The following is a 56,623-nucleotide window of genomic DNA, read 5'->3' as shown; positions in this document are numbered from 1 at the left end:
GAACCGCGGAATCAACTTTGGTCTGTTTCAGGGAAACTCGGACGCTGCGCGCTGGATTCTGGTTGGCATTTCTCTGGCCATCAGCGTGGGGGTGCTGATCTGGTTGATGCGCGTGGTACCGACCAGGTTCATGTTGCTGTGCGGCGGCTTGCTGATCGGAGGCGCGCTGGGAAATGTGGTGGACCGGGTGCTCTATGGCTATGTTCTCGATTTTTTGAACATGTCCTGTTGCGGGATCGAAAATCCTTATGTTTTCAATCTGGCGGATGTGTTCATATTTGCGGGCGCGATCGGGCTTGTGCTGTTTGACGGCAAAAAGGCCTCGTGACGCGCGAATGGATATGCGATAGAAACCCCGGGAACTGGCTGGAGACAACGATGCGGATACCGCGCGCGATAATTGCTCTGACACTTGCCGTCGCAGTTGCGGGTTGCGGTGAACAAAGCCTGCGCGCCTTGCAACCTCCGGGGCCGGGCCCAGACGAATTCTCGGTGCTCCCCGTCCAACCGTTGACACAGCCGCAGGATTACGCCTTTCTTCCTGCCCCGACACCGGGCGGTACGAATTTGACGGATCCCAACCCCAAAGCCGAGGCCGTTGCAGCATTGGGCGGAAACCCCAATGCGCTTAACCCGAACACTGCTATACCGTCTTCCGATGCGGCGCTTGTAACGGCCTCCAGCCGATATGGCGTTCCCGCCAATACCCGAGAGGTGGTTGCAGCGGAGGATGCAGAATACCTGAAACGTCGCGGGTTCTGGTCACGCTGGCGCCTGTTCCCGGTCGATCGCTATGCCGAAATCTATGACCGTCAGGCCATCGACCCGCAAGCGCAAACTAGCGCCTTGCGCGCGCAGGGGGTTGAGACACCCTCTTCTCCGCCGGAATGAAATCTCCTTAACTTTCCGTCATCGCTCTTGAACAAACCCGGCTCCACCGTAATTTGAGTACCAGCAAATAAAACGGAGGATGCCCTATGGTTCGGGCTCTGGCACTGTCTGCCGCCTTGTTGGCTGCGACCCCGGTTCTGGCCGATGAGGGGCAAGAGGCTGTCACCACGTTCACCTTGGACAATGGTATGGATGTGGTGGTGGTCGAAGATCATCGCGCCCCTGTTGTGCAGCATATGGTCTGGTATCGCGCGGGCTCTGCTGACGAGCCCATTGGGTCTTCGGGCGTTGCACATTTCCTGGAACATCTGCTGTTCAAAGGCACCGACACATTGGCTCCGGGTGAGTTTTCGGCCACGGTTGCGGCCAATGGTGGGAATGACAACGCTTTTACCTCGTATGACTACACCGCATATTTTCAGCGCGTGGCCGCCGACCGGCTTGAACTGATGATGCGGATGGAAGCTGACCGGATGCGCAATATCCGGTTGAGCGAAGAAGATATCCGAACCGAACGGGACGTCATCCTGGAAGAGCGTAACCAGCGCACCGAAAACAACCCGCGCGCCTTGTTTGGTGAACAGATGAGCGCGGCGCAGTATCTCAACCATCGTTATGGTGTGCCCATCATCGGCTGGCGGCACGAGATGGAAACACTGGATATGGAGGACGCACTGTCCTTCTACGAGATCCACTACTCGCCCAATAACGCGATTTTGGTGGTGACCGGTGATGTCGATCCAGACGAGGTGCGCGAGCTGGCCGATAAATACTATGGCGTGATCCCGACCAATCCCGACCCGCCGGAACGCATCCGGTCTCAGGAACCGCCCCAAACGGCCGAACGTCGCCTGACCTTCAAGGACCCGCGCGTCGCCCAGCCATATGTTCAGCGCAGCTATCTGGCGCCCGAGCGTGATCCGGGCGAGCAGGAAAAAGCCGCGGCTCTGTTCATGCTGGCCGAGCTGCTGGGGGGCAGCACCACGTCCTACTTGAACGAAAAGCTGCAGTTGGATCAGCAGATCGTGGTTTATGCCGGCGCTTTCTATCGGGGTGTGTCGCTGGATGACACGACCTTTGATCTGCTGGTTGTGCCCGCCGAAGGTGTCTCGCTGCAAGAGGCCGAAGATGCCATGGATCAGGCTGTGGCGGATTTCATTGCCGAGGGCGTCAACGAGGAAGATCTGAACCGGATCAAGATGCAGCTGCGCGCGTCGCAGGTCTATGCGCGCGACAATGTGGACGGGATCGGCAACCGCTATGGCCGCGCTTTGACCAGTGGCTTGACCGTCGAAGATGTGCAGGCCTGGCCAGACATCCTGCAAGCGGTGACGGGTGACGAAATCATCGCCGCCGCGCGCGAGGTGCTGCAACGCGAAAGCTCGGTAACTGGCTGGCTGATGAAAGACGATGAGGTGACCCAATGAAACGCTTGGTTGCAACACTGATCGCCTTTGTGGTTGCTCTGCCAGCTTGGGCCGATATCGAGATTGAAGAGGTGACATCACCCGGTGGGATCACCGCCTGGCTGGTCGAAGATCACTCCATCCCATTCACCGCGCTTGAGATACGGTTTCGCGGCGGTACCTCGCTGGATGATCCCGAAAAGCGCGGTGCCGTTAATCTGATGAGCGGTCTGATCGAAGAAGGGTCGGGCGATTTGGATGCGCGCAGCTATGCGCGCGTGCTGGAGTCTCTGGCCGCCTCTTTCAGCTATCGCGCCAGTGATGACAGCCTGTCCATTTCGGCTCAGTTCTTGACCGAAAACCGCGATGAGGTTGTCGATCTGCTGCGCATGACATTGCATGAGCCGCGTTTCGATCCGGATGCCATCGAACGGGTGCGGGCGCAGGTGCTGTCCGGGCTGCGGTCGGATATGACCGATCCGAATGATATTGCGGGGCTTAGCTTTGCAGAGATGGCCTATGGCGATCATCCTTACGGGACCGAAGGCAAGGGCACGCTGGAAACGGTGTCGGCCCTGACGCGCGATGATATCGTCGGAGCTTATGAAAACGTGTTCGCCAAGGATCGACTCTATGTCGGGGCCGTGGGCGATATTACCGCCGAAGAACTGGGTGTCTTGCTGGATACGCTTTTGGCGGACTTCCCCGAAACCGGGAAACCGCTTCCCGAGCGCGCGGAAGTCACCATTGAAGGCGGGATCAGTATTGTCGATTTCGATACGCCGCAATCGGTTGCCCTGTTCGGGCAAAAGGGTATTGACCGGGATGATCCGGATTTCTTTGCGGCCTTTGTCCTGAACCACATCTTGGGTGGGGGTGGCTTTGAAAGCCGTTTGATGCATGAGGTTCGCGAAAAACGGGGCCTGACCTATGGGATCGGCACCTATCTGGTGCCCAAAGATCTGGCCTCGGTCTATCTGGGGTCTGTGTCCTCTGCCAATGACCGGATTGCCGAAGCCATCGAAGTGATCCGCCAGGAATGGGCGCGCGCGGCCTCTGAGGGTGTGACGCAGAAAGAGCTTGATGATGCCAAGACTTATCTGACTGGAGCCTATCCGCTGCGGTTTGATGGTAACGGTCAGATAGCCGGGATCATGGTAGGGATGCAGATGGACGACCTGCCGATTGACTATATCGCGACCCGCAATGACAAGGTGAACGGCGTGACGCTTGAGGATGTGAACCGTGTCGCGTCCGAGCTTTTGGATCCCGAAGGCCTGCACTTTACCATTGTCGGAAAGCCGGTTGGCCTGGACGGCTGATCCCGTCTACGCCACCACAACGGCAGGGCGTTTTTGAGCTCTCACAGTGTGATTGTTGCTGCTCAGGAGCTTTTGCCGCGTGTTCTTGAAATGCGCGGCCTTTAGCGCGTCATCCATGTGTCGGTTGCGACGCAGCAGGCGACATAAGCGTTCACTATCAAACACAAGGCACCGCGTTGGGTGGGTGGCCAGCACACTTGCAGTGGCTGGTTGACCCAAGCCAAATGTCAGCTCTCCCAGAATCTCATCCGGGCCGCATTGGTTGATCACCCGCCCATCCTTGAGGATGGTCGTCTGCCCGCTGAGGATGAAACCCAGAAAATCCTTGGTGTTGCCTTCACTGATCAGGGTCGTACCGGGCGCATAGTCTTTGATCTCGGCGGTGTTCAGCAGTTTACGTGCCTGGTGCGGTTTTAGCGTGTCCAGATAATGCGAGATGAACTGTTTCTCGTCTTCCGAAAAGCGCACCAGATGCCGCGCGAGATAGCCGCGCAAGAGCCCCATGACCGAAATCGAGATATAGGCCAGTTGAATAATCGTTCCGGCCAGGTTGAAGTTTTCAAACATGCTGATCAGCACGCAGCTTGCGGCGGCAATGTTCAGTGTCGGGTAAAACACACCCGACCCACGAATGAACCCAAGCTGCAGGATGAAATAGTTCAGGATATAAAGACCGGCCCCGATGACGCCGATAGTTGTGGCAAGCTGAAGCAGCCAATTTAATTCAACCGGTAAACCAAGCATGTGAGCCCCCTCACACAAAACAATGCGTGAAAAGCTGAGGGAACCGCATGTTGCTGTATGTGAACAAGTTCACACTGCAACCTATTATGACTGCGCTTTTCCTTTCATACGCAGCATTTCGCCCATCATTTGTCCGAACCGGCCAGAACCGCGCTGATACAAAGCACCATCCACTGCCAGAACATTGCCGCTGATATAGCTAGCGAGATCCGAGCTGAGGAACAGGCAAGCGTTGGCAACATCCTGTGTTTGACCCCAACGACCCAGCGGAATGTCTTTGCGAATTTCTTCATGCGCATCTTCCGACGGGCTCAGGCGTTTTGCACCCTCGGTGCCCTCGATAAAGCCCGGGACGACCGAGTTCACACGAATACCCTCGATCCCCCACTCCATCGACAATGTGCGCGTGATCTGATCGACGCCTGCCTTGGCGGCACAGACATGGGCTTGCCCCTCATAGGGCAGGTAGGCTTGCGGGGCCGAGATGTTGATGATGCTTGCGCCGGGACGTTTGAGAAAAGGATAGGCTCCTTTCATCACATGGACCGTACCGATCAGATCAATATCCACGACCGTTTTGAACGCATTGACCGACATCTCAGCCGTCAGCGCCGGAAAGTTGCCTGCCGCGCCCGAAACAAGCACATCGAAATCACCCAGCGCGTCGTGGAAGTGTTCCAACCCATCCGCCACAGCCTGATCATCGCGGACATCAAAGCTGGCCCCGATGGCCTCGGCTGCGCCCGCAGCTTTCAGGGCCGCGACCGTATCGTCCACCTTGTCCTGAGATCGGCTGGCCACCGCGAGCTTGGCTCCTGCGGCTGCGAATGCCTCGGCGATCCCTCGATTGATACCGCTGGTGCCGCCGATGACGATGACGGTCTTTCCTGAAAAATCCATATAGGCCTCCCTCAAAAGGGAGCCCTACTCGCCGTAGGGCACCCAGATGTTTTTCACCTCTGTGGCAGCCTGAAGGAAGCGGCGCGAATGGTCCACGCTCCAGTCAAATGCCGTCGCGTTATTGACCCAGGTTTGCTTCAGGTTCCCGGCAGAGACCGCTTCAATCTCTTTCGACAGATCTGTCGAAGAGAATGACCAAACCGCGTCAACGTTCAAATGCGAGGCCAGAGGTTTCGCGAGCTCTGCATGGCTGCCGGTCAGGATGTTGACGACACCAGCGGGCACGTCCGAGGTTTCCAGCACCTGATAGAAATCCGTCGCGGCCAGAGGATAGGGTTCGGACGTTGCCAGCACCACCCGGTTGCCCATCGCAATCGCCGGCGCCATGACCGAGACCAGACCCAGCAAAGGGGCCTCATCCGCGCAGAGCGCGCCGATCACGCCAACAGGCTCTTTCATGGCAATCGCCACGCCACGGATCGGAACGCCATGCACCTGACCGTCATATTTGTCGGCCCAGGCGGCCGCGGTGAACAGGCGTTGAATTGACGCCTCAACCTCTGCCGCACCGTCCTTCTTGCCGGTCATCGCGTCGATACGGGTGGCGAATTCACCCGCGCGGGCCGAGAGGTTCTCGCCGATGTAATACAGGATCTGCGCGCGCAGATGGCCAGTGGTCTTGGACCAGCCCTTCGCACCGGCAGCGGCTTCAACCGCGTTACGCACGTCCTTGCGGTTGGCCAACCCAACATGACCCAGCAGGCCTGATTTCCCCCACACCGGTTTCGAATACCCACTATCGGGCCGCGCCTGTTTGCCGCCGACATACATCTTGGCGGTGCGGTCAATCGGATCAACTGGGGTGCCTTCGCCGGTGGCCGGCTCGATCTTGGCCAGCGGTTTGGCTTTGCCCTTTGGCTTGGTATAGGCCGCCAGACCTTCCCAACCGCCTTCCCGGCCAAAGCCGCTTTCACGCACGCCACCAAAGCCTGCGGCCGCGTCGAACAGGTTGGTGGCGTTCACCCAAACGACGCCTGCAACCAGCTTGGGTGCGATATCCAGCGCCAGGTTTACATTCTCGGTCCAGACCGTTGCCGCTAGCCCGTAACGCGTGTTGTTGGCCAGTTCCACCGCCTCAGTCGGCGTGCGGAAGGTCGACGAGACAAGCACCGGGCCAAAAATCTCTTCCTGCATCAGAGGGTCTGACGTCTCCAGCCCCGAGATCAGCGTCGGCGGGTAATAGCACCCGTTTTCGGGAAGTGCGCAAGCCGCCTGATAAACATGCCCTGCGGTGTTGCTGTCGACCATGCGCTTGATGGTCTGCAACTGCACCGGGTCCACCACCGCGCCCACGTCGATGCATTTGTCCAGCGGATCACCGATGCGCAAACCGTCCATCCGGGCGCGCAGCTTGGTATGGAACCGGTCGGCAATGCCTTCCTGCACCAGCAGGCGCGAGCCCGCGCAGCAGACCTGCCCCTGATTGAACCAGATCGCATCAACCAGCCCTTCGATGGCTGAATCGATATCGGCGTCGTCAAAGACGATATAGGCGGATTTGCCGCCCAGCTCTAAGGTCAGTTCCTTGCCTGACCCGGCGGTCGCTTCGCGGATGCGTCGCCCCACGGTGGTCGAGCCGGTAAAGGCGATCTTGTCCACATCTGCGGCGACAATCATCTCGCCCACCGCGCCATCGCCAGTGACGATGTTGACCACACCTTTCGGCAACCCGGCTTGTGCGCAGATATCAGCAAACAGCAACGCAGTCAGCGAGGTATACTCGGCCGGTTTCAGAACCACCGTGTTGCCCATCGCCAGCGCGGGCGCGATCTTCCAGGCCAGCATCAGCAGCGGGAAGTTCCACGGGATGATCTGCCCGCAGACGCCCAGGGCTTGCGCGTCGGGCAACTCGCTTTCCATCAACTGCGCCATGCCTGCGTGGTAGTAGAAATGCCGCTGTGCCAGAGGGATGTCGATATCGCGGGACTCGTGGATCGGCTTGCCGTTGTCGAGGCTTTCCAGCACTGCAAACAGGCGCGAGTGTTTCTGCAACAGCCGCGCGATCGCATAAAGATACCGCGCGCGGCCCGCGCCGCCCAGCTTCTCCCACTTGGGCTGCGCCTTGCGCGCGGCGGCCACGGCGGCATCCACATCACCCTGTTTTGCCTGTGTTAGCTTGGCCAGAACTTCTCCGGTCGCCGGGTTGCGGCTGTCAAAGCCTTTGCCGGGCTTGGTGAAGGCCCCGTCGATAAAATGCCCGAATTTGTCGCCTTGATCGACCAGCCACGCCAGCGCTTCAGCTGCGCTTTCAGGGGCAGGGCCGTAATTCATGGTCTCGAAGATTTCTTTGACTGTCATTGTTGATCCTTAGTCATCTTCTGCTCTGCCTTGTTCGCACCAAAATTTTGTTTTTACACTTGGCTGTTTTTGAAACAATTCGGCGGCTAGTTGACAGCTCTCAAAATTGTAGTCACCACCGTTTGACGTGTCGAACGTAGCGATATGTACTTTGGAGATGCCATTAACCAGTGATGTTCGGTAAAGTGAGTAGGTGTTTTCCTCCGCCCAGGCCGGTCCAGCGAAAATAGAAGTAATAGAAATAGTCGCAGCTACTTTCATCTCTCACCCCATCGAGTGCCTGTAACCGGCCGAATATGCCCCGGTCACGTAATGTTCCAACTGCCGCTCGATATCGCCCAGCAGGGATGAGGCGCCAAAGCGGAACAGGTCGGGTTCCAGCCAGCGGTCGCCCAGCTCATCCTTGATCAGCGACAGGTAGACCAACGCGTCCTTGGCCTTGGAGATACCGCCTGCGGGTTTGTAACCAACGCGATAGCCGGTGCGGTCGTAATAGTCTCGGATGGCGCGGATCATCACCAGAGACACAGGCAGGGTCGCATTGACGCTTTCCTTGCCGGTCGAGGTCTTGATGAAATCGGCGCCCGCCATCATACAAACCAGCGAGGCGCGAGCGACGTTGCGCAGGCTGCCCAGCTCTCCGGTGGCTAGAATGGCCTTTACATGGGCATCGCCACAGGCTGCGCGGAAGGCCTTCATCTCATCATACAAAGCCTGCCAGTCGCCCGACAGCACATGACGGCGCGAGATCACTATGTCGATCTCTTCGGCCCCGGCTTTCACGCTTTCTTCGATCTCGGCCACGCGCAGGTGGAAAGGCGATAGCCCGGCAGGAAAGCCCGTGGACACGGCGGCCACGGGAATGCCGGTGCCGTCCAGCGCGGAAACAGCCGTTTCGATCATATCGTGATACACACAGACAGCGCCGGTTGTGATCGGCGGCATGTCCATGGCTTGCAGCAGAGACGGCGAAACCGGCTGGCGTGCCTTGGCGCATAGGCGGCGCACCCGGCCTACTGTGTCGTCGCCTGACAGCGTTGTCAGGTCGATCATCGTAACGGCCTTGAGCAGCCACGCCGCCTGAAAGTCCTTCTTGACCGAGCGCCGACCAGGCAGGGTGGCTGCGCGGCGTTCGATGGCCGAGGTGTTGGCCTGCACGGCGCGCACCCAGTCCAGATCCAGATCCATGCCGGGATTTCGCGGTTCGGTCACTTGCGGCAGATGCGCGGTGCGCACGGGGCTATCTGAGCTCTGCGTTTCCATTGTCACATCCTTTGGGGTGTTTGCGCCAAATTCGCACGGGATGGGATCAATTGGAAGGCGTCTCGGCGACTGGATGGGCAAATTTTTGACCATTTGGAAAAATAACCGCAATTTTTGTTGCGAATAATTCGCAATAGCGTTGACTTAGTTGCGAACCGTTCTCATATTCTACTGTAACAGGAACTTTAATGTGAGGTCGGACCATGATTCGCCGCAGTTTTCTTGCTGCGCTGGCTTTTGCCGCGACGATGCCCTTTGCCGCTTGGGCCGAGGCCCCTCTGAAAGTAGTGGCCACGACAGGCATGATCGCAGATGCTGTACGCCAGGTCGGAGGTGATCAGGTCGAGGTAAAAGGCCTGATGGGCCCCGGTGTCGACCCTCATGCCTATCGTCAGACCCGCAGCGATATCGTAGCGATGACGCGCGCGGATCTTGTTCTGTGGCACGGGCTGTATCTGGAAGCGCAGATGGAGCATTTTTTTCACGACCTGTCCCGTAAACAGACAGTAATCGCTGTGGCGGAAAGCATTGATCCTTCCAAGCTCCGCGCCCATGACGACTATGCTGACAAATACGATCCGCATGTCTGGATGAGCCCGACCTTGTGGGCTGAAGTCGTAGTAACGGTGCAGGCCGCCCTGACCGAAGCACGGCCCGAGGCTGCCGACGTATTTGCAGAAAACACCAAGGCCCATCTGGCCGAGCTGGATGCGCTGACCGCTTATGCTGAACAAGCCCTGACCGCAGTGCCTGAACAAAGCCGCGTGCTGCTGACGGCCCATGACGCATTCGGCTATTTCGGTGCGGCCTACGGCTATGAGGTGATGGGCGTTCAGGGGATCTCAACCCAGTCCGAAGCCGGGCTGAATCGCATTGGCGAGTTGGTCGACACCTTGGTTGATCGCCAACTGACGGCGGTATTCGTGGAAAGCTCGGTCTCGGACCGGTCCATGCGGGCGCTGATCGAAGGTGCAGCAGCCAAGGGTCATGAGGTGACAATCGGTGGCGAGCTCTATTCTGATGCCATGGGCGAGCCCGGCACCTATGAGGGTACTTATGTCGGGATGCTGGATCACAACATCACCGTGATTGCGGGCGCTTTGGGTGCCGATGTGCCCGAACGTGGGCTGAACGGCAATCTGACGGCCGGGTTTTGAATGATGCTGGAGCTGGCCGCAGATCAGGGTGCAACGCTTGAAGAACGGGATCTGAATGCCAGTCCGTTGGCCGTGCGTGGTTTGACCGTCTCTTATGGCCAGAAACCCGCTGTGTTTTCGGTGGATATGACGGTGCAGCCTGGCGCCATGACTGCCATAATAGGGCCAAACGGGGCCGGAAAATCGACCCTGTTAAAGGCGGCTTTGGGCATTGTGAAACCCTTGTCCGGGCAGGTCAGTGTCTTTGGCTACCCGCTGGAAGATCAACGCGCGCGCATTGCCTATGTTCCGCAACGCGCCAGCGTTGACTGGGATTTCCCGACCCGGGTGATTGACGTGGTTCTGATGGGCCTGTCGCGACAGTTAGGCCTGCTGGGTCGTGTGCGCGCGCGTCATAAGGCACGTGCGATGGACTGCCTGCATCGCGTCGGAATGCGCGACTTCGCGGATCGCCAGATCGGTCAGCTGTCGGGCGGCCAGCAACAGCGGGTCTTTCTGGCGCGTGCGCTGGCGCAGGATGCCGATCTGTATCTGCTGGACGAGCCCTTTGCCGGGGTGGATGCGGCGACCGAGAAGGCGATCATTTCGGTTCTGAAATCTTTGAAACAGTCTCACAAAACCGTCGTGGTCGTGCATCATGATCTTGCGACGGTCACCGACTATTTCGACCATGTGTTCCTGATCAACACGCATAAGGTAGCAGAAGGGCCGGTGCCCGAGGCCTTCACGGCAGAAAACTTGCAAAACGCCTATGGCGGGCGGTTGGCCACGGCTCAGATCGACCAGATTTCGCACGTGTCGGGATAGCACATGCTTTGGGACGCCCTGACCCTTCAGCTTGGCTATAACGCCACGCTGGTCGCAATCGGTGCAAGCTTGCTGGGCGTGTCCGCCGGGGTGACCGGCACGTTTCTGTTTCTGCGTAAACGAGCGCTGGTGAGCGATGCGATCAGCCACGCAACCCTGCCCGGTGTCTGCCTTGCCTTTATGGTTATGGTTTTATTGGGTGGCGACGGGCGCAACCTTTTAGCTTTGCTGGCTGGTTCTGCCTTATCGGCCTGGGTCGGATTGCTCTGCCTGAACTGGTTGACGCGTCACACCCGGCTTGCCGAAGACGCAGCGATTGGTGCGGTACTTTCGGTGTTCTTCGGCTTTGGCATTGTGCTGCTGACAATTATCCAAACCATGGGTATGGGCCGTCAGGCCGGATTAGAGGGGTTCTTGCTGGGCTCGACCGCCGGAATGCTTTGGGCCGATGCGGTCATCATCGCGTTGGGCGGAGCAGCGACCTTGGCGCTTGTAATGTTGATCCGACGCCCCATGACAATAGTCGCATTCGACCCGGACTATGCCGCCGCGCAAGGTATGGCGGTTCATCGCATTGATCTGGCGATGATGGGGCTGGTGATGGCGGTGACCGTTGTGGGCCTCAAGATCGTGGGGCTGATCCTGATTGTTGCCATGCTGATCATCCCGCCCGTTACCGCGCGGTTCTGGTCGGAACGAGCCGAGCATGTGGTGCTTTTGTCAGGGCTCGCCGGAGGGGTGTCTGGCTATGTCGGCGCGGCCCTGTCCGCAGTGGCCCCGAACCTGCCAACGGGCCCGATCATCGTTCTGGTGGCGTTCGGGCTGTTCCTGCTGTCGATCCTGTTTGCGCCGGTACGCGGCGTGCTTGCCGCCCTATTGCGCCATTTCCGGTTTCAACGCCGCGTTCACATTCGACAGGGTTTGTTGGCCATGGCACAGGGGCAAAAAATCTATGAGCCGCTGACCCGTCGCTTGTTGCAGCGCGCTGGATTGATCCGTGCTGACGGGGTGGCCACCGAGGCTGGCAAAGCGCGGGCGTCCAAAGCCCTGCGCGACGAAAAACGTTGGGAAATTGTCCGCGCTGATCAGGCACATGAAGCCGTGGCGGCGCTCTACAACGGGTTGCGCGATATCGAAACCGTCCTGACCGCGGACCAGATTGCTGAAATTGACCGCCGTATCGGAGCACCGAAAGAGGTTCCGGCATGAGCGGCGCAGAGTTTGTTCCCCTCTCCTTGACGCCCATGCTGATTGGCACCTTTGCTGCGATTGCCTGCGCCTTGCCGGGCAACTTTCTTGTTCTGCGCAAGCAAGCCCTGATCGGAGACGCGATCAGCCATGTGGTCCTACCGGGCATTGTTGTGGCTTTCCTGCTGACCGGAACGATCTCGACCTGGCCGATGATGTTGGGGGCCGCAGGCGCCGCGATTTTGGCAGTCGTGATGATCGAAGCTGTCCGCCGGTTGGGCCAAATCGAGGCAGGCGCTGCAATGGGCGTGGTGTTTACCACCATGTTCGCGGGGGGTGTGCTGCTGCTAGAGCAAACCGACACATCCACGGTGCATCTGGATGTTGAACATGCGCTTTACGGCAATCTTGAAAGCCTGATCTGGCTGGACGCGAGTGGCTGGGCCTCGCTGCTGGATCCTGTCGCGCTTGCCGGGTTACCGCCCGAGCTGCCGCGCATTGCCGTGACGCTGATTGCGGTTTGCCTTTTCATCTGGGTGCTTTGGAGGCCGCTCAAGATATCGACCTTCGACGAAGGCTTTGCGCGGACCATGGGCATCCGTACGGGTGCTCTGAGCTTGGCGCTGGTGATCACAGCCGCCGTTGCTGCCGTTGCCGCGTTCGATGCTGTTGGCTCGATCATCGTGATTGCCATGTTCATCTGCCCACCTGCAGCGGCCCGAATGATGACAAACCGCCTCGAAGTTCAAATCGGGTGGAGCGTTTTGTTTGCGACGCTCTCGGCCATCTTGGGTTACGTTCTGGCAGGCTATGGCCCGCTGTGGCTTGGTGCTGGGGACGCGGTCAGTGCTGCGGGGATGATCGCGACCGTAGCGGGTGTGATTCTGGCCGTCTGCGCTGCCTTGGGCCCTTGTCGCCACCGGGTTGGGGCGCAAACTAGCGCTTGAATTGGCAGCTTGCTGCCACCTGAGTTTGCTTACGATAGGCTGATCTTTGCTCGTTCTGAAACGATTTAGGTCTGTGAACAGATTTGTGTTTCAAGATATGCTAATGCAATTAAAGTGTTAACAATATAGCCACCACTCACCTGACCTCGTCCGACCTCTCGCGCCTCGACCCCTAACCGCCCTGCGGTATGGCGCAACAGGTCGGGCGAGGTTCAATTCTTCTACTCAAACCTCGATCCATGCCGCTGGCAGAATCGCACAGCGCTGTGCTAGGTTTTGGGGTATGGCTCAGACGACCCCCAATATCAGCGATGCTCGACCCGTTATCCGGCAACTGGATGATGCTGCGATCAACCGGATTGCGGCGGGCGAGGTGGTGGAAAGACCGGCCTCGGCGGTGAAGGAACTGGTGGAAAATGCCATTGATGCAGGGGCAAGCCGGGTCGCGATTGATATCGCTGATGGGGGCAAAACCCTGATTCGCGTGACGGATGACGGGTGCGGTATTGCAGCGGAAGATTTGCCGCTGGCACTGTCCCGCCATGCAACGTCCAAGATCGACGGCTCAGATCTGCTCAACATTCACACTTTCGGTTTTCGGGGTGAAGCTCTGCCCTCACTGGGGGCTGTGGGTCGGCTGACCATCACCAGCCGCGTTCCCGGCGCGGATGCGGCCCAGATCCAGGTGTCGGGAGGCAAGATGGACGCGGTGAGACCTGCCGCCTTGCGCGCTGGTACCGTGGTTGAACTGCGTGATCTGTTCTTTGCCACACCCGCGCGTCTGAAATTCATGCGTACCGACCGGGCCGAGGCGCAGGCGATCTCTGACACGGTCAAACGCCTGGCGATGGCCGAACCGGCGGTTACCTTCACCCTGCGCGATGTCTCAGGCGGGGGTGAAGGCCGTGTGAGTTTTCGGGCCGACCGGGAAAACGGCGATCTGTTTGATGCGCTGCACGCCCGTCTGGCGCGGGTGATCGGGCGCGAGTTTGCGGAAAACGCGCTGCGGATCGATACGACACGAGACGGGATCAGGCTCTATGGCTATGCGGCGTTGCCGACCTATTCCCGAGGCGCTGCGGTGGCGCAGTACCTGTTCGTCAATGGCCGTCCGGTCCGTGACAAGATGCTGACAGGCGCGCTGCGCGCCGCCTATTTTGATTTCCTCAGCCGCGACCGCCATCCGGCGGCGGCGCTGTTCATCGACTGCGACCCGACTCTGGTGGATGTGAACGTGCATCCCGCTAAATCCGAAGTGCGGTTCCGCGATCCCGGCGTCGCGCGCGGGTTGATCGTTTCGAGCCTGCGCCACGCATTGGCCGAGGCCGGGCACCGGGCATCTTCGACTGTGGCGCATGCGACTTTGGGTGCGATGCGGCCTGAAACGGCGCAGCCCTCGCCGGCACGTGTCTATCAGATGGACAGGCCCTCGCCTGCAGCGCGCCAAGCGGCCTATCAGGCGCAGGCGCCCGGCTTTGCCGAGATGTCGCGCGACTATAGCGGCCATGTGGTCGAGTCTGCGTCCGAACCTGAGTCCGAAGCGTCTCCAGAGGATCTTCCCTTGGGTGCTGCGCGCGGGCAGGTGCATGAGAACTACATCATCGCCCAGACCGCCGACGGGATGGTGATCGTCGACCAGCATGCCGCGCATGAGCGGCTGGTTTATGAAAAGCTCAAAACCCAGATGGGTGAAAACGGCGTCGCCGCGCAGGCGCTGCTGATCCCCGAGATTGTGGAACTGTCCGAAGGGGATTGTGCCCGTCTTATGGCTGTGGCCGAGGATCTGTCGCGGCTGGGCCTGACACTGGAGCCCTTTGGCGGCGGTGCCATTGCCGTGCGCGAAACCCCGGCCATTCTGGGTGAGGTTGATGCCCGCGCGATGATCCTGGATATCCTGGATGAGCTGGTTGATCAGGGAGAAAGCCAGATGGTCCAAGCCAGGATCGAGGCGATCCTGAGCCGGGTTGCCTGTCACGGCTCGATCCGTTCAGGTCGCCGGATGCGCGCGGAAGAGATGAACGCCTTGCTGCGCGAAATGGAGGCGACGCCCCATTCCGGCCAATGCAACCACGGGCGGCCGACATACGTAGAGTTGAAGCTGGCCGATATCGAACGCCTGTTCGGGCGCAGTTGATCCGGCAGTCGTGCCGGGTTATGAAGAATAAAACAAGAACATCCGAGGCGACATGATCGAGATTGCTGGAACTCAAGTGGCTTTGAACGACCCTGCTGTGCTGATCGTTGGCGGGGTGGTCGCGCTGATCCTGCTGCTGCTGTTCCTGTCGCTGCGCGCCTCGAACCGCTCGGCCCGGATGGCCGAACCCTTGGCCCGGCAGATGGTGCATTTGGGTCAGCATGTGCAGCAGTTGGGGCAGGGGCAAGAGCAGTTACGCGGTGGGCTCCAGCATGTCTCGGACACACAGGCCAATGCTCAGGTGCAGGTGATCCAGACGGTCGAATCCCGCCTGTCTTCAGTGCAGCAGCAGATGAATGACCGGCTGGCCGACAACGCGATGAAATCCGCCCGCGCGCTGGCCGAAATGCAGGAACGGATGAAGGAATCGCTGCATGGCTCGTCGAAACAAACCGCGACCTCGCTGACGCAATTGCAAGAACGTTTGGCCGCGATCGACAAGGCGCAAGACAATATCACCAAACTGTCGGGCGATGTGCTGTCATTGCAGGACATCTTGTCGAACAAACAGACGCGCGGCGCGTTTGGAGAGATTCAGCTGAACGACATCGTTTCCAAGGCACTGCCTTCGGACAGTTTCCAGTTGCAAGCCACGTTGTCGAATGGGCGACGGGCGGATTGTCTGATCAACCTGCCAAACCCTCCGGGGCCGATTGTGATCGACAGCAAATTCCCGCTGGAGGCCTATGAGGCCCTGATCGGATCTACCAATGATGCGGAGCTCAAAGCAGCGGTGCAGATGTTCCGCTCGACCGTGCGCAAACACATCAACGATATTGCCGAGAAATACATTCTGGATGGCGAAACCGCAGATGGCGCGTTGATGTTTTTGCCGTCCGAGGCGGTCTATGCCGAGCTACACGCAAAGTTCCCCGAACTGGTGCAGGAGAGCTTTTCAAAACGCGTCTGGATCGTTTCGCCCACCACATGCATGGCCACCCTGAACACGATGCGCGCAATCCTGAAAGACGCGCGGATGCGTGAACAGGCGGGGGCGATCCGCAAGGAACTTGGGATGCTGCACAAGGATGTGGAACGTCTGGGTGAGCGCGTGTCCAACCTCGACCGCCATTTCGGTCAGGCGGCCAAGGATATTTCGGACATCAAGATCAGCGCTGAAAAGGCCGGGCGCCGGGCGCAGCGTCTGGACAATTTCGATTTCGAGGAATTGGCGCCCGACGACCACACGAATGTGGTACCGCTTGGCAAATCCGAAGGTTAGGCCTTACTGGATCGACAGGTCGAGGTTGTAGCCGACCGTTTTGCCTGTGTCCCGATCATTGCCCATCAGATAGACCCGGATCGTATAGTCACCACTTTCGGGCAGATCGACCCGGGCGGTGTTGCCGTTGATCGAGCCGATATAGATCGCTTCTCCATCACTGCCGGGGGGCAGGATGTTGAAATAGATCACCCCGTTGCCATTGGTATCACTGACCTGAAGCTCAGCAAACATCTCCTGACCGGCTGATGCGCCCAAGCTATAGTCGAAATACTCGTCCCCGGTGATTGTGCCGCTGACCATGGTACCGAAATTGCCGGGTGCGAATTTGACGTCGGCTTTCATTTGGGCCGTCGCGATGGAAGCAGAGGTGATCAAGGCTGACGCCAAAACAAATCTTCCGAACATGCGCACACTCCTTTTAGGGTTCCTTGCCTTGCGGAAGATAGATCAGACTCAGATCCGCAGGAACGGTTGGAATAGACGTGGCATCAGCTTGCTGAACTTCAGTGGCGCGTCGGTGACCGCCAGGCAGATGCAATCTTCTGAAATGTCTGCGACTGGTGTGTGCTCCAGATGTTCATCTGCAATCTCGACATCGCCACGGCCAAAGTGGTCGACTTCGTCCGAGAAGGCCCCTTGCAGCACCATCGTCAGTTCGATGCCATTGTGACTGTGGTCCGGCACAGCAGTGCCCGCAGGGATAAACAACAGGCGCGCTGTTGCATCCCGCGTCGTCGGCAGGATCGCTTGTTTGACACCCATGCCAATCGGTCTCCACCGGATTGAATTCACGTCGCCGCCTACATAATCCTGAAGCGGTGTCGGTAAGACGGAACAATCAGAGCGCTTTGGCTTAGCGGTCGGCTGACCCTGCGCAATCATGGCCATGGTCGCCGCCAGCGACTCTTGACCCATTGTGACATCAGCTGCCTGATCTTCCAGCACCGAGCCGCCCACCGCGTCAAAGCTTTCCGCGCGGGCGCGGCAATGGTCACACAATGAGATGTGCGTGGCGACCATCAGGTCGAACGCCTCGGGCAGAGAGCCTGCGGCATAGGCCATCAGCAGGTCATCTGTCAGGTGATGTTTTATGTCCTTCGTCATCATCGTCATCTCAGTTCATTGCGTGGCGCAGGCGATCCAGTGCCAGCCGTATCCTTGATTTGATCGTGCCCAGCGGCAATCCGGTTTGCGAGGCAATCTCGCGGTGACTCAGATCGCCAAAATAGGCTTTCTCGATCAGTTGTCTCTGCGCCTCAGGCAACGCGGTCAACGCGTCACGCAGCTGCGCGGTTTCCTGTTGCAGCGCAATCACATCGTCCTGGTCCGGCTCGGCCTCGGGCCCCCATCCCAGATCTTCGGGCTCGGGGCGGCGTTGCTTGCGCAAGACGTCGATGCGCTTGTTCCGGGCAATGGTGAACACCCAAGTGGCCACCGTTGCCCGAGACGGATCAAACAGGTGCGCCTTGTGCCAAAGGGTCGCCATGACCTCTTGCGCACATTCCTCGGCCAGCGCGGCATCCGATCCTGATTTCATCAGGAACGCCTTGATGCGTGGCGCGAAGTGCTGGAACAACTCGGCAAAAGCCGCCTGATCCTGCCCGTCCCGAATGCGCCTGACATGGCCCACCCACTCTGGTTCTGGGTTGCAACTGTCAGCCGTTCGGTTCACCTGTTTGCCCTTGATACGTTTTGTGACCGCAGTTTTCGCAACGCCGACGGGCGGCGCAGGATCGTCCAAGGTCACGGTGTCGATCTCGGTAAACATAACCACATTACGTTGTCTGACCCAAGCCGGATCACTTTCACCGTCGAAAATGATCCAATTTTGTTTAGACTGCGTAATGCAGAGCATCCTTGACCGAAGAAATATAAGGCTTTTGAGCGCTTTACAGGCCGAATGGGATAAGAACAGGAATGACGCAGATCGATCATATCGCCGGCCATACCTATCACGGCCGCAAGGGTGCGATCGACAACGCGTTTCGCTATTCCATCGACTACATCCTGTTCGACCCCGAGGCGCGGAACGACACGCCCGCTTTGTTCTCCATCAACCGCGCCAACGTCACCAATTGGCGCAATCGCGATCATGGTGGCGAGCCGCATAAGGGACGGGGCGCGGTTTGGGTGCGCGAGTGCTTTGACGCGCACGGCTTAGCTCAGCCCGACAGACTGACGCTTTTGACCCAACCGCGTGTGCTGGGCCATGTGTTCAACCCGGTAAGCTTCTGGTTCTGTTTCGACGCCGAGGACCACATGTTTGCTGTCGTTGCCGAAGTGACAAATACCTACGGCACCCGCCACAGCTATCTCTGCATCAAGCCTGACCTGTCGCCGATCACTCCTTCTGATCGAATTGTTGCGACCAAGCGGGTGCATGTCTCACCGTTTCAAGAAATCGAGGGGCAATACACCTTTCGCTTTGACTACAGTGATCAGCGGGTCGGAGTGTGGATCGACTATGGGCGCGAGAACGGAGGTCTGATAGCCACATTGACCGGGCAACGCGCTCCGTTGACCAACCGTGTGATCCTTTGGTCTTTCCTGCGTCGCCCTTTTGGTGCGCGGCGGACGTTTATGCTGATCCTGTGGCAGGCGATCAAACTGTGGGTCAAAAAGGCCCGGTTCCGTCCGTTCCGCAGCGCGCCGGTTCCTGATCACCCCGTTTCAGGTCCCGGCACCGAATTGCGCAAGATCAAAGACGGGGCAGCCTGATGATGATTGGGTTCTGACCAAACCGCGAACGCAAGGAGTTTGGACAGATGCTGGAAATCTCGGCACGGAAAGTGGCGCAAGTTGCGATGATGGGGCGCGAGTTGGATCGCGCCGAAGGTGAGTTGCGTGCCTTTATTGACCGGATGGGTGAGGACGAACAAGCCGAGCTGGTGGCGATCATGTGGATCGGGCGCGAAAGCTTCGACACAGACGATCTGGCCGAAGCCATCGCAACCGCCAGGTCCGAGGCCTCGACTCCCTGCGCGGACTACCTGATCGGCACACCTCATATGTCGGATCACCTTGAAAACGGTTTGGATGCGCTGGGCATTTCCGCTGAAGACGTGGAAAACGATCTGATGTAGTGTGTTTCGCCGAAGGCCAACTCTACCAATCAACATTAACGCAGCTTAATGCGCTGCTTTGGCGATCTTCAGAACCACCTCCTTTATTTGAAGTGTGACGGAAACACAGTTCAAACCAGGAGGAACGCATTATGCAAAATGCAGGAATACTCACCCCGCAGCGCGGGATTTTCGACGGGCTGTTCTCGGACTACGCTGAAGCAAAGGTCGCGCAGTATCGCCGTCGATTGGTCGCCAAGACTGAGAGAGAGCTGAACAACCTCTCGGATCAGCAGTTGAACGATATCGGTGTCCCTCGGGATCAGATTGCGCAACGGGCCTACGACTCCGTTTACGACCCAGCATCGCTCAAACGGTGAAGCCAACTTCGCCAAAGTTTCAGATGTAACGAGTCAAAAAGGAACAGATATGTTCGACCTAGACCCCAATACCCAATCCTACCCGCCTGCAAGTACATTGCTCTTGTTCGACCGCGCGATGCGCATTCAAGCCGTCCGAGCTGACATCGTCGTCGCCGCACAACAGTTGAACGGATTAACGGACCACCAACTGGCTGAGTTGGGGATCAATCGAAGCGATGTAGAGGAAACAATCAACCGCTACATCTGACGGCAAGGAACGCCAAAGTGACAGATCGATTAACCGAAAGGCCACTCTGACCCTCGGAGCTGGCCTTTTTTCTTCAAAAATCGATCCGCGTCAGATCCTAGGTCTTAATTTCGACACCTTGCCAAGTTCAAATACGTGCATTGTATCGCCTCGAGTTGATGGCGAAGAACTCAATTCATAGCTGTTTGAATGCAGATAAAAAGCTTGCTCGGTAAATTTCGGGTGTCGTCGTTCACGCTCATCATTGCGTCCATTCTGATCGCTGCGTCAGGCGCGGTTTTGCATTTTGGTGATAAACACCGCGAGATTGTCAGGACATGCAATTTAATCGACAGCCATCCGCAGGATGCTGTTGCTGCGTGTGACACTTTATTGAAATGGAGCGCGGTTTTCCCGACAACACGGTCATTGATTCATCGTCACAAATTGCGGGCTTTCATGCAGTTGAAAGACTGGGACTCAGCGCGGGCCGAAGTTGAGCTTGCGATCCGAGAGACTCCGAACAGCTATATACCTTGGGGGTGGAAGGCATTTGTCCTTGTAAAAACAGAAGATTATGCTGAAGCAATGGTGGCTGTTGATCGCGCGCTAGAGTTACAGCCAAATGACGCCTGGAGTTTGCAGACGAAGGTCAAACTGCTGAGCAGAATGAACCGTCATGATGAGATATTACCATTCCTAGAAGACGTCACCGAACACCACGACGCCGGGTTCTGGGCCTGGAATAGGATCGGCCGGATCCGTTTGAAGGAAAAAGACTATCACAGCGCTGCGCTCGCTTTTGCTGGCGGTGTTGTTGCCGATACCGAGAACCGCCGTAATCGGCGAGACTTTTTCAAAGCCTGCAACCTGAATGGACCGCAATGCCCAATGCTTTTTCCTGCCCATCAGGATGAAGGTGCTTCGCAAAGCTGCCGGGCCTCGATCGAAAGACTATCTACTCTGTTTCCGGCGTGGCCGTGGGACGAAAGTTCGCAAGCGGTTGAAAACTATCTTTATCAAACCTCTCCAGTACAGAGCGGGCTGATTTTGGCCTATAAGCGTAGTTTGGATGGAGTTGTGAATGGCAGGTCGGGTCGCTATCCGAACACGTTCAAAGAACTGCACGATACGCTAGCTTGTGTTCGTGCAGCGCGTGTGGAAATCGAGACAAACTGGTGGGAGCAAAGGCTGGAAGACGACCTGAAACGCAGTTATCCAAGCCATATTGTCAACAACGCCCTACGCTGGGCGCATCATCGCTTGGAAAGCTGAGACCTCTGTCCTGAACTTCACTGGTGCGAGCGATGTCAGCCCAGATGATCCACCACCTGCAAATGCTGTGCCAGAATGTCGATTTGGGCCATCCAGTCCTGCACCAGTTTCGGATCGCTGGGGGCTGCGTGAACACCGGCGGGAATGGCGCGGTTCTGTACGGCCTCGACCGCCAGTGACACGGGGACCGAGACCAGACGCGCCATGGCCGTGCCGCGCGCATCACCCCATGCATCCATGACATAGGTTTTGTGCCAGACCGGCACACCGTCTTTTTCGGCCTTCAGGCCCACACACAGAACCACGCGGTCGGGCTCACCCTCGTCATAGGCGTTTTCGGCCCAGAACTGATCGGACATCTCTTTCAAACGTGCATCGCCTTCGGGCCCCGAAAGGGTTTCGATCTCGGCAAACACATCCGACCAGGCATCCGCCCATCCGTTCAGGCGCAACGTGCCGCGCACGAATTCCTTGACCGGCCAATGGTCTTCAAACTGGTATTCGGCCATGAACGGGATCGAGTCCCGGTTTGGATAGACCTCAAAGCTTTCAGGTGTGGGCAGTGGCGCGATATAGCTGGTGATCGCGTCCCAGGGACGGGCAACATCCAGCGGCGCGTAATCGCGGATGGATTTCGATGGTGACCGCAGGGCCTTGAGCACCCCAAGCGGCGACCAGCTGAATTTGTACCGAAACGGATTGGGGATCTTGGGAACACCGCCGCAATAGGAAATGAAGCTCAGGTGGTTTTGCGCATCAAACGCGTCCGAGGCGCGATAGTCGGAAACCAGCGCATGGGCCATGAGGTGATCGATGCCCGGGTCCAGACCTACCTCGTTGACCAGCGCCACTCCGGCTTCGCGCGCCTTGTCGTCCAACGCGCGCATTTCGGGTGCGATGTAAGACGACGAGACAAAATTTGCCTGTTTCGAGATCGCCAGCTCGGCCAGTGGTACATGCCAGTCACCGGGCAGCATGGACACAATCACATCGCCCGGCTCCAGCACGTTGCCCAAAGCCTCGATGTCAAAGGCGTGGATATCGTCCGTCAGATCGCCGATCTCGGCCTTGGCCTTTTCGATGGTCCGGTTCCAGACGGTGACTTTGTGCCCACCTTCGATCAGGCGGCGCAAGCCGGGGATGGCCGACAGGCCGGTGCCACACCAGTGAATCGTCATTGCTCAGATCCCTCTCAAATGCGTTTTGTAGGTTGCTTCTGCCCGGCCCCAGACGCCTTTGTCCAGATCGGCCAGAGTCAGCAGCGAGGGCAGCAGTTGCGCCGCGTAGTCTTGTGAACTTTCAACCGGCAGCATCGACGGAAGGTTGTCGATCGCCATGACGTCCATCACAGGGTTTGTGGCCACACGCAACGCCGGTGCGTCCCAAGTCGTAGCCCGGTCATAGACCGGAACCGGGTTATAGTCACTGTCCGGGTCACAGGCGACATCACCGATCGCAGTCAGTTTGCGCTCGGCTGTCAAAGCATCACGTGGGACAAAGACCGGTGTGCCCGGGCGCGCAAAGATGCAATTCAGGAACAGATCGTGGTCCAGGATTTCGGGGAACGGTCCGCCACTGGCGGTTTCGGCCATATCCCATTTGGTGACGGTGACACCCATGGCTTCGCACAGGTCAGAGGCCCCGGTTCCGACGCGCCCCAAGGCACCGATGACAATGGCGCTGGGTCGGGCCGCACCCGTTGCGTCCAGCTCGGCCAGAAGCTCGGCGTTCAACCTGTCTTTGTCTGCATAGATACCCACGGGCGGGCATTCCTGCCCGCGTTGCTGCGCAGCCCAAGTTTTCAGCGTAACTGCGGCCCCGGCATAGCCTGCCCAGTACCCAAAGGCCGCGACACGCCGTCCATCTTCGTCCACCAGATATTCAAGATCATAGAGCGTCCCGCCACCGGCCTTGAACCGTTGCAGCAAGGCGCGGCCGGAATGCTGGCCCTTATAGGCATGGCCGAACATGATATGGCGGTGGGGTAGGGGAGAGCCGTCCTCGGGCAGTTCCTTCAGGCCAAAAATGATCGCGTCCGTTGGCGCTTGCGGCCAGGTGTTTTCCGGCGCGATGTCACACCCCACCTGTTTATAACCTTCGATGGGAATGGCGCGGACATGGCTTTCTTCGACGGTCACGCGAATACCCGCTGCGATCAGCGCTGCGGCCCCGTCAGGGGTCAACCCGACCCGTTCCTCGTTCGGGCGCTGTTCTGCCCGGACCCAGAGATGTGTCATCGCGTTTCCTTTTGTTCAGAGCATTCCAGCCGCGCGCACGGCTTGAACAGACGGGCGCGCCTCCATCGCCTCGCGGAACGCGACGATTTTGGGAAAGGCCGAGACATCGACCCCGTCGCCTTCCAGCCAGCTGCACACCACATAGAGGTAAGCGTCCGCCAATGAGAATGCCTCACCCAACACAAATGGCCCGTGCAGACCGTTTGCGCAGACATAGTCGCAGGACGCTGTCATAGTTTCTGCCACTTTTGCAGCCATGTCTTCCCAGCTTGTCTCTTTATCCGCCCAGCGATGCCCACGCATCTTATGCGCATGGTTCACATGCATGGTCGACGCCAGATAGAACATCACCTCACGCATACGGCCAGCCAACACAGGGTCTGTTGGCACCAGACCGGCTTGCGGTGCTTTGGCCGCGACAAATTCCAGCAACGCGCCGGTCTCGGTCAGGATGCCACCATCAACCGCCAGGGCAGGCACGCGGCCCTTGGGATTGATCTGCAAATAGGCGGGCTTCATCTGCTCGCCACCGGCAAAATCCAGCTTGACCGCTTCATAGTCCAGCCCGGCCTCTTCTAGGGCAATCGCAACGGCAACCGAGATCGTGCGCGGGGCGTAATAAAGCTGCATCAGAGGGCTCCTTACAGATGGGTCTGGGCGTATTGCCGGTCGGGCGCTTCCAGATGGGGAACGGCGTTGAACAGAACCGGGCTCAGCTGCGCCCCGATCGGATGCAGACGATGCATTGAGGTGTTCATGATGGCAAGAGCCACCCGCGCCATAGACGGTATATCCAACCCCATCGCCTGCCGCACCACCATCGAGATCAACCCGCCCGAGGTCACGATGATTGCTGGCCCCCCTTCGGTGCCAATCTCGCGCAGCGCATCGCTCACACGGGTTTCGAACTCTTCAAACGTTTCGGGCGCATCCGTGATCTCTCCTGCAGCCCAGGCGGCAAAGGTTTTGGGCAGATGCTCGACAAATCCTTCGCGGTCCGTGGGGATGGCCACGCCGTGTTGTTGTTCGAACAACTGCGCGAGAGTGAAATACTCGATCTCATTCAATCGCGCATCCCGAACCGGCTCAGACAATCCCATGCTGGCGGCGGTTTCGGCATGGCGGGTCAGAGTTCCGCAATAGACACGCGGATAGTAGATGTTGGTGTCGCGCAGATGCGTGCCCAGCCAGCGCGCCTGCTGGTGCCCCAAATCGCTGAGCTTGTCATAGCTGACCTCGTCGCGGGCTGCCGTGTTTGCCTGCCCGTGACGCACCAAAGTAATATGTGACATGTCGGTCCCTCTTGCGGCCAAGTCTTAGGGCAGCTTTCCACCCGGGACCAGAGGGGTTTGAACGCTGGACCAAAAAATCCTCGCGCCGGGGCGGTTTATGATTATGTTTGGCCCGACAATCAGATCGACAGGGGGGCTTATGGCCATCGATCATCAGCGTTTCATCGACGACCTGCACAGCTTGCGCGCATTTGGCGCCTCGGGCGTTGGCAAAGGCGTTATCCGCCCCGCCTATTCCGAGGCCGATATCGCGGCGCGCAAGTGGCTGGCCGGGCGCATGACCGAGGCGGGCCTGACCCCCCATTTTGACCCTGTCGGCAACCTGTTTGGCTTGGCTGATGGACCTTCGCTGCTGATGGGATCCCATTCCGACAGCCAGCCCGAAGGCGGCTGGCTGGACGGCGCGCTGGGCGTGATCGCGGCCTTGGAAATCGCGCGATCCAGCGACCGGCCTATTTCTGTTGTCAGCTTTCAGGACGAAGAAGGACGGTTCGGCGTGACCACCGGCTCGGCCGTCTGGTCGGGTGGATTGCCATTGGACAAGGCCGATGCGCTGACCGACGGTGCAGGCATCCGCTTTGACGCAGCGCGCGGCGCGATGGCGGATCTGTCGCAAGGTTTTGTGGACCCCAACCGGTTCTCGGGTTTCATCGAGATGCATATCGAACAGGGCCCCACACTGGACGCCTCGGATGAGACAATTGGTGTGGTCACCGACATCGTCGGCATTCGTGACATGACAATCAGTTTCGAGGGTCAGCAGAACCACGCTGGAACCACGCCCATGCACCTGCGGCGCGACGCGTTCCAGGCGCTGTCGTTGTTCAACACACAACTGAACGACCGGTTCCGCAACGTGGTCACTCCGCAAACCGTGTGGACCATCGGGCGCGTCGACCTGCACCCCAATGCGTCTTCAATCGTGCCCGGGCGCGTGCGGTTTACGATGCAGTGGCGCGATGGTGATGCCGATCGCCTGGCCCGGATGGAAGAGATCATTCGCGTCACAGCGCAAGAGGTGGCGGACGACCTCGGTACAAACCTCGATTATGGCACGCTTCTCGGGTTGGAGCCTGTGGCCATGGATTTGACCCTACGGACGGCTTTGGAAACGGGCGCAGAACAGGTGGCTCCGGGGAAATGGCGCAGGATGCCGTCAGGCGCTTTGCATGACGCCACCAACGTGTCCCGGCTGATGCCGGTTGCGATGCTCTTTGTCCCCTCGATCAATGGAATCAGCCATGCTTTCGCAGAAGACACGGATGAGGCGGACCTGATTGCGGGCCTCAACGTATTGGATCATGCGGTTCGTTCGCTCAGCGGCTGAGAATCGCTTGGCTCCCAAAAACCCATATCAATCAGTGGGGTGTTCGCGAAAATCGCGTTTAATGGCATTCCGCGGTCACAAGAGATTTACTCTGGGTTTGAAAAGCCAGCACAAGGCGTGTTGCCTAACGGAAAAAAGTTTCCTATAGGAACATCAGCGATGCATACGCCTGCATACCGCTCTGTTCACCAAAGGCTGTTTCGTCTGACACGAAGTGGAATCTTTGCAATCTGTGCGGCTTGAGGCAGACTGACACAAATGCATTCGGACCGATAGATACAGCAAGAAGGTATCCGCCATGACCGATGTAAAGCGCACACCCCTATACGACCTGCATGTCGAGCTTGGCGGCAAGATGGTCGATTTTGCTGGCTGGGAAATGCCGGTCCAATACCCGGCGGGTATCATGGCAGAGCACAACCAATGCCGCGAAAAGGCCGCTCTGTTTGACGTGTCGCATATGGGTCAGGTAATCCTGTGTGGCGATGCCGTGGGCGAAAAGCTCGAAACCCTATGTCCGCAAGCCTATGCAACCCTGAAAGAGGGCAAGGCGCGCTACGGGTTTTTCACCAATGCGAATGGCGGGATCATGGACGACCTGATCGTGTCGAACGCAGGAGATCAATACTTCGTGGTGGTGAACGCGGCGCTGCGCCATCAAGACATCCCGCATATGCGCGACAATCTCGATGGCGTTGAAGTCATTGAAATCTTCGACCGCGCCTTGGTTGCGGTGCAAGGCCCTGCAGCGGAAAACGTCGTGGGCGCGCTCTGCAGTGCCGCGCGTGACCTGAAATTTATGGAAACCACTGTGGCAGAGATCAACGGTGTCGAGTGCCGCATCTCGCGTCTGGGCTACACGGGCGAAGACGGGTATGAGATCTCGATCCCCGAAGACAAGGCCATCGAAATCACCCGTGCCTTTCTTGCCCACGAAGATTGCGAACCCGCCGGTCTGGGCGCGCGCGACAGCTTGCGGCTTGAGGCCGGGCTGTGCCTTTACGGCAATGACATCGACCAGACAACTTCGCCCATAGAGGCCAGCCTGGGCTGGGCGATTCAAAAGCGCCGCAAGGAAGAGGGCGGCTTTCCCGGTGCCGCGCGTATCCAGCGCGAACTGGCTGAGGGACCAGCGCGTAAGCTGGTGGGGATCAAACCCGCTGGCCGCGCGCCTGCCCGTCAGGGTGTTGAGATCCAAAGCGCAAATGGCGCCTCCATCGGCCAGATCACCTCGGGCGGGTTTGGCCCAACAGTCGGCGGCCCGGTTGCAATGGGCTATGTGTCGGCAGGTCATGCGGAACCCGGCGAGACGGTGAACCTTATTATCCGGGGCAAACCGCAACCGGCCGAGATTGTGGCGCTGCCCTTCGTCAAACAGAATTACAAGCGTTGAAGTCAGGAGAGAGACAAGATGGCAACCTATTACTCCGAAGAGCATGAATGGATCGATGTCGACGGCGATACCGCGACGCTGGGCATCACCAAACATGCTGCCGAACAGCTGGGCGACGTGGTCTTTGTGGAACAGCAAGAGGTTGGCGACGAGTTCGAAAAAGATGGTGAGATCGGCGTGATTGAATCCGTCAAAGCCGCGTCCGAGCTCTATGCCCCGGTGGATGGCGAGATCACCGAAGTGAATGAAGCCCTGGCAGACAACCCCGGTGCTCTGAATGACGACCCCGAAGGCGAAGCCTGGATCTACAAGATCAAGATCACGGACGCCTCGCAGCTCGAAGATCTGATGGATGAGGCCGGCTACAAGGCGTTTATCGGCTAGCACCCGGTGGCGGTTCTTTCGCGAGACCGCCTCTTCATCTTTTTTCAAATACTCCCGCCGGAAGCTCCCGCACTCTCCGCCGGGCCTGACCTATCCGTGAGGAGCGCACCACATGGCTTTTAAACTGACCGATTACGAAGCCTACGACTTCGCCAACCGCCGCCATATCGGGCCCAGCCCGACCGAAATGCGCGATATGCTCAAGGTTATCGGCTTCAAGACGCTGGATCAGCTGATCGACGCCACCGTTCCACCCGCGATCCGTCAAAAAGAGCCGCTGGATTGGGGTCCGGCGATGACAGAACGCGACGCGCTGTTTCATATGAAAGAGGTGGCAAGCAAGAACAAGGTTCTGACCTCGCTGATCGGGCAGGGCTATTACGGCACCACCACGCCCGCGCCGATCCTGCGCAACATCCTGGAAAACCCAGCCTGGTACACCGCCTATACGCCCTATCAGCCAGAAATCAGCCAGGGCAGGCTCGAAGCACTTCTGAACTTCCAGACCATGGTCAGTGATCTGACCGGGTTGGACGTGGCCAATGCCTCGCTGCTCGACGAGGCCACTGCCGCCGCCGAGGCGATGGCGATGGCCAAGCGTGGCGGCCGCTCCAAAGCCAACAACGCGGCCTTTTTTGTCGACAAGAACTGCCATCCGCAAACCATCGCGGTGATCAAAACCCGGGCCGAGCCTTTGGGCATCGACGTGCAGGTTGCCGACCCCGATACGCTAGATGCAGGCGCGGTGTTTGGTGCGATCTTCCAGTACCCGGGAACCCATGGTCATGTGCGCGATTTCACCGCTGAGATAGCGGCGCTGCATGAGCACAAGGCGATTGCCATCGTCGCCGCCGACATCCTGTCGCTGGCGCTGCTGAAATCGCCCGGTGAGATGGGCGCCGATATCGCCATCGGCTCGACCCAGCGCTTTGGTGTACCCATGGGCTATGGTGGCCCGCACGCTGCCTATATGGCGACGACCGACAAGCTGAAACGCTCGATGCCGGGCCGTATCATCGGGGTCAGTATCGACAGCCGAGGGAACAAGGCCTATCGCCTGTCGCTGCAAACCCGCGAACAGCATATCCGCCGTGAAAAAGCCAACTCGAATGTCTGCACAGCGCAGGCGCTGTTGGCAGTGATGGCGTCGATGTATGCGGTCTATCATGGCCCTGATGGCATCAAGGCGATTGCCCAATCGGTGCACCGCAAGACCTCGCGTCTGGCCATAGGATTGGAAGAGGCAGGGTTCTCGGTCGAACCCGAAGTGTTCTTCGACACGATCACGGTCGAAGTTGGCCACCTGCAAAAAACGGTCATGGAGGCCGCCGTCGCGCGCGGCATCAACCTGCGTAAAGTCGGTGAGACCAAGGTTGGCATCAGCCTGGACGAGCAGGCCCGCTCCGAGACCATCGAGGCTGTCTGGGGCGCCTTTGGTATTGACCGTAAGGTCGACCGCACGATCGTGGCGTATCGCTTGCCTGATTACGCCCTGCGCGAGACGCCTTATATGACCCACCCGATCTTCCACAAGAACCGGGCCGAGGCCGAGATGACCCGCTATATGCGCCGTCTGGCCGACCGTGATCTGGCGTTGGATCGCGCAATGATTCCGCTGGGGTCCTGCACCATGAAGCTGAATGCCACGGTCGAGATGATCCCGGTCACCTGGCCCGAGTTTGGCAATCTGCACCCGTTTGCGCCGCAAGATCAGGCGCAGGGCTATCGTGAGATGATCGACGACCTGAACGACAAGCTGTGCCAGATCACCGGTTATGATGCGATCAGCCAGCAGCCCAACTCGGGCGCGCAGGGCGAATATGCGGGTCTTCTGACCATTCGAAACTATCACATCGCGCGGGGCGAAGGGCATCGCAATGTCTGCCTGATCCCGACCTCGGCCCATGGGACCAACCCGGCCTCGGCCCAAATGGTGGGCTGGCAGGTGGTGCCGGTGCAGTCTGACGAAAACGGCAATATCGATCTGGACGATTTCCGCGCCAAGGCTGAAAAGTACAGCGACAATCTTGCGGGCTGCATGATCACCTACCCCTCGACCCACGGCGTCTTCGAGACCACTGTGCAAGAGGTCTGCCAGATCACCCATGATCACGGCGGTCAGGTCTATATCGACGGCGCGAACATGAACGCCATGGTGGGTCTGTCGCGCCCCGGTGACATCGGCGGCGATGTCAGCCACCTGAACCTGCACAAGACCTTCTGCATTCCGCATGGCGGTGGAGGCCCCGGCATGGGCCCCATCGGCGTCAAGGCACATCTGACCGAGCATCTGCCCGGCCACCCGGAATATGGCACCGCCGTGGGTCCGGTCTCGGCCGCCCCGTTTGGATCGCCCTCGATCTTGCCGGTCAGCTGGGCCTATGTGCTGCTGATGGGCGGTGCCGGTCTGACACAGGCCACCAAGGTGGCGATCCTGAACGCCAACTACATCGCGGCGCGGCTCAAGGATGCTTATCCGATCCTCTATACGTCCGAGACCGGTCGTGTGGCGCATGAATGTATCCTCGACACCCGCCCGCTGGACGCCGAGGCACATATCTCGGTTGATGATGTTGCCAAGCGATTGGTTGATTCAGGCTTCCACGCCCCAACGATGAGCTGGCCGGTGGCGGGCACCCTGATGGTCGAACCTACCGAGTCCGAGCCCAAGGACGAGCTGGACCGCTTCTGCGACGCCATGCTGTCGATCCGGGCCGAGGCGCAGGATATTATCGACGGTAAGATCGACGCCGAGAACAACCCGTTGAAAAACGCCCCCCATACGGTGCGCGATCTGGTCGGTGACTGGGATCGGCCCTATACGCGCGAACAGGCGTGTTTCCCTCCGGGCTCGATGGGGGTCGATAAATACTGGCCCCCGGTCAACCGCGTCGATAATGCCTATGGCGATCGAAACCTCGTTTGCACCTGCCCACCGATGGAAGACTACGCCGAGGCAGCGGAGTAGCAAAATCCGCGGATCGGCCCGCGCTTTGCAGTAATTGTTGCGCGTGGCCGCAGTCCATTGGCCCGGTATTTTGTGTCAATCAAAAGCTTCCGGAGAGAACTCCGGGAGCGGAGTGTTCAGGTCTGGTCGGCGGACAAACCAAACATTTGCGAAGGTGCTGCACTACGGATAATGCATAAGCGGTGTCATTGACGGGCAACTCTCCTTTTGCCTATCCTCTTGCCATGATTAGCGGCAAATACTTCGACGATCTGTCAGTTGGAGATACCTTCGAGAGCGATGGGATCACGCTCACCGAGGGTGCTATAATTGACTTTGCGCTTACGCACGATCCGCAGCCGTTCCACGTGAACAAAGTTGCGGCGACAAAGTCGATCTTCGGCGGCCTCATTGCCAGCGGATTTCAAACCATCGCTCTGACTTTCAGGTTATTTCGAGACACTGGAGTGCTTACCGGCACCAACTTAGGGGGGCATGGTATGGACGAAGTGCGATGGCTCGCACCTGTATTCCCCGGCGACACGCTTCAAGCGCGTGTTACTGTCGAGGCCCTCACCCCATCGCGTTCAAAACCCGATCGAGGAACCGTGCGGTTTCGCTATCGGACATACAATCAGAACAACACAGAAGTGCTCAGCCTAACCATGGACCACGTGATGGCGCGACGAGAGTAAAACCGTTTCTTCTGATCGACCGGATGAACAGCCGTTTCGGGCTCGCTAAGGACATTAAGCTCCGAGCTTGACCATCGTTCAGTTGCATCATTTGCTGCAACGGGATGGTGCCCAAAGGCGGGGGTCTTTCTTCTTAGGGCTCAAACCCCTCGGGAACACCAAAGGGCGGGGTGTCGGTGCTGGTTCCTGTCAGCGCGTGCAGGAAGGTAACCAGAGCGTCGACTTCCTGATCTGTCAGCTGCACCGGTTCAATGTCGACTTTGCTCTGCACTCGTTGCAGTTCAAGCTGATCCTGCCACACCACGAAATCTGCGGTTTGCAGCCAAGGCACGTCGGGCAGGTCGGCCATCTTGGGGGTCCATACTGCAAAGCTTGCTTGCGGGTCCAGATGGTGGCGGATCATGCTTTCCAGATCGGGGAACGCGCCGTTATGGCCATAGGGCGCCGTCAGCGCCACGTTGCGCAGCATCGGGGTGCGGAACCGATAGGCGTCCTCCAGACGGTTGCTTTCGCCCATCCGCCCGACATCGCGCGCATACGGGTCCCATTGGCGGGTCCGTCCGGGGCCGAAAGGCGGCAGGGCGAGGGCGTGAAACGCTTGATCCGTCATCAGCGGGCCGGAATGGCAGGTGGCGCATTGTGCCTTGCCGTAAAAGAGCCGCATCCCGTCTTTTTGAGATGCGGATAACGCCGTCTCGTCCCCCGATAGATAGCGATCAAACGGGCTGTCGGTGCTGCGCCACTCGACGGCCATGAACGCGGCCAGTGCGTTGGCGATCTGGGTGATGGTGATGTCTTCGGTCGCGTCGATCTCATCAAACGCCGCGACCATGGCCGGACCGTAACGGGGATCCGTGCGCACTCGCTTGGCCAGGATCGGCCAACCCAGATCAATCCGGTCGGCAACCGCGCCGGTCACCTGGTTCTCACCCACATTCCCGGCCATCTCGAATTGTGCGGTCAGCGGGAACAGCGCCTGCGCCGCCAGCAGCGAATTTAGCCCATCGGGCAGCCATTCCTGCGCCGGAGAGTTGAAGCCGTTGCCATAGACATCAGACAGGCTGAGCCGCCCGTCATGAAACACGGTGTGCAGGTCTTTAGCGCCCAGGTTCCACAAGCCGGGCGAGTTGCGCGGGATGCGTTTGCGGATCTTGTCCGCCCCTGTCCCCGGCGTGCGATCCGGGCCCAGACCCTGCCCACCCTCACCAATGCCCAGCGACAGGCCATCAGAAGTGCCGAAATCAGGATGGTGGCAATGGGCGCAGGATATGTTCTGATTGCCCGACAGGATCGGGTCGTAAAACAGTTGATGACCAATCACGGCCTGTTCCATATCAAAGGACAGGAAATCATCATCACTCAGCGGGCGCGGCAGGTCTTGGGCTGCGGCGGTCCCGGCAATAAGGAAAGCACCCAATCCATGCGCCAGCTTGTATTTGCCCTTTGCCTTTTCACGACGCCCGCATTGGCCGAACTGGAACAGGCGCGCGATTTGATGGAAGAGGGGAAATTTGAAGCCGCGCGCGAGGAATTGCTGCCCGCCGCGCGCTCGGGCAATGCCGAGGCCGAAGAGCTGATCGGTGTGATGTACGGCTTGGGCCTTGGGGTCGAACAGGACTACGAGCGGGCCTTTGAATGGTATCTGCGCGCCTCGATGAAAGGGCATCCGGGGGCGCAGTCCGGTGTCGGATGGTATTACGAGGTGGGCTTGGGCATGCCTGCGCCCGATCTGGTGCGGGCCTATATGTGGTACACGCTCAGCGCGATTGGGGGCGACCCCGACGCGGCGATCAGCCTGGAAGAAGTGGTCAAGAAAATGTCGCCGGAGCAAATCGAAAGGGCGCATGTTCTGGTGAATGACTATAAAGGGTGGATGTACCCGTTTCGGTAAGGGCCGGGCCCGAAGGCCCGACCCATAAGCTTAGTTCAGATCCGCATCGCGTGACGCGTTGACGTCAGCCTCGGCTGCCGCGACCGCTTCGGTCAGAGCCACAAAGATCTCATCCCCGCGGGTTACGTTGGACTGGAACCAGTCGTAAACGGGTGTTGCCGCCTCTTTGAACGCAGCCTTTTGGTCGGGCGTCGGTACATAGAGGTCGCCACCACCGGCAACAAAATCTTCATAGGCCTGGATTGATTTGCGCTTGGGCGAGGCAAAGGTGGCCTGCTGCAGCGCATAGAAGCCGTCAACCACCACGCGGCGCATGTCTTCGGGCATCTCCTGGAACTTGGCGTTGTTCATCCACCACAGCGCGCCCATATAGGCGTGGCCATCCAGCGTGACATATTGCAGGCCGGCATCGGGGAATTTCATGCCCATGATGTCGGTGATCCCGTTCTTCGACCCTTCTACCACGCCGGTCTGGAAACTGGTGAACAGTTCCGGCCACGGGATCGGGGTGGGCGAGGCGCCCAGAGCCTTGACCAGCTCTTGCGGCAGGTCGGCCACCACGGTGCGGATTTTCAGCCCTTCCATGTCGGCAGGGTCAGCGATGCGGCGCTGCGTGTTGGCAAAGTTGCGCCAGCCGCCGGTGTTGCCGATAGTCATCAGACGGATCGCACCGCCGGAATCCTCAAGCGCCATATCGCGCATGGTCCTGGTGAAATCACCCGACAGTACATGTTCGGCAATGCGGTCATCCGCCATCAGATAGGGCAGGTCCAGAACCTGCACGTAAGGAAAGATCCCCGAGGCACCGCCCGAAGTCGAAATGTAGATATCGATGGTGCCGTCCGCGACACCTTGCAGACATTCCGCACCGTTCGAACACAGCTGGGTGCCGATGAACAGCTCGACCTCGATCGCGCCGTTTGAGGCCGCTTCAACATAATTCTTGAAAACAACCAGACCGTCATAGTCTTCGTCGTTTTCGTTCGAGTTGGCGGTGGCGCGCAGTGTATAGTCGGCTGCTGTTGCGACCACCGCTGAAGCGGCGACCAGCGATGTCGCCACCGCTGCGGATTTGATGAAGTTTCTGAGCATGCGTTTCCTCCCTGTGAAACTCAGTTAGTTGGCAAATCCCGTTATCCTCGGGATCGTCATGGATAGTGCGGGGATATATGTGATCAGGAAGATCACGATAATTTCGACAGCCAGAAATGGCAGGATCGCCTTGGCGATGGTTTCGACCTTTTCGCGTGACACGGCGGCCGCGACAAACAGCACAAGCCCCATGGGTGGCGTAGCCAGACCCACTGTCAGGTTCACGCTCATGATGATGGCGAAATGGATCGGATCGACGCCGAGGCTGGTGAAAATGGGGCCAAGGATCGGACCCAGAATGATGATCGCGGGGCCTGCATCCAGGAACATGCCGACTATGAACAACAGCAAGTTGATCAGGAACAGCAGGATCAGCGGGTTTTCCGACAGGCTCAGGATCAGCGAGGCCAATTCCTCGGGCGCGTGGCTGAGGCTGACCACCGTTTTGAACGCCATCGCGGCCCCAACCAGCAGCAGCACAACAGCCGAGGTCAGACCGGCATTGCTGAGAATTTCAGGCACCTCTTTTAAGGTGAGCGTACGCAACACAAAGAAACCGATAATAAAGGCATATCCCACGGCAACGGCGGCAGCTTCGGTCGGGGTGAATACCCCACCCAGAATGCCGCCCAGGATGATCACCGGGGTCAACAGCGGGAAAAAGGCTTTCAGGCTGGCCTGCCCGCGCTCGGGCCATGTGTATTTGCGGCTGGCGACAGGAAAGTCGTATTTGTCGGCCATGAATTTGATCATCAGCATCAGGCCAACGCCCACCATGACACCGGGCACGATGCCCGCCAGGAACAGCGCGGCGACGCTTTCGCCCATCACATACGCATAGATGATCATGATCCCCGAAGGCGGAATGATCGGTCCGATCACCGAACTTGCGGCGGTGATGGCGGCGGCGAATTTACGGGTATAGCCCTGTTTCTCCATCGCCGGAATCAGCATAGACCCAAGGGCCGAGGTATCGGCCACCGCCGAGCCAGAGAGACCGGCAAAGAGGATTGAGCTGAGCACATTCACATGCGCCAGCCCGCCGCGCAGGTGGCCCATCAGGGCTTGGCTGAATTCGACCAGTCGAATGGTAATGCCGCCACGATTCATCAGCTCTCCGGCCAGCATGAAGAACGGGATCGCCATCAGCGGAAAGCTGTCCATGCCGTTATAGACATTGCGATAGAGCAGCGTGATGTCGTTTGTCTGCCCGTTCAGCCACAGCAGGATACCGGGCGCGGCCAGAAGCGCGAAAAAGACCGGCAGGCCGATCATCAGAAAGACAAGGAAGGTGGGCAGGAACCAGATCAGCATCTATTCAGCCCCCACCGGTGCATCTGCAATTTCGGGCAGCAGGTCCTTGCCTCCCATAAGCGTCACGATCGCGCGCAGGATCAACTCGATATTCACGGCAACCAGCAGGATGATGCCCACAAGCAATGAGGCCATCATCCAGCTGCGCGGGATGCGATACCATTCGTCAAAGCCCAGTGATGTCGGCAGATAGAGCGCTGCGGTGGCGAACTTGCCTCCAAAGCCTGTGACCTCGGACCAGCCGATATTGACGGCCACCAGTAGGACCAAAAGCGAAACGAGCAGCAGGCACAGCATCAAAAGCTGACCCAATACGCGCGGAAGCATCAGGGGCAACATGTCGATGGCCACAAAGCCGCCGCGCCGGAACGCAGTGGGGGCCATGAGGCCGGTCATCCACAACATACAGAACCGCGCCGCCTCATCCGGCCAGGGCAAGGCGTTGCCTAACACGTATCGAAAGAACACCTGAATCAGGATTGCGATGACCATGAGTGCAATCGCAACAACGCCAACCGCGCGGCCAATACGCAGCACGGTTTCGTTCACGAATGCAATCGGCGCAAGCACCGATGCCAGTCCGCCCATGCGGATCCTCCCTTTTTTGGCTGCGGGTATTACCCGCAACCGTCAGATCGCGCTTAGTGCTGCGCGAATTGGCCGAGTTTCCCGGCATAGAAGGTCAGCGCGTCTCCATCGCTCATGCTGGCCTTCAGGACTTTGCCCACCACGATCACATGATCCCCCGCATCGTGATAGGCGTGTTGTTCGCATTCGAACCGCGCCAGACAATCTGGCAGCAGCGGTGTTCCGTTCGCACACCGCTCATGCTGGATGTCGCGCAGAGCGTGAGCGTTCTTCGAGCAGCCAAAGCACAGCTCGGCCTGTTCCGACGATAGCACGTGAACGGTGAAATGGCGCGCTTTGTGGAAATAGGGGAACCGGCGCGAGTTCCGATCGCCCGCCCACATGATCAGCGGCGGGTTCAGGGACAGAGACGAAAAGCTGTTGGCCGTGATGCAGATCGGGCCATCATCACTGTCACAGGTCACAATGGTCACACCGGTGGCAAAGCGCCCAAACGCGTCGCGCAACGTGCGTGTGTCATCCTTATGCGGCACAAAAGTATGGTTCATGTCTTTCGAGATTGCGTTCATCACGGTACCTCATGCCCAAGCGCCGCCTCATAAAGGCGGTACCAGCTTTCCCGATCCAGTTTGACTTTGAGTGCGTCGGTGGCGCGTTTGATCCGGTCCAGGTTGTTGGTGCCCAGAACCGGCAGAATATTTGCAGGATGAGCCAGCAGGAAGGCCACGGCAACGGCGGCGCGGTCTACACCGAACTCGGCAGCGATTTCGTCTGCGACAATACCGACGGGTGGGTTTCCGGCCATCAAAAGGCCACCGCCCAAGGGTGACCAGGCCATGATCGGATGGCCGTGTTGTTGATGGAAAGCCAGATCTCCGTTGGTGAAAGGGCTGATCTCACCCAGCGAGATTTCGATCTGGTTGGTGACCAGCTGGGTCTTCATTGCCGATTGCAGCAGCGACCAGTCCCAGGGACGAAAGTTCGACACGCCAACGGCGCCGACCTTGCCGCTGGCCACAACCTCATCAAGAGCCGCACCGGTTTCATGATGATCCATCAACGGGTCAGGCCGGTGGATCAGCAGCAGATCGATATGATCGGTGGCCATTTCCGACAGCGATGTGTCGACCGATTGCAGGATATGGGCGCGCGAGGTGTCATAATATTTGACCTTGGCGTGTGCATAACGACCCATCGGCGCGACGATATCGCATTTGGTGACGATCTCCATCCGTTGCCGCAATGCCGGATTGGCGCGCAGAGCCGCGCCCAAAACGGCCTCGGCGGCATAGCCACCATAGATATCGGCCTGATCGAAAGTGGTGATGCCCTGATCCAGACAGGCTTGGATCTTGGCCTCGACATGACTTGCCGACGTATCGGTATCGTCGCCCAGCCGCCACATGCCATAGACAAGGCGGCTCATTTCCAGCGTGTCGGATAGTTTCACACGTTGCATCAGCGACGAACTCCGTTGCCCAGCGGTGTCGCCGGGGTCGTTTCAGGCACGCGACCGTATTCTACAGGCAGCGAGCAGGTTTTCAGATTAGGCAGTACGCGCGCACCAAAGTGTTTGGCTTCGTCAAGGTGCGGATAGCCCGAGAAGATAAAGGCGCGGATGCCCATCTTTTGATACTCTTCGATCTTGGTCATGACCTGATCGGTTGACCCAACCAACGCCGCCCCACAGCCGGACCGTGCCCGTCCGACACCAGTCCAAAGCCCTGGCTCGACATAGCCATATTCATCCGCCAAATCGCGGTTCTTGGCCTGATGCGCCACACCCAGAGATGTGGAATCCAGCGCCCGTTCGCGGATCGCGCGGCCATATTCGTCATCCAGCTTGGACACGATGTAATCCGCGTATTCCTGCGCCTCGGCCTCGGTGTCGCGCACGATCATATGCACGCGCAGCCCATAGTCCAACGTGCGGTCGTAGTTCTCGGCCACCGCATGAACGGCCTTCATCCGTTCTGCCAACTGATCCTTGGTTTCGGGCCACATCAGATAGACATCGCAATGCTCGCCGCACAGATCCAGCGCGGACGGGGAATAGCCCCCGAAATACAGCAGCGGGCCGCCTGTCTGGTAAGGTCGGGCCGGGTCTGTGGTCAGGCCCGAGAAACTATAGACCTCACCTGCATGATTGATCTCATCCTGCGTCCAGGCCTGTTTCAAAATCTCGACCACTTCGCGCGAGCGCTGATACCGGAAGGCGCTGTCAGCTTTTTCGCCGGGGAAGTCGGATGAGATAATATTGACGGTCAGCCGACCCTTGAGCATGTGATCCAGCGTCGCGATGGTGCGAGCCAGCATGATGGGCTGCATCTCGCCGCAGCGTACAGCGGCCAGCAGGTTGATCTTTTCCGTAATCGGCGCGCATCCGGCGACAAAGCTCAGCGTGTCTTGCCCAACCTGATAGGAAGACGGGCACAAGATGTTGCGAAAGCCCTGTGCTTCGGCCTCTTTCACGATGCTGGAACAATGGTCCCAGCTGGACCGCAGATCCCCATCGGGCACGCCCAGAAACTGATAATCGTCCGAGCAGAGCGCGGAAAACCAGGAAACCTCGGCCGCGTCCAGATCGGGCGATGTAATGGGGACGATGGTCATCTAAACGTGGCTCCGTGCGGTTTTGCTTTTTCTCTTGCGTAGCAATCACATTGATGTAGATCAATAGTGTATCAATTTTTTCCGCGACAGAGTGAAGCGCCCGCACGTGTCCCCCAACAGCCGAAACCCAAACGCACTGCCGATCTATGTGCAGATCGCGGAATTGCTGATCCGCGATATCGCCGCTGGTCGCTTGATTGACGGTGAGCGTTTGCCCCCAGAACGCGACATGGCGGCAGAGCTTCAGGTCTCAGTCGGGACGTTGCGAAAATCGCTCGCCGAGCTTGAGAAAAAAGGCATGTTGGAGCGTATTCAGGGCTCGGGCAATTATGTTCGTGACACCGGAACACAAAACAGTGTCTATGCCATGTTCCGTCTGGAACTACCCGAAGGCGGTGGCCTGCCGCGCGCGGATGTTCTGTCGGTCGATCATCTGGAGAAGCCTGCGGACCTGCCGCAATTCGGGACGTCGCAGCACGGCTCGCGCGTGCGCCGAATGCGCTACCTAAATGACACAATTATAGCGGTCGAAGAAATCTGGCTGGACGAATCAGTTGGCCTGATCGACCAGAGCCTGCTTTCGGACTCGCTTTATCGCTATTACCAGCACCAGTTGGGCTTTTGGATCACGCGCGCCGAGGACCGGGTTTCGATCCAAGCGCTGCCCGACTGGACGCCTGACGGTTTCACCAAACCTGCAGGCCAAATTGCAGGGTATGTCGAGCGGTTCAGCTGGTCGGAAACGGCAGAGCCCGTCGAGTTTTCAAAAACATGGTTCGATCCTGATCGGGCCACCTATGTCCAACGTTTGAAGTAAAAGGAAACACCCATGACCCGGACCATCCACTATGGGCTGATCGGATGCGGCATGATGGGGCAAGAGCACCTACACAACATCGCCTTGCTTGAGGGCACGCGCGTCTCGGCGATATATGAGCCGGATGCCGAAATGGCCCAAACCGCGCAGGCCATCGCCCCGGATGCGGCACTTGTTGGGTCGGTGCAAGATCTGCTTGCGGTCGAAGATTTGGATTGTGTTGTCATCGTCAGCCCAAATCACCTGCATGTGGATCAGATCTGCGACATAGCCGCGACGCGCCCGCTACCATTGCTGGTGGAAAAACCCCTGTTCACCGATCCGCAGGATTTAACGCGGCTTGAGGCACTGGCACGGGATTATCCCCATCCGATCTGGGTGGCGATGGAGTATCGCTATATGCCGCCCATTGCGGCGCTGATTGATCAAGCGGACGTCACGGGTGGTGTCAAAATGCTGTCGATCCGCGAACACCGCTTTCCGTTTCTCGAGAAGGTTGGGAATTGGAACCGGTTCAACCGCAACACCGGCGGAACCTTTGTCGAGAAATGCTGCCATTTCTTCGACCTGATGCGGTTGATCCTTCAGTCTGATCCGGTGCGGGTCACGGCCAGCGGCGGACAGGCTGTTAACCATCTGGATGAAAGCTATGATGGCGAAGTGCCCGACATTCTGGACCATGGCTATGTGATGGTCGATTTCGCGAACGGAACGCGGGCCATGTTAGAGCTGTGTATGTTCGCCGAGGGCGCGCGCTATCAGGAAGAAATTTCAGCTGTGGGCGCGCAGGCCAAGATCGAGGCACTGGTGCCGGGTCCGGGCCGGTTCTGGCCCGAAGATCTGGGCGAACCGCCTGTTCCGCAGCTCATCGTCAGTCCGCGAGCGCCCAAAGGGCCGGTGTCAAAAGGCATTCAGGTTGATCCAAAATTGCTGGCGGCTGGGGATCACAACGGATCGACCTTCTATCAGCATCAGGGGTTTCTGGAACTGCTGAACGGTCAACGCGCGCGCCCGGACGTGACATTGCAGGACGGCATCTGGGCCGTTCGGATGGGTCTTGCCGCGCAACAGTCGCTGAGAACGGGTGAGGCAGTGCGCCTTACGTAAACCTTTCAGATAAGGCGCATGTCCGGCAGAGATTTGCGCCTATCGGAAACTTCAGTTCGCGATTTTTGTCACCTTCCGTGTCGTTTTCGGCGAATGAACCGTCTTTTCTGCTTGCTGACGCTGCGCGCGCAGCATAGCTCTGCCCGTGGGACACCCCTCCCCAACGAGGGGCGTGTATCTGGAAGGGTAATACAGATGACTATCGAACAACCGGCGTCGCGTGACGCCGTGCGCAAACCTGATATGCGGCCGGCGAATCCGCGTTTTTCCTCGGGCCCCTGCGCCAAACCCCCTACATTTGAACTCAGCAAACTGGCCGATGCTGCGCTGGGCCGCTCGCACCGTGCTGCTGTCGGCAAGGACAAGCTGAAAGCCGCCATCGAAGGCACGCGTGAGGTGCTGGGCATTCCGGCGGACTACAAGATTGGCATCGTTCCCGCCTCGGACACCGGTGCGGTCGAGATGGCGATGTGGTCGCTGCTTGGCGAACGCAAGGTCGAGATGCTGGCCTGGGAAAGCTTTGGCGCGGGTTGGGTGACCGATGTGGTCAAACAACTGAAGATCGACGCCGAGATCAAAACCGCTGATTATGGGCAGATCGTCGATCTGGCCTCGGTCGATTTCGCCAATGACGTTGTGTTTACCTGGAACGGCACCACCTCGGGCGTGCGGGTGCCGAATGGCGACTGGATCGCGGATGACCGCGCCGGGCTGACCATTTGCGACGCCACAAGCGCCGCATTTGCGATGGACCTGCCCTGGGACAAACTGGATGTGACCACGTTCAGCTGGCAAAAAGTGCTGGGTGGCGAGGCCGCACATGGCATGATCGTCCTGAGCCCCCGCGCTGTTGAGCGGTTGGAAAGCTACACCCCCGCTTGGCCCTTGCCCAAGATCTTCCGCCTGACCAAAGGTGGTAAGTTGATCGAAGGCATCTTTACAGGTGCAACGATCAACACGCCGTCGATGCTTGCGGTCGAAGATTATCTGTTCGCGCTAGACTGGGCGCGCTCGGTCGGTGGACTGCAAGGCCTGATCGCGCGGGCCGACGCCAATGCCGGTGCGGTACATGCGTTCTGTGACCAGAACGACTGGATCGCCAACCTGGCCGAAGACGCAGCGACGCAATCCAACACTTCTGTGTGCCTCAAATTCACCGACCCGCGCATCCAAAATGGCGCAAGCTTTGCCAAGGCCGTGGCCAAACGGCTGGAGGCCGAGAACATCGCGCTGGACATCGGCGCCTATCGTGACGCGCCCGCGGGCCTGCGCATCTGGTGCGGCGGCACGGTTGAGACCTCGGATATCGAGGCAATGCTGCCATGGCTGGCCTGGGCGTTTGAGGCTGAGATCGCAGCGCAAAGCGAAGCCGCCTGACCTTTTTTCCGGGCCGCGTCTGGCCCGGACTTTCCATACAATTCAAGGACCAGAGATTATGGCCCCCAAAGTACTCGTATCTGACAAGCTCAGCGAAACCGCCGTGCAGATCTTTCGGGATCGCGGTATCGACGTGGATTTCATGCCCGATCTGGGTAAGGACAAAGATAAACTGGCCGAGGTGATTGGTCAGTATGACGGTCTCGCCATCCGGTCGGCCACCAAGGTCACACCGACCATTCTGGAAAAGGCCGACAAGCTGAAAGTCATCGGTCGCGCCGGGATTGGCACTGACAATATCGACAAGGAAGCGGCGTCGAAAAAGGGTGTGATCGTGATGAACACGCCGTTCGGCAACATGATCACCACGGCTGAACACGCGATTGCGATGATGTTCGCGGTCGCGCGGCAAATCCCCGAAGCCTCAACCTCGACCCATGCGGGCAAGTGGGAAAAGTCCAAGTTCATGGGGATCGAGCTGACCAACAAGACCCTCGGCGTCATCGGCGCGGGCAATATCGGTGGTATCGTCTGTGAACGTGCGCTGGGCCTGAAGATGAAGGTTGTGGCCTATGACCCCTATCTGGGCGAAGAGAAAGCCGCCAAGATGGGTGTGGAAAAGGTGGAACTGGATGAGCTGCTGGCCCGCGCCGATTTCATCACTCTGCACGTTCCGCTGACCGATCAGACCCGGAATATCCTCAGCCGCGAAAACCTGGCCAAGACCAAAAAAGGCGTGCGTATCGTCAACTGTGCCCGGGGTGGTCTGGTGGACGAAGAGGCTCTGGCCGAAGCGTTGCAATCGGGCCATGTCGCCGGTGCGGCCTTTGATGTGTTCAGCAAAGAACCGGCCAAGGAAAACGCCCTGTTCAACCTGCCCAACGTGGTCTGCACACCGCACCTTGGTGCGGCGACAACCGAGGCACAGGAAAACGTGGCGCTGCAAGTTGCCGAGCAGATCTCGAACTATCTGCTGACCGGCGCGGTGGAAAACGCGCTGAACATGCCCAGCGTGACGGCGGAAGAAGCCAAGGTCATGGGCCCATGGATCAAGCTGGCCGGTCATTTGGGCAGCTTCATCGGTCAGATGACGGATGAGCCGATCAAAGCGATCAACATCCTCTATGACGGGGTCGCTGCCGAGATGAACCTGGCTGCGCTGAACTGTTCGGTCGTGGCGGGGATCATGAAAAAGTTCAACCCCGAGGTAAACATGGTCTCGGCCCCTGTTGTTGCCAAAGAACGCGGTATTCAGATCTCGACCACCAACCAGGACAAATCCGGTGCGTTCGAGGGCTATATCAAGGTGACCGTTGTGACCGAAAAGCGCGAGCGTTCGATTGGCGGCACCGTGTTCAGCGACGGAAAACCGCGCTTTATCCAGATCAAAGGTATCAACATCGATGCCGAGGTCGGTGCTCATATGCTCTATACCACCAACGAAGACGTGCCGGGTATTATCGGTGCGCTGGGGCAGACGATGGGCGAGCACGGCGTGAACATCGCCAACTTTACACTGGGCCGCGCCGCTGCAGGCGGGGAAGCGATTGCGTTGCTCTATGTGGACGAGCCTGTCCCTGCTGAGGCACGCGCCAAACTGGCCGAGACAGGGCTGTTCACACAGATCAAACCGTTGCAGTTCGATGTGGCCTGACCCAAGCTGTTGAGTTTCTGAGACAGTTTCATGCCCGCTCTGAACCCAGAGCGGGCATTGTCTTTTTTCTCAATGGGATTTGCGTCAAAAAGCAAGCAGTCGAGATGCTGAGGAAGCCTTATGACGGACCCGATATACGCTGTTGGTGACCTGCACGGGCAAACGGCCGAATTTGATCGAGCACTAGCGTTGATTACGGAGGATGGCGGACCGTGCGCGCAGATTATATTTCTGGGTGACTACGTTGACCGGGGACCGGACAGTCTTGGCGTAATCGACCGTCTGATCTGTGGCAAGGATGCCGGGCGCAACTGGATCACACTTCTTGGCAATCATGACAGGATGTTCGCCTGGTTCATGGAGGATATCCCACGTCATGATCCGCATCTGTTGGTCGGCTACCATTGGCTGCATGACCGCTTGGGCGGGATCGAGACGCTCAAGAGCTATGGTGTTGAGTTCGAGGGGCAGATCCGGCTTGAGGATTTGCACGCGAAGGCGAAAGCTGCCGTTCCGTACTCACACGAGGCATTCCTGCGGGATCTGGTGCTGATGCATCAAACGCCAGACCTCGCTTTTGTACATGCGGGAATTCGACCAGGCGTCGCTTTGAATGCGCAAAATGCAAACGATCTGGTTTGGATTCGGCAGGAGTTCCACAATTTTATCGGAACGCATCCTAAGTTGATAGTACACGGTCACACCCCTGTTGATGCAGCTACGCATTATGGCAACCGGGTCAATCTGGATACAGGTGCTGGCTATGGCCATCCTGTTTCCGTCGCAGTCTTCGAAGGAAAAGACTGCTGGCTTTTGACGGATCATGGCCGTGTTCCTCTGCGCGCCTAAGTCCTTAGATTTGAGTGGTCATCCGATATCCCGCGCCGAAATAGAGCTTTGCGAAAGTCACTGGTGCCCCCTGCAGCCAGGTGATCCGCTCGGCGGTGAAAACCGGATCATCTTTGGGCAGGTCCAGAAAACCGGCAACCGTTTCATCGGCGCGGCTGGCGAGAAAGGAGAGCTCGACATTGGTGAAAGGTACAGTCTGAACCAACCACTCGTTCGGGCCTAATTCGGCGAAATCGGCTGCCAAAACCTGCGGCACGCTGGCGGCATTGATCCAGCGGTCTTCGAATTGGAACGGGGTGTTCCCGGAAAAGTGCATGCAGCGCACATGGGCAACCTGTTGACCTTTGCGCAGAGCCAGACGCGCGCAGAGCCATTCCGGTGCGTCGAGAATTTCGGTTGAGACATGGGCGTAGCGGTAGACGCCACCAGCCGCAGTGACTTCATCGCGCACGAGCGGAATAGTGAATTTGGCCTGCCTCTGCGGCGCACTTAAAACTCGGGTTCCGGCCTTGCGACGTCGCTCCAGATACCCTTCCTCGGCCAGCTCTCTCAACGCGCGGTTTACCGTTGTGCGGGTGCAGGAAAAGCTGGTCGCCAGCTCTTCTTCGTTGGGCAGCAATGTGTCGGGTTGCCATTCGCCCGAGCGGATACGCTCAAGCACGGTCTGCTTGATGTCTTTGTAACCGGTTATGTCGTTGGATTGGGTCATTCAGGCTCTGATACTTGGGGTTTCAGACGTTTTGCAAGAGATCACGCATCGCGGTGCGATAGGCGGGCAGGATGGCGTCGCGCACGATATGCCGCCCGCCCCGAACCATGTGCCGCCCAGCGGACCACAGATCGGTGACCAACCCGTTAGGTGCGGCGAAACACAGACCATCCAGCACCTGATCATCCTTCAGCGCGCACAGGGTCGGGTGGGTGCGGTCGATGGCGACAAGATCCGCCAGATATCCCGGTGCAATCTGCCCCGCCTTCCGGGCGAGCGCCTGTGCCCCGCCGAGCGCCGCGCCGCAATACAGTGTCTGGCCAACCGATCCAGCCTCGGGCACCAGAACTGCCCGCGCCTTATCCCGCAATCGTTGGGAATACTCCAACATGCGCAGCTCTTCCGGGGCTGATATCCGTATGTTGGAGTCTGTGCCGACGCCAAACGTCCCTTGCGCAGGCAGATAGGTGGCCCCGTTGAAGATACCGTCGCCCAGATTGGCCTCGGTGATCGGGCAGAGGCCAGCCACCGCACCGGATCGGGCCATAGCGATCGTTTCCGCATCGGTCATATGGGTTGCGTGGATCAGGCACCAGCGGTCGTTTAGATCGGCATTGTTTAACAGCCACTCCACTGGTCGTGCACCGAGGGCGTTTTGCACATCCTGAACTTCTTTGACCTGTTCGGCGATGTGAATATGAACCGGGCCATCCGTGGTGTGATCTAACACCTCGCGCAGATCATGCGCCGAGGTTGCCCGTAACGAATGTGGCGCAATGCCAATTGCGCTGTCGGGCAGGGGCAAGCGGTCGCGGCAGGCTTCTAGCAAGTTGAGATATTCATCCACGCGATTTCCAAACCGCAACTGCCCACCCTCAAGCGGCTGCTGTTCGACACCGCCATAGGTATACAGCACCGGCAAATGCGTCAGCCCGATTCCGGTCTGTTCAGCGGCAGCAAAGATGCGCTGGCTTAGCTCGCTTTCGCTGTCATACCGCTGACCGCCGGGTTGATGATGGACGTAGTGGAACTCTCCGACCGAAGCGAAACCGGCCTCTTGCATCTCAAGAAAGGCCAGTGCGGCGATGGACTGGATGTGATCAGGCGTCAAACGATCCAGAAACCGATACATCAAGTCGCGCCATGTCCAAAAGCTCTCTCGCCCTTCAACGCGGGTTTCGGTCATCCCGGCCATGGCGCGCTGAAAAGCGTGGCTGTGAAGGTTCGCAAGCGCGGGAAGCAATACACTGACCTGGATGTCATGATCCTTGGGTTGTGCACCCTGTTCTACCTGCGCGATCCGCCCATCTTCGACGATCACACGGATGTTTCTGGCCCATTCAGAGCCTAACAAAGCGGATTCGGCAAAGATCGTCACGGTGTTCTCATTTTGTGTAGTAATATAACTATTATACGTATACAAAAAATTCTACACGAAGGGAGTCCAAAAGAATCGCGATGACGGAAAAATCTGTGATTTTCTGCCGGTCTTTGGCCACGATGGACGGCCCACGGGCCTATGGCATGATCGATAACGGCGCAGTTGCCATCGAAGCCGGACGGATCGCTTGGGTGGGCGTGCAGGCGGAGCTGCCCGCAGAATACAGTCAGTGGCCACGTGTTGATGACGGTGATCGCCTCATGACGCCTGCGTTGATTGATGCGCATACTCATGTGGTCTTTGGCGGCAATCGCGCGGTTGAATTCGAGATGCGATTGAACGGGGCATCTTATGAGGAGATCGCCCGTGCCGGAGGCGGAATCCTGTCCACAGTGAACGCAACCCGTGCCGCCAGTGATCAAACCTTGCTGAGCGATGCGCTGACCCGCGTTGACGCTCTGATCGCCGAGGGGGTCAGCTGCATCGAGGTGAAATCCGGCTATGGTCTGGACCGTGAAACCGAATTGCGAATGCTGCGAGTGGCACGACAGATCCCCGAAAAGCGCAATGTTAGGGTCAAAACAAGCTTCCTCGGGGCTCATGCCATCCCCCCGGAATACGCGGATCGGGCAGATGCCTATATCGATGAGGTCTGTATTCCGACGCTGCGCGCGGCACATGCCGAAGGCCTGGTGGACGCAGTTGACGGGTTCTGCGAAGGCATCGCTTTTGACACCAATCAGATCGCGCGCGTGTTCGATGCCGCGAAAGCGCTGGGCCTGCCGGTGAAGCTGCACGCTGAACAGCTGTCGAACCTCGGAGGTGCCAAGCTCGCAGCATCTTACGGAGCGTTGTCCGCAGATCATATCGAATACTTGGACGAGGATGGCGTGGCCGCGATGGGAGATGCCGGAACGGTTGCAGTCCTTCTGCCCGGTGCGTTCTATACATTGCGCGAAACGCAGGTGCCGCCGGTTCAGGATCTACGCCGCCACAACGTCCCCATGGCGTTGGCGACGGACTGCAACCCCGGCTCGTCTCCGCTAGCGTCTTTGTTGCTGACCATGAATATGGGTTGCACCTTGTTCCGACTCACACCCGAAGAAGCGCTGGCCGGCGTCACCAAAAACGCAGCCCGTGCGCTGGGTTTGGATGACACAGGCCGCATCGTGCCGGGATTGCGGGCGGATCTGGCCGTCTGGGATGTCACACACCCGGCCGAGCTTGCCTATCGCATCGGATTCAACCCGCTTCACGCGCGGTTGGTGGGAGAGCGGACATGACGAAACTGACCCTGACGCCCGGCTCTGTGTCGCTGGAACAGCTTGCGCAGATCTATTGGAACGAAACACCCATTCGTCTAGACCCGGCCTGCAAGCCCGCAGTGGACAACGCAGCACAGCGCATTGCCGAGGCCGCCGCTGGAGCGCAAGCCGTTTACGGTGTGAATACCGGGTTTGGAAAACTGGCCAGCCACAAAATCGCGCCTGAGGACACCTCGACCCTGCAGCGAAATCTGATCCTAAGCCATTGTTGCGGCGTTGGCGAGGCGGTCCCGCGCCGCTTGGTGCGGCTGATGATGTCGCTCAAGCTGATGTCCTTTGGCCGTGGCGCATCCGGGGTGCGTTGGGAATTGATCGATCTGTTGCAACAGATGCTGGCGCGTGGTGTGACGCCGGTGATCCCTGCGCAAGGGTCTGTGGGTGCTTCGGGCGATCTTGCGCCTTTGGCCCATATGACCGCCGTGATCATCGGAGAGGGAGAGGCCGAGGTAAACGGTGCTGTTCTGCCCGGCGCGGATGCATTGAAAAACGCAGGTTTAGAGCCTGTTTCTTTGGGGCCAAAAGAAGGATTGGCCTTCATCAACGGGACCCAGTTTTCAACCGCATATGCGCTTGGCGGTTTGTTCCAGGCCTGGCGCGCTGCTCAAAATGCCTTGGTCGTTTCGGCCATGTCGACCGACGCGATCATGGGTTCGACTGCGCCTTTGCAGCCCGAAATCCATGCGCTGCGCGGGCATCGGGGGCAGATCGATGCAGCAGCGGCGATGCGGGAGGTTCTGGCAGGATCGGAGATCCGTGAAAGCCACAGGGACGGGGATACGCGCGTCCAGGACCCATATTGCATCCGCTGTCAGCCGCAAGTCACCGGCGCGGCGCTGGATGTAATGCGTCAGGCGGCAACAACGCTGGTGACCGAGGCGAATGCCGCAACAGATAATCCTCTGGTACTCAGCGCGCCTGAGGCCATCGTGTCTGGTGGTAACTTCCACGCAGAACCAGTGGGGTTTGCCGCAGATATGATTGCCTTGGCGATATCCGAGATTGGTGCCATCGCGCAGCGCCGCATTGCCCTGATGGTCGACCCGGCGCTCAGCTTTGATCTGCCGCCATTTCTGACACCGGAGCCAGGGCTGAATTCGGGGCTGATGATCGCCGAGGTTACGACCGCAGCGCTGATGAGCGAGAACAAGCATCTGGCCAACCCTTGCGTCACCGACAGCACCCCAACCTCGGCCAATCAAGAAGACCACGTCTCGATGGCTGCGCATGGGGCACGGCGGTTAAAGCGGATGGTCGGAAACCTGAACTATATTCTGGGGATCGAACTGCTTTGCGCGGCGCAAGGTATCGAATTCCGCGCGCCCTTGACCACAAGCGCGCCGTTACAACGGGCCATTGACCGACTGCGCGTCGAGATCCCGTCGCTGACCGACGACCGCTATCTCGCACCCGAGCTGGAAAAGGCCCGCGCATTGGTCGAAAGCGGCGACATTTTACACGCAGTCGCAAGCCCGATGCCGGAGCTGTCATGATGCAGGTCGTGTCTGTCACACGGGGCCAAAGCCCGATCGTGTTGGGGCAACCGCATGGCGGGACCTATGTTCCCGATGACGTTGCCGCCCGTCTGAACGCAAACGGGCGGTCGCTGAAAGACACAGATTGGCACATAAATAGGCTCTATGAAGGACTTCTAGCCGATGCAACCGTCGTACAATCCCATGTTCACCGTTATGTGATCGACGCAAATCGGGACCCAAACGGCGTATCACTCTACCCAGGGCAAAACACAACCACTCTGGTGCCCGTGACGGATTTCGACGGCCAGCCGATCTGGCAATCCGGACAAGAGTCGTCAGTTGATGAGATCGAAGCGCGGCGGCACGCCTATCATGCGCCGTATCACGCGGCGCTGGCTGAGGAATTGCGCAGAGTAAAAACCCGCCATGGTGTTGCGGTCTTGTTCGATTGTCATTCGATCCGCAGCCGCATTCCGTTCTTGTTCAAAGGTACCTTGCCGGACCTCAATATCGGAACCGACAACGGTGTGACCTGCGCGCCGAAGATAGAGTTTGTTACGAATGAACTTGCAGCATCCTCACCCTTTGACACGGTCCTGAACGGCCGTTTTCGTGGGGGCTGGTCGACCCGTCACTATGGCCAACCGGAAGCTGGGATTCACGCCATCCAGATGGAACTGGCGCAATCGACCTATCTGACCGCCGAAACCGAACCCTGGGCTTTCGACTCTGGCAAGGCCAATCGCCTGCGCCCGTGGTTGCACGATATTCTGACCGCCATCCAAGACACTGCTTTGGAGCTTGCCCCATGACCGATCCCCGCAAAAACACGCGCGATATCTTCCCCCCGACCGGCCCCGAGTTGAACGCCAAAAGCTGGCTGACCGAGGCCCCGTTGCGGATGTTGATGAACAATCTGCACCCGGACGTGGCTGAAAACCCGCATGAGCTGGTGGTCTATGGCGGTATCGGACGCGCGGCGCGGACATGGAAGGATTTCGACACTATTGTTGATGGTTTGAAGGATCTGGAGGCGGATGAGACGTTGATTGTCCAATCCGGTAAACCGGTTGCGATCATCCGCACCCACACCGATGCCCCTCGCGTTTTGATCGCCAATTCAAACCTCGTGCCCCATTGGGCGACCTGGGACCACTTTAACGAACTCGATAAAAAGGGCCTGATGATGTACGGCCAGATGACGGCTGGGTCGTGGATCTATATCGGCACGCAGGGCATCGTGCAGGGGACTTATGAGACCTTTGCTGAGGCTGGACGCCAGCACTATGGCGGTGATCTGACCGGAAAGTGGATCTTGACCGGTGGTTTGGGCGGTATGGGTGGTGCGCAGCCCTTGGCCGCTGTCTTTGCGGGTGCTTGTTGTTTGGCGGTGGAGTGCAACCCTGACAGTATCGAATTTCGTCTGCGCACCAAATATCTGGACGAAAAGGCAGAGACGCTGGACGAAGCATTGGCGATGATCGACCGCTGGACCAAGGCAGGAGAGGCAAAGTCTGTCGGTCTGTTGGGCAATGCGGCCGAGATCTTCCCCGAGATCTATCGTCGCATGACCGCAGGTGGCATGCGCCCCGATATCGTCACCGACCAGACCAGCGCGCATGACCCGATCAACGGCTACCTTCCTTTGGGCTGGTCGATGGCCGAATGGCGAGAGAAGCGCGAAATAGACCCTAAAGCGGTTGAAAAGGCTGCGCGCGCTTCAATGAAGCAGCATGTGGCCGCGATGGTGGATTTCTGGAATGCAGGCGTGCCCACGCTGGATTACGGCAACAACATTCGTCAGGTGGCGCAGGATGAAGGGCTTGAAAACGCCTTTGCCTTTCCCGGATTCGTACCAGCCTATATCCGCCCGCTATTCTGCAAGGGGATCGGGCCGTTCCGGTGGTGTGCCTTGTCAGGTGATCCCGAAGACATCCACAAGACCGACGCCAAGATGAAAGAGCTGTTCCCCGAGAACACGCATTTGCACCGGTGGCTCGACATGGCCTCGGACCGTATCGCGTTTCAGGGGCTTCCGGCGCGCATCTGCTGGATCGGGTTGGGCGACCGTCACCGCGCTGGTTTGGCGTTCAACGAGATGGTTGCAAGCGGTGAGCTGAAGGCACCAGTTGTCATCGGTCGTGACCACTTGGATTCGGGCTCGGTCGCCAGCCCTAATCGCGAGACCGAAGCAATGCTGGACGGATCAGACGCTGTCTCTGACTGGCCGTTGTTGAACGCGCTCATCAACACGGCCAGCGGCGCGACCTGGGTGTCGTTGCATCACGGCGGGGGCGTTGGCATGGGGTTCAGCCAGCATGCGGGTGTGGTGATCTGTGCCGATGGTACAGACGACGCGGCACGGCGGTTGGAGCGTGTGCTGTGGAACGATCCGGCCTCGGGCGTCTGGCGCCATGCGGATGCGGGCTACCAGAGCGCCAAGGACTGTGCTCGGGCGCATGGCCTGCGTCTGCCGGGTATTCTGGGTTAGGTCAATCTGTCTCTGGTGAAACGCGGACCCCTGCGTTATTCGCAGGGGAACGAACCGGAGACCCAAGATGTACATTGCCACCCTGTTGACCAATCCCAATGCGCCCACTCTGGAACAGGCCTTGGTCGAGTCACTGCGCAATGCTTGGGCTGGCGGCGACGGGATCTGGCTGAGCCCTGACGAGGCGGCCGAGTTTTCATTGCCAACAGTGCCAGAGAACCTGTGGGACGTCTGGCAAGACCTCCAGAATTCCGGAGTCGACCTGATCGTGCAACCGGCCGAGGGTCGGCGCAAAAAGATGCTGTTGGCGGATATGGACAGCACCATGATTCAGCAGGAATGCATCGACGAATTGGCCGATGAGGCCGGTGTAGGCGCACAGGTCAAGGACATCACGGCGCGCGCGATGAATGGCGAGCTGGATTTCGAAGGCGCGCTGACCGAGCGGGTTGGGCTGTTGAAAGGCCTCGATGAAAGTGTGATCGACAAGGTTCTGAACGAGCGGATCACATTGATGCCGGGTGGCAAAGCGCTTTTGGCGACGATGCGGGCAAACGGTGCTTACGCAGCGCTGGTGTCTGGCGGGTTCACGGCCTTTACGTCACAGGTTGCTGCCGAGTTGGGATTTGACGAGAACCGCGCCAATACGCTGCTGGCCGAAGAGGGCAAGCTGACCGGTGATGTGCAGCGGCCCATTCTGGGACGGCAGGCCAAGATCGAGGCGCTGGAGCAGATTTCAACCCGTTTGGGGCTGGCCGAGAGCGACGTCATCGCGGTGGGAGATGGCGCAAATGATTTGGGCATGTTGGGGCGGGCCGGAACCGGTGTGGCCCTGCACGCGAAGCCCTCGGTTGCAGCCGAATGCGACGTGCGTGTCAATCACGGGGATCTGACGGCCCTGCTGTATCTGCAAGGCTATGCACGCAGCGATTTCGTGACCTGAGGTATCAGAACAGATCGAACCGCACCGGGTTTTGCGCCCAGTACACGCGCGCGGCCAGCAATAGCCGCTCTTTCGGGTCATTCGACGCTGCAAAGGGCACCGGCACGCCGTATTCCGCGCTAATGTTTTCCAATGCGGCCTGTGTTGCAGGCCCGACCTGACCGTCCACGGCGATGCTGCCACCCAGCTCGTTCAACGCCATTTGCAGGGCCCGGTCCAGATCCGTCCGCGAGATGTTGTCGAGCTGTGATCGTGCCTGGCTTGCGGCCTCTTCATTGGGCAGAAGCGCGGCCTTGGCGGCCCGCAAGGCTGCATCCGCCGGGCCGAGCCCCGAGATCTGACCATCGAGAATGATATATGCACCATTTGCTCCGCCCCAGGCGTCTCCTCGGGACAAAGAGGTGTCGTACCAGTCGAGTGCCTCGGCGCGTGTCCTGCCCGGAAGTTGGTCGCGCAGGATCATGCGGGCGATGCTGGCCGGGGCGGTGGGGTGACCCCCCTCGGCGGCGGCCAGAAAGTATCCTTCAGCCTTGTTTAGATCGACTGGATTGCCACCCAGCCCGTTCAGCGCAACATAGGCGAGATTGTCATAGCCATAGATATCCTTGCGCAGTTCAGATGCACGCAGATACCGCATTCCGCGTTCCGGGATATAGTGATCCGAGTTCTCGCGCAGGAAATAGAGCCCCAGTTCGTTCATCGAGAAGGTATGACCCAGCTCGACCGAGCGTTCGAGCAGCTCAAAGCCGCGCTTTTTCTCATCGGCGGTTTCGCCTTGGCGCAACAAGTCCTTGCCCAAACGGTGCATAGCATAGGGGTCTTGCTGGGCGGTGCCTTCTTCCAACAGCGCGCGCGCCTTGTCCGGTTCATAGGGGATGCGCGTTACGGCGCGGTCTATGCGGTCGGTGTCCAGCAGAATGGCCAGCGCATATTTGGCCCGGATGTGTCCGGCATCGGCTGCGGCGGAAAAGCTTTCATAGGCGTCCGCAACATTGCCAGCCGCCTGTTGTGCGCGACCCAGCTGATACTGAAACCTGGCAATGTCGGGATGTTCGGCCACAGCTGCGGTACACGCCGCAAGCGCATTGGTTATGTTCAGTTCGTTGGGCAGTCTGAATACGCCGACACCGTTCAGGTCCAGAGCATCGCCAGCCTCAAGGTCGCAGGCATTCAGACCCAGCTCCAGAGAGACATCAACATTCTGGGCGGTTCGATCATCTGTAACGACCTCAACCGTGAACGTGTCAGAGAAACTGTCTACAATCTCTAACGCGCGGGTGTCCGAGATTTCGGGCGTATAGATCACGTCATTTGATTGCGAACGGCTGCCTGTATTCAGGCTGCCGCGATCAGGTGAATCAACAAGACGTACTGAGACGATGTCGTCACCCAAAGCCTGCTCAATGCGTTGCGTCAGTGGAATGGTCTTGTCAAACTGAAGACTCAGGTCCAGCGATTGCGAGCCAGTGCTTTCCACCTGAATTTCCGGAGTCTCGGCCTGCTGTTGGGCCAGATAGAACGGGCGCACCAAAGTCGAGCTTTCCCAGGGGATCTGCTTGCCTGACGTTTTCGAGTGGACCCGTTCACGGATGACAGGGAACAACTGCTGGATGTTGTGGAAGGGCGATGATTTCACTGTCTCCAGAACTGCCGCTGTATAGGGGCTGTTTTGACCCAAGTCGCCGTCACTGGCCACTGCTCCCGGCGACGTGGAATACGCGACCAGAGAATTCAGCGGTGTGCTGAACACGTCAAAGCCCGAGCGGGTTTCAAACAGGTTGGCGTCCAGATCAGCCGCCAGACGAAGATCCTGAAAGGGATTGTCCCGGCAGGAATCCAGAATGGCAACATGCGCAGCACTGCGCGCGGACAAGGTGTCGATTATGCGGTCCAGTGTCATGGTTGCCAGGGGAACATCGTAAATGCTCTCGAACTGGGCATCAACGGGCAGCAAGTAGTTCCGCCGCCCGATCTGAATACCGTGGCCCGCATAGTAGAAAAGCACATCCGCAGCATCGGGGATATTCAAAACGGCCGTGCGAATAAGCTCTTCAAACTCGCGTTTGCTGAGGTCATATCCGTCATAGACCCTGAAATCGAAGCTGCGCAGCATGTCTGCGATGTCTTGGGCGTCCTTGCGCGCATTGCTGAGATCACCAACAACGTCATAGTCCTGATTGCCGATGACAATCGCAATGCGATTGCCACCGACCGATTGCCCCAACGTATCGCCCACCGATTGGGCGTGAGATGCACCCGTTAGGACGAGTGCAACCAGAGCCGGGGTCAGAGCGCGCGCTGTTTTGCGCGCAAGGCTGTGCCGTGACATGTCGCGCCCCTTTTCAGATCAACCCCAGCTATCGCCACCGCCACCGCCGGTACCACTGCCACCGCCGGATCCACTACCACCACCGGATCCACCACCGGCACCGCCGCCGCCTGATCCGCCGCCGCTGCTACCACCGGCACCGCCGCCGCCTGATCCACCACCGCTGCTGCCACCGGAAGATCCACCGCTGTCGCCACCAGAACTGCCACCCGAGTCTCCGCCACCCGAGCTTCCGCCGTCTCCGCCTTCGCGGTCTTCGCCGCCAATGCTGGGCTGAGACGAAGCAGCGGTGCTTCCGGTTGATGCTGTCGATGCTTGCGGTGTCGCAACCGCACTTGCAGGTTGGACAGTTGATGTTGTTGGATTGACGACTTCGGTCTGCGACCAGGGAGAAGCACAGCCCGCAAGCGCAACAGCGCTGAGAACGATTAAGGAAGTAGATGTAATCCGCAACTTAAGTCTCCTCGTTAATGCGTCAAACAACCAGCGTATTATGTCTGTTCAGTTTGACCTTTGTACCTTGAATGCGTCGACTTTAGCGTGAAATGGCCGTGTGTATGTGACTTTTCTCACATTTGGCCTGTGATTGTGACACGCGCACCCAGCTTTCTTTCAGCTTTCGTTAATTTAACAAATGTGTTAAATAAGAATCATGACCAGTCTTGTACCCTCCTTTGCCGCCTTGGCCGACGAAACCCGTTTGTCGATTGTTGAACAACTTATGGACCATGGCGAACTGCCTGCCGGTGATCTTGTCAGAGGCAAAGGGATGTCGGGAGCCGCCATCTCACGACATCTAAAGGTGCTGCGACAGGCGGGCTTGGTGCAGCAACGGGTGCAAGGAACGCGGCGCATCTATTCGATCCAACCTGAAGGGCTGCGGGCCATTGCAGACTGGACCATTTCGAAACGGCAATTCTGGGAAACAAGCCTGGATCGTTTGGGCGATCTTTTGGAGCAGGAGACATCATGGCCGATTTAAAACTGGAACGGGATTTCCCGGTCAGCCCCGAAACCCTTTTTGCCTGGGTGACGGATGGGGCCA

At 58.7% G+C, this 56,623-nt stretch carries 56 protein-coding genes (2 of these 56 only partly in view); 33 read left to right on the top strand and 23 right to left on the bottom strand.

What is annotated here, in order from left to right:
• The 4 genes from lspA to GOX45_RS13020 all read left to right on the top strand — a co-directional run.
• Positions 1 to 328: the 3' portion of a signal peptidase II gene (gene lspA, locus GOX45_RS13035; RefSeq protein WP_171101580.1), read on the top strand. It extends 149 nt beyond the left edge of the window; only the last 328 of its 477 coding nucleotides appear in the window; its start codon lies beyond the left edge, outside the window; the stop codon is at positions 326 to 328.
• Between the two features lie 50 nt (positions 329 to 378).
• Positions 379 to 891, top strand: a complete 513-nt coding sequence (locus GOX45_RS13030; RefSeq protein ID WP_171101579.1) for a DUF3035 domain-containing protein — start codon at positions 379 to 381, stop codon at positions 889 to 891.
• 86 nt (positions 892 to 977) lie between these two features.
• Positions 978 to 2,318 (top strand): pitrilysin family protein, encoded by a 1,341-nt coding sequence (locus GOX45_RS13025; RefSeq protein WP_171101577.1) that lies wholly within the window; start codon positions 978 to 980, stop codon positions 2,316 to 2,318.
• Entirely contained in the window at positions 2,315 to 3,619 is a 1,305-nt protein-coding gene (locus GOX45_RS13020; protein WP_171101576.1) for a pitrilysin family protein, read from the top strand. Before GOX45_RS13025 ends, GOX45_RS13020 begins: the two co-directional genes overlap by 4 nt.
• 6 nt (positions 3,620 to 3,625) lie before the next feature.
• Here GOX45_RS13020 and GOX45_RS13015 read toward each other — a convergent pair whose 3' ends face one another.
• The 5 genes from GOX45_RS13015 to deoC form a co-directional block, all read right to left on the bottom strand.
• A complete protein-coding gene (locus tag GOX45_RS13015) occupies positions 3,626 to 4,363 on the bottom strand; it encodes a Crp/Fnr family transcriptional regulator (protein ID WP_171101574.1) in 738 nt (245 codons plus the stop codon).
• Positions 4,364 to 4,447: 84 nt separating this feature from the next.
• Positions 4,448 to 5,263 (bottom strand): SDR family oxidoreductase, encoded by an 816-nt coding sequence (locus GOX45_RS13010; RefSeq protein WP_171101571.1) that lies wholly within the window; start codon positions 5,261 to 5,263, stop codon positions 4,448 to 4,450.
• A gap of 24 nt (positions 5,264 to 5,287) precedes the next feature.
• Positions 5,288 to 7,621 (bottom strand): aldehyde dehydrogenase family protein, encoded by a 2,334-nt coding sequence (locus tag GOX45_RS13005; protein WP_171101569.1) that lies wholly within the window; start codon positions 7,619 to 7,621, stop codon positions 5,288 to 5,290.
• Between the two features lie 9 nt (positions 7,622 to 7,630).
• The gene (locus tag GOX45_RS13000) at positions 7,631 to 7,882 is read right to left on the bottom strand and encodes a hypothetical protein (RefSeq protein WP_171101567.1); all 252 of its coding nucleotides are present in this window, start codon (positions 7,880 to 7,882) and stop codon (positions 7,631 to 7,633) included.
• 3 nt (positions 7,883 to 7,885) lie between these two features.
• Positions 7,886 to 8,884 carry a deoxyribose-phosphate aldolase gene (deoC, locus tag GOX45_RS12995; protein WP_171101565.1) on the bottom strand — a complete coding sequence of 333 codons (999 nt, stop codon included), beginning with the start codon at positions 8,882 to 8,884 and terminating at the stop codon, positions 7,886 to 7,888.
• Between the two features lie 203 nt (positions 8,885 to 9,087).
• Between deoC and GOX45_RS12990 the strand changes: the two genes are divergently transcribed.
• The 6 genes from GOX45_RS12990 to GOX45_RS12965 all read left to right on the top strand — a co-directional run bounded on the left by GOX45_RS12990 (position 9,088) and on the right by GOX45_RS12965 (position 16,399).
• The gene (locus tag GOX45_RS12990) at positions 9,088 to 10,041 is read left to right on the top strand and encodes a metal ABC transporter solute-binding protein, Zn/Mn family (RefSeq protein WP_171101563.1); all 954 of its coding nucleotides are present in this window, start codon (positions 9,088 to 9,090) and stop codon (positions 10,039 to 10,041) included.
• Between the two features lie 3 nt (positions 10,042 to 10,044).
• Positions 10,045 to 10,848 (top strand): metal ABC transporter ATP-binding protein, encoded by an 804-nt coding sequence (locus GOX45_RS12985; RefSeq protein ID WP_171101561.1) that lies wholly within the window; start codon positions 10,045 to 10,047, stop codon positions 10,846 to 10,848.
• A gap of 3 nt (positions 10,849 to 10,851) precedes the next feature.
• Positions 10,852 to 12,057: a metal ABC transporter permease gene (locus GOX45_RS12980; protein WP_171101559.1), complete on the top strand. Its 1,206-nt coding sequence runs from the start codon at positions 10,852 to 10,854 to the stop codon at positions 12,055 to 12,057.
• Positions 12,054 to 12,983: a metal ABC transporter permease gene (locus GOX45_RS12975; protein ID WP_171101557.1), complete on the top strand. Its 930-nt coding sequence runs from the start codon at positions 12,054 to 12,056 to the stop codon at positions 12,981 to 12,983. Before GOX45_RS12980 ends, GOX45_RS12975 begins: the two co-directional genes overlap by 4 nt.
• A 283-nt stretch (positions 12,984 to 13,266) precedes the next feature.
• Positions 13,267 to 15,117 carry a DNA mismatch repair endonuclease MutL gene (gene mutL / locus GOX45_RS12970; protein WP_171101555.1) on the top strand — a complete coding sequence of 617 codons (1,851 nt, stop codon included), beginning with the start codon at positions 13,267 to 13,269 and terminating at the stop codon, positions 15,115 to 15,117.
• A gap of 52 nt (positions 15,118 to 15,169) precedes the next feature.
• Positions 15,170 to 16,399, top strand: coding sequence for a DNA recombination protein RmuC (locus GOX45_RS12965; protein WP_171101553.1), 1,230 nt, complete (start codon positions 15,170 to 15,172; stop codon positions 16,397 to 16,399).
• 3 nt (positions 16,400 to 16,402) lie between these two features.
• Here GOX45_RS12965 and GOX45_RS12960 read toward each other — a convergent pair whose 3' ends face one another.
• From GOX45_RS12960 to GOX45_RS12950, 3 genes are read right to left on the bottom strand one after another with little or no spacing between them, the layout of a single operon-like run.
• Positions 16,403 to 16,807 carry a hypothetical protein gene (locus tag GOX45_RS12960; protein WP_171101551.1) on the bottom strand — a complete coding sequence of 135 codons (405 nt, stop codon included), beginning with the start codon at positions 16,805 to 16,807 and terminating at the stop codon, positions 16,403 to 16,405.
• Between the two features lie 48 nt (positions 16,808 to 16,855).
• A complete protein-coding gene (locus GOX45_RS12955) occupies positions 16,856 to 17,506 on the bottom strand; it encodes a ChrR family anti-sigma-E factor (RefSeq protein WP_171101549.1) in 651 nt (216 codons plus the stop codon).
• A 10-nt stretch (positions 17,507 to 17,516) separates the two neighbouring features.
• Positions 17,517 to 18,170 (bottom strand): sigma-70 family RNA polymerase sigma factor, encoded by a 654-nt coding sequence (locus GOX45_RS12950; protein WP_171101546.1) that lies wholly within the window; start codon positions 18,168 to 18,170, stop codon positions 17,517 to 17,519.
• A gap of 149 nt (positions 18,171 to 18,319) precedes the next feature.
• On the opposite strand from GOX45_RS12950, the gene GOX45_RS12945 reads away from it, so the two are divergent.
• The 5 genes from GOX45_RS12945 to GOX45_RS12925 all read left to right on the top strand — a co-directional run bounded on the left by GOX45_RS12945 (position 18,320) and on the right by GOX45_RS12925 (position 21,348).
• Positions 18,320 to 19,120 (top strand): DUF1365 domain-containing protein, encoded by an 801-nt coding sequence (locus tag GOX45_RS12945; protein ID WP_171101545.1) that lies wholly within the window; start codon positions 18,320 to 18,322, stop codon positions 19,118 to 19,120.
• A 47-nt stretch (positions 19,121 to 19,167) separates the two neighbouring features.
• Positions 19,168 to 19,485: a DUF3775 domain-containing protein gene (locus GOX45_RS12940; RefSeq protein WP_171101542.1), complete on the top strand. Its 318-nt coding sequence runs from the start codon at positions 19,168 to 19,170 to the stop codon at positions 19,483 to 19,485.
• 131 nt (positions 19,486 to 19,616) lie between these two features.
• Positions 19,617 to 19,844 carry a DUF1127 domain-containing protein gene (locus GOX45_RS12935; protein ID WP_171101540.1) on the top strand — a complete coding sequence of 76 codons (228 nt, stop codon included), beginning with the start codon at positions 19,617 to 19,619 and terminating at the stop codon, positions 19,842 to 19,844.
• A 49-nt stretch (positions 19,845 to 19,893) separates the two neighbouring features.
• Positions 19,894 to 20,094: a DUF1127 domain-containing protein gene (locus tag GOX45_RS12930; protein WP_171101539.1), complete on the top strand. Its 201-nt coding sequence runs from the start codon at positions 19,894 to 19,896 to the stop codon at positions 20,092 to 20,094.
• 189 nt (positions 20,095 to 20,283) lie between these two features.
• Positions 20,284 to 21,348, top strand: coding sequence for a M48 family metallopeptidase (locus GOX45_RS12925; RefSeq protein ID WP_171101536.1), 1,065 nt, complete (start codon positions 20,284 to 20,286; stop codon positions 21,346 to 21,348).
• 35 nt (positions 21,349 to 21,383) lie between these two features.
• On the opposite strand, the gene GOX45_RS12920 is transcribed toward GOX45_RS12925, so the two are convergent.
• The 4 genes from GOX45_RS12920 to GOX45_RS12905 are packed head-to-tail and all read right to left on the bottom strand — an operon-like array spanning position 21,384 to position 24,877.
• The gene (locus GOX45_RS12920; RefSeq protein WP_171101534.1) at positions 21,384 to 22,526 is read right to left on the bottom strand and encodes a saccharopine dehydrogenase family protein; all 1,143 of its coding nucleotides are present in this window, start codon (positions 22,524 to 22,526) and stop codon (positions 21,384 to 21,386) included.
• Between the two features lie 3 nt (positions 22,527 to 22,529).
• On the bottom strand, positions 22,530 to 23,585 hold the full coding sequence (locus GOX45_RS12915) for a saccharopine dehydrogenase (RefSeq protein WP_171101533.1): 1,056 nt from the start codon (positions 23,583 to 23,585) through the stop codon (positions 22,530 to 22,532).
• Between the two features lie 15 nt (positions 23,586 to 23,600).
• Positions 23,601 to 24,215, bottom strand: coding sequence for a glutathione S-transferase family protein (locus GOX45_RS12910; protein WP_171101531.1), 615 nt, complete (start codon positions 24,213 to 24,215; stop codon positions 23,601 to 23,603).
• Between the two features lie 11 nt (positions 24,216 to 24,226).
• Positions 24,227 to 24,877: a histidine phosphatase family protein gene (locus GOX45_RS12905; protein ID WP_171101529.1), complete on the bottom strand. Its 651-nt coding sequence runs from the start codon at positions 24,875 to 24,877 to the stop codon at positions 24,227 to 24,229.
• A 139-nt stretch (positions 24,878 to 25,016) separates the two neighbouring features.
• Between GOX45_RS12905 and GOX45_RS12900 the strand changes: the two genes are divergently transcribed.
• The 5 genes from GOX45_RS12900 (at position 25,017) to GOX45_RS12880 (ending at position 31,623) form a co-directional block, all read left to right on the top strand.
• Complete coding sequence (locus GOX45_RS12900) at positions 25,017 to 26,204, top strand: Zn-dependent hydrolase (protein ID WP_171101527.1); 1,188 nt, start codon at positions 25,017 to 25,019, stop codon at positions 26,202 to 26,204.
• Positions 26,205 to 26,502: 298 nt separating this feature from the next.
• On the top strand, positions 26,503 to 27,597 hold the full coding sequence (gene gcvT, locus GOX45_RS12895) for a glycine cleavage system aminomethyltransferase GcvT (protein ID WP_171101525.1): 1,095 nt from the start codon (positions 26,503 to 26,505) through the stop codon (positions 27,595 to 27,597).
• An 18-nt stretch (positions 27,598 to 27,615) separates the two neighbouring features.
• Positions 27,616 to 27,981, top strand: a complete 366-nt coding sequence (gcvH, locus tag GOX45_RS12890) for a glycine cleavage system protein GcvH (protein ID WP_171101523.1) — start codon at positions 27,616 to 27,618, stop codon at positions 27,979 to 27,981.
• Positions 27,982 to 28,093: 112 nt separating this feature from the next.
• On the top strand, positions 28,094 to 30,949 hold the full coding sequence (gene gcvP / locus GOX45_RS12885; protein WP_171101521.1) for an aminomethyl-transferring glycine dehydrogenase: 2,856 nt from the start codon (positions 28,094 to 28,096) through the stop codon (positions 30,947 to 30,949).
• 224 nt (positions 30,950 to 31,173) lie between these two features.
• The gene (locus tag GOX45_RS12880; protein ID WP_217350417.1) at positions 31,174 to 31,623 is read left to right on the top strand and encodes a MaoC family dehydratase; all 450 of its coding nucleotides are present in this window, start codon (positions 31,174 to 31,176) and stop codon (positions 31,621 to 31,623) included.
• Positions 31,624 to 31,756: 133 nt separating this feature from the next.
• Here GOX45_RS12880 and GOX45_RS12875 read toward each other — a convergent pair whose 3' ends face one another.
• A complete protein-coding gene (locus GOX45_RS12875; protein ID WP_254446016.1) occupies positions 31,757 to 33,040 on the bottom strand; it encodes a cytochrome-c peroxidase in 1,284 nt (427 codons plus the stop codon).
• Between the two features lie 3 nt (positions 33,041 to 33,043).
• Here GOX45_RS12875 and GOX45_RS12870 point away from each other — a divergent pair, with 3 nt between their 5' ends.
• A complete protein-coding gene (locus GOX45_RS12870; RefSeq protein WP_171101519.1) occupies positions 33,044 to 33,514 on the top strand; it encodes a tetratricopeptide repeat protein in 471 nt (156 codons plus the stop codon).
• A 30-nt stretch (positions 33,515 to 33,544) separates the two neighbouring features.
• Here GOX45_RS12870 and dctP read toward each other — a convergent pair whose 3' ends face one another.
• The 6 genes from dctP to GOX45_RS12840 are packed head-to-tail and all read right to left on the bottom strand — an operon-like array spanning position 33,545 to position 39,121.
• Positions 33,545 to 34,606, bottom strand: a complete 1,062-nt coding sequence (gene dctP, locus GOX45_RS12865; RefSeq protein ID WP_171101517.1) for a TRAP transporter substrate-binding protein DctP — start codon at positions 34,604 to 34,606, stop codon at positions 33,545 to 33,547.
• A 24-nt stretch (positions 34,607 to 34,630) separates the two neighbouring features.
• Positions 34,631 to 35,920: a TRAP transporter large permease gene (locus GOX45_RS12860; RefSeq protein WP_171101515.1), complete on the bottom strand. Its 1,290-nt coding sequence runs from the start codon at positions 35,918 to 35,920 to the stop codon at positions 34,631 to 34,633.
• Positions 35,921 to 36,508, bottom strand: coding sequence for a TRAP transporter small permease (locus GOX45_RS12855; protein WP_171101512.1), 588 nt, complete (start codon positions 36,506 to 36,508; stop codon positions 35,921 to 35,923).
• Positions 36,509 to 36,561: 53 nt separating this feature from the next.
• On the bottom strand, positions 36,562 to 37,077 hold the full coding sequence (locus GOX45_RS12850) for a flavin reductase family protein (RefSeq protein ID WP_171101510.1): 516 nt from the start codon (positions 37,075 to 37,077) through the stop codon (positions 36,562 to 36,564).
• Positions 37,077 to 37,967: an aldo/keto reductase family oxidoreductase gene (locus GOX45_RS12845; protein WP_171101508.1), complete on the bottom strand. Its 891-nt coding sequence runs from the start codon at positions 37,965 to 37,967 to the stop codon at positions 37,077 to 37,079. The genes GOX45_RS12850 and GOX45_RS12845 overlap by 1 nt, the downstream gene beginning before the upstream one ends.
• Positions 37,967 to 39,121, bottom strand: a complete 1,155-nt coding sequence (locus GOX45_RS12840) for an LLM class flavin-dependent oxidoreductase (RefSeq protein ID WP_171101506.1) — start codon at positions 39,119 to 39,121, stop codon at positions 37,967 to 37,969. The genes GOX45_RS12845 and GOX45_RS12840 overlap by 1 nt, the downstream gene beginning before the upstream one ends.
• A gap of 106 nt (positions 39,122 to 39,227) precedes the next feature.
• Between GOX45_RS12840 and GOX45_RS12835 the strand changes: the two genes are divergently transcribed.
• The 5 genes from GOX45_RS12835 to GOX45_RS12815 all read left to right on the top strand — a co-directional run bounded on the left by GOX45_RS12835 (position 39,228) and on the right by GOX45_RS12815 (position 44,925).
• Positions 39,228 to 39,938, top strand: coding sequence for a GntR family transcriptional regulator (locus GOX45_RS12835; protein ID WP_171101504.1), 711 nt, complete (start codon positions 39,228 to 39,230; stop codon positions 39,936 to 39,938).
• A gap of 12 nt (positions 39,939 to 39,950) precedes the next feature.
• Positions 39,951 to 41,045, top strand: coding sequence for a Gfo/Idh/MocA family protein (locus GOX45_RS12830; protein WP_171101503.1), 1,095 nt, complete (start codon positions 39,951 to 39,953; stop codon positions 41,043 to 41,045).
• Positions 41,046 to 41,240: 195 nt separating this feature from the next.
• Positions 41,241 to 42,422: a phosphoserine transaminase gene (locus tag GOX45_RS12825; protein WP_171101501.1), complete on the top strand. Its 1,182-nt coding sequence runs from the start codon at positions 41,241 to 41,243 to the stop codon at positions 42,420 to 42,422.
• Between the two features lie 58 nt (positions 42,423 to 42,480).
• Positions 42,481 to 44,076: a phosphoglycerate dehydrogenase gene (gene serA / locus GOX45_RS12820; RefSeq protein ID WP_171101500.1), complete on the top strand. Its 1,596-nt coding sequence runs from the start codon at positions 42,481 to 42,483 to the stop codon at positions 44,074 to 44,076.
• A 120-nt stretch (positions 44,077 to 44,196) separates the two neighbouring features.
• Positions 44,197 to 44,925: a metallophosphoesterase gene (locus GOX45_RS12815; protein WP_171101498.1), complete on the top strand. Its 729-nt coding sequence runs from the start codon at positions 44,197 to 44,199 to the stop codon at positions 44,923 to 44,925.
• A 4-nt stretch (positions 44,926 to 44,929) separates the two neighbouring features.
• Here the strand turns inward: GOX45_RS12815 and GOX45_RS12810 are convergent, their stop codons facing one another.
• The gene (locus GOX45_RS12810; RefSeq protein ID WP_171101496.1) at positions 44,930 to 45,634 is read right to left on the bottom strand and encodes a GntR family transcriptional regulator; all 705 of its coding nucleotides are present in this window, start codon (positions 45,632 to 45,634) and stop codon (positions 44,930 to 44,932) included.
• A gap of 22 nt (positions 45,635 to 45,656) precedes the next feature.
• Positions 45,657 to 47,012 carry a formimidoylglutamate deiminase gene (locus tag GOX45_RS12805; RefSeq protein ID WP_171101492.1) on the bottom strand — a complete coding sequence of 452 codons (1,356 nt, stop codon included), beginning with the start codon at positions 47,010 to 47,012 and terminating at the stop codon, positions 45,657 to 45,659.
• 80 nt (positions 47,013 to 47,092) lie between these two features.
• Here GOX45_RS12805 and hutI point away from each other — a divergent pair, with 80 nt between their 5' ends.
• From hutI to serB, 5 genes are all read left to right on the top strand, one after another.
• The gene (gene hutI / locus GOX45_RS12800; RefSeq protein ID WP_171101491.1) at positions 47,093 to 48,298 is read left to right on the top strand and encodes an imidazolonepropionase; all 1,206 of its coding nucleotides are present in this window, start codon (positions 47,093 to 47,095) and stop codon (positions 48,296 to 48,298) included.
• Entirely contained in the window at positions 48,295 to 49,830 is a 1,536-nt protein-coding gene (hutH, locus tag GOX45_RS12795) for a histidine ammonia-lyase (RefSeq protein ID WP_171101490.1), read from the top strand. Before hutI ends, hutH begins: the two co-directional genes overlap by 4 nt.
• Entirely contained in the window at positions 49,830 to 50,627 is a 798-nt protein-coding gene (gene hutG, locus GOX45_RS12790; RefSeq protein WP_171101489.1) for an N-formylglutamate deformylase, read from the top strand. The genes hutH and hutG overlap by 1 nt, the downstream gene beginning before the upstream one ends.
• On the top strand, positions 50,624 to 52,306 hold the full coding sequence (gene hutU, locus GOX45_RS12785) for a urocanate hydratase (protein WP_171101486.1): 1,683 nt from the start codon (positions 50,624 to 50,626) through the stop codon (positions 52,304 to 52,306). Before hutG ends, hutU begins: the two co-directional genes overlap by 4 nt.
• A gap of 67 nt (positions 52,307 to 52,373) precedes the next feature.
• Positions 52,374 to 53,249 carry a phosphoserine phosphatase SerB gene (serB, locus tag GOX45_RS12780; RefSeq protein ID WP_171101485.1) on the top strand — a complete coding sequence of 292 codons (876 nt, stop codon included), beginning with the start codon at positions 52,374 to 52,376 and terminating at the stop codon, positions 53,247 to 53,249.
• Positions 53,250 to 53,253: 4 nt separating this feature from the next.
• On the opposite strand, the gene GOX45_RS12775 is transcribed toward serB, so the two are convergent.
• Together GOX45_RS12775 and GOX45_RS12770 are read right to left on the bottom strand one after the other, a co-directional pair.
• Positions 53,254 to 55,578, bottom strand: a complete 2,325-nt coding sequence (locus GOX45_RS12775) for a caspase family protein (RefSeq protein ID WP_171101483.1) — start codon at positions 55,576 to 55,578, stop codon at positions 53,254 to 53,256.
• A complete protein-coding gene (locus tag GOX45_RS12770) occupies positions 55,536 to 55,787 on the bottom strand; it encodes a hypothetical protein (RefSeq protein ID WP_171101481.1) in 252 nt (83 codons plus the stop codon). The genes GOX45_RS12775 and GOX45_RS12770 overlap by 43 nt, the downstream gene beginning before the upstream one ends.
• A gap of 443 nt (positions 55,788 to 56,230) precedes the next feature.
• Here GOX45_RS12770 and GOX45_RS12765 point away from each other — a divergent pair, with 443 nt between their 5' ends.
• Positions 56,231 to 56,560: a helix-turn-helix transcriptional regulator gene (locus GOX45_RS12765; RefSeq protein ID WP_171101479.1), complete on the top strand. Its 330-nt coding sequence runs from the start codon at positions 56,231 to 56,233 to the stop codon at positions 56,558 to 56,560.
• Positions 56,548 to 56,623: the beginning of an SRPBCC domain-containing protein gene (locus GOX45_RS12760; protein ID WP_171101477.1), read on the top strand. 353 nt of this gene lie beyond the right edge of the window; only the first 76 of its 429 coding nucleotides appear in the window; its start codon is at positions 56,548 to 56,550; its stop codon lies beyond the right edge, outside the window. Before GOX45_RS12765 ends, GOX45_RS12760 begins: the two co-directional genes overlap by 13 nt.

This window comes from Ruegeria sp. HKCCD7255 (assembly GCF_013031565.1).
Lineage (GTDB): Bacteria > Pseudomonadota > Alphaproteobacteria > Rhodobacterales > Rhodobacteraceae > Ruegeria.
Note: the sequence above shows the minus strand (reverse complement) of the source record. Positions and strands in the feature narration are given on the sequence as shown.

Bases quoted from the DNA above. Each gene is read 5' to 3' on its own strand.
- GOX45_RS13030 (WP_171101579.1), top strand. From the start codon at position 379: ATGCGGATACCGCGCGCGATAATTGCTCTGACACTTGCCGTCGCAGTT.
- GOX45_RS13025 (WP_171101577.1), top strand. From the start codon at position 978: ATGGTTCGGGCTCTGGCACTGTCTGCCGCCTTGTTGGCTGCGACCCCG.
- GOX45_RS13020 (WP_171101576.1), top strand. From the start codon at position 2,315: ATGAAACGCTTGGTTGCAACACTGATCGCCTTTGTGGTTGCTCTGCCA.
- GOX45_RS13015 (WP_171101574.1), bottom strand. From the start codon at position 4,363: ATGCTTGGTTTACCGGTTGAATTAAATTGGCTGCTTCAGCTTGCCACA.
- GOX45_RS13010 (WP_171101571.1), bottom strand. From the start codon at position 5,263: ATGGATTTTTCAGGAAAGACCGTCATCGTCATCGGCGGCACCAGCGGT.
- GOX45_RS13005 (WP_171101569.1), bottom strand. From the start codon at position 7,621: ATGACAGTCAAAGAAATCTTCGAGACCATGAATTACGGCCCTGCCCCT.
- GOX45_RS13000 (WP_171101567.1), bottom strand. From the start codon at position 7,882: ATGAAAGTAGCTGCGACTATTTCTATTACTTCTATTTTCGCTGGACCG.
- deoC (WP_171101565.1), bottom strand. From the start codon at position 8,884: ATGGAAACGCAGAGCTCAGATAGCCCCGTGCGCACCGCGCATCTGCCG.
- GOX45_RS12990 (WP_171101563.1), top strand. From the start codon at position 9,088: ATGATTCGCCGCAGTTTTCTTGCTGCGCTGGCTTTTGCCGCGACGATG.
- GOX45_RS12985 (WP_171101561.1), top strand. From the start codon at position 10,045: ATGCTGGAGCTGGCCGCAGATCAGGGTGCAACGCTTGAAGAACGGGAT.
- GOX45_RS12980 (WP_171101559.1), top strand. From the start codon at position 10,852: ATGCTTTGGGACGCCCTGACCCTTCAGCTTGGCTATAACGCCACGCTG.
- GOX45_RS12975 (WP_171101557.1), top strand. From the start codon at position 12,054: ATGAGCGGCGCAGAGTTTGTTCCCCTCTCCTTGACGCCCATGCTGATT.
- mutL (WP_171101555.1), top strand. From the start codon at position 13,267: ATGGCTCAGACGACCCCCAATATCAGCGATGCTCGACCCGTTATCCGG.
- GOX45_RS12965 (WP_171101553.1), top strand. From the start codon at position 15,170: ATGATCGAGATTGCTGGAACTCAAGTGGCTTTGAACGACCCTGCTGTG.
- GOX45_RS12960 (WP_171101551.1), bottom strand. From the start codon at position 16,807: ATGTTCGGAAGATTTGTTTTGGCGTCAGCCTTGATCACCTCTGCTTCC.
- GOX45_RS12955 (WP_171101549.1), bottom strand. From the start codon at position 17,506: ATGACGAAGGACATAAAACATCACCTGACAGATGACCTGCTGATGGCC.
- GOX45_RS12950 (WP_171101546.1), bottom strand. From the start codon at position 18,170: ATGTTTACCGAGATCGACACCGTGACCTTGGACGATCCTGCGCCGCCC.
- GOX45_RS12945 (WP_171101545.1), top strand. From the start codon at position 18,320: ATGACGCAGATCGATCATATCGCCGGCCATACCTATCACGGCCGCAAG.
- GOX45_RS12940 (WP_171101542.1), top strand. From the start codon at position 19,168: ATGCTGGAAATCTCGGCACGGAAAGTGGCGCAAGTTGCGATGATGGGG.
- GOX45_RS12935 (WP_171101540.1), top strand. From the start codon at position 19,617: ATGCAAAATGCAGGAATACTCACCCCGCAGCGCGGGATTTTCGACGGG.
- GOX45_RS12930 (WP_171101539.1), top strand. From the start codon at position 19,894: ATGTTCGACCTAGACCCCAATACCCAATCCTACCCGCCTGCAAGTACA.
- GOX45_RS12925 (WP_171101536.1), top strand. From the start codon at position 20,284: ATGCAGATAAAAAGCTTGCTCGGTAAATTTCGGGTGTCGTCGTTCACG.
- GOX45_RS12920 (WP_171101534.1), bottom strand. From the start codon at position 22,526: ATGACGATTCACTGGTGTGGCACCGGCCTGTCGGCCATCCCCGGCTTG.
- GOX45_RS12915 (WP_171101533.1), bottom strand. From the start codon at position 23,585: ATGACACATCTCTGGGTCCGGGCAGAACAGCGCCCGAACGAGGAACGG.
- GOX45_RS12910 (WP_171101531.1), bottom strand. From the start codon at position 24,215: ATGCAGCTTTATTACGCCCCGCGCACGATCTCGGTTGCCGTTGCGATT.
- GOX45_RS12905 (WP_171101529.1), bottom strand. From the start codon at position 24,877: ATGTCACATATTACTTTGGTGCGTCACGGGCAGGCAAACACGGCAGCC.
- GOX45_RS12900 (WP_171101527.1), top strand. From the start codon at position 25,017: ATGGCCATCGATCATCAGCGTTTCATCGACGACCTGCACAGCTTGCGC.
- gcvT (WP_171101525.1), top strand. From the start codon at position 26,503: ATGACCGATGTAAAGCGCACACCCCTATACGACCTGCATGTCGAGCTT.
- gcvH (WP_171101523.1), top strand. From the start codon at position 27,616: ATGGCAACCTATTACTCCGAAGAGCATGAATGGATCGATGTCGACGGC.
- gcvP (WP_171101521.1), top strand. From the start codon at position 28,094: ATGGCTTTTAAACTGACCGATTACGAAGCCTACGACTTCGCCAACCGC.
- GOX45_RS12880 (WP_217350417.1), top strand. From the start codon at position 31,174: ATGATTAGCGGCAAATACTTCGACGATCTGTCAGTTGGAGATACCTTC.
- GOX45_RS12870 (WP_171101519.1), top strand. From the start codon at position 33,044: ATGCGCCAGCTTGTATTTGCCCTTTGCCTTTTCACGACGCCCGCATTG.
- dctP (WP_171101517.1), bottom strand. From the start codon at position 34,606: ATGCTCAGAAACTTCATCAAATCCGCAGCGGTGGCGACATCGCTGGTC.
- GOX45_RS12860 (WP_171101515.1), bottom strand. From the start codon at position 35,920: ATGCTGATCTGGTTCCTGCCCACCTTCCTTGTCTTTCTGATGATCGGC.
- GOX45_RS12855 (WP_171101512.1), bottom strand. From the start codon at position 36,508: ATGGGCGGACTGGCATCGGTGCTTGCGCCGATTGCATTCGTGAACGAA.
- GOX45_RS12850 (WP_171101510.1), bottom strand. From the start codon at position 37,077: ATGAACGCAATCTCGAAAGACATGAACCATACTTTTGTGCCGCATAAG.
- GOX45_RS12845 (WP_171101508.1), bottom strand. From the start codon at position 37,967: ATGCAACGTGTGAAACTATCCGACACGCTGGAAATGAGCCGCCTTGTC.
- GOX45_RS12840 (WP_171101506.1), bottom strand. From the start codon at position 39,121: ATGACCATCGTCCCCATTACATCGCCCGATCTGGACGCGGCCGAGGTT.
- GOX45_RS12830 (WP_171101503.1), top strand. From the start codon at position 39,951: ATGACCCGGACCATCCACTATGGGCTGATCGGATGCGGCATGATGGGG.
- GOX45_RS12825 (WP_171101501.1), top strand. From the start codon at position 41,241: ATGACTATCGAACAACCGGCGTCGCGTGACGCCGTGCGCAAACCTGAT.
- serA (WP_171101500.1), top strand. From the start codon at position 42,481: ATGGCCCCCAAAGTACTCGTATCTGACAAGCTCAGCGAAACCGCCGTG.
- GOX45_RS12815 (WP_171101498.1), top strand. From the start codon at position 44,197: ATGACGGACCCGATATACGCTGTTGGTGACCTGCACGGGCAAACGGCC.
- GOX45_RS12810 (WP_171101496.1), bottom strand. From the start codon at position 45,634: ATGACCCAATCCAACGACATAACCGGTTACAAAGACATCAAGCAGACC.
- hutI (WP_171101491.1), top strand. From the start codon at position 47,093: ATGACGGAAAAATCTGTGATTTTCTGCCGGTCTTTGGCCACGATGGAC.
- hutH (WP_171101490.1), top strand. From the start codon at position 48,295: ATGACGAAACTGACCCTGACGCCCGGCTCTGTGTCGCTGGAACAGCTT.
- hutG (WP_171101489.1), top strand. From the start codon at position 49,830: ATGCAGGTCGTGTCTGTCACACGGGGCCAAAGCCCGATCGTGTTGGGG.
- hutU (WP_171101486.1), top strand. From the start codon at position 50,624: ATGACCGATCCCCGCAAAAACACGCGCGATATCTTCCCCCCGACCGGC.
- serB (WP_171101485.1), top strand. From the start codon at position 52,374: ATGTACATTGCCACCCTGTTGACCAATCCCAATGCGCCCACTCTGGAA.
- GOX45_RS12775 (WP_171101483.1), bottom strand. From the start codon at position 55,578: ATGTCACGGCACAGCCTTGCGCGCAAAACAGCGCGCGCTCTGACCCCG.
- GOX45_RS12765 (WP_171101479.1), top strand. From the start codon at position 56,231: ATGACCAGTCTTGTACCCTCCTTTGCCGCCTTGGCCGACGAAACCCGT.